The sequence below is a fragment of the Amycolatopsis sp. NPDC049688 genome, from assembly GCF_040674975.1.
GTDB lineage: Bacteria > Actinomycetota > Actinomycetes > Mycobacteriales > Pseudonocardiaceae > Amycolatopsis.
The window spans coordinates 1-55,763 of sequence record NZ_JBFANY010000012.1; the positions used below are offsets into that span (position 1 = coordinate 1).

The window sequence follows — 55,763 nt, forward strand, 5'->3', positions numbered from 1 at the left end:
CTTGACAAACCCGACCGCCGGCTGAAGGGAAGGCTGAGGATGAGGGGCGGGGGAGGTCTGGTGACGTCGTTGGTCGCCTTCCGCTGCCGGCCGCCGGTTGACGACCCGCGACAAAAGAAAGGCCCTCCGGCTCCATCCGCCGGAGGGCCTTCCCCGAAGACCTCAAACGCGCTTGAACAGCAGCGCCCGCTTAACTTCCTGAATCGCCTTCGTCACCTGGATCCCGCGCGGGCAAGCATCCGTGCAGTTGAACGTCGTCCGGCACCGCCAAACACCCTCACCGTCATTGAGGATGTCCAGCCGCTCCTCCGCCCCCTCGTCACGGGAGTCGAAGATGAACCGGTGGGCGTTCACGATCGCCGCCGGGCCGAAGTACGACCCGTCGTTCCAGTACACCGGGCACGAGGACGTGCAGCACGCACAAAGGATGCACTTCGTCGTGTCGTCGAAGCGATCCCGGTCCGCCTGGGACTGGATCCGCTCGCGCGTCGGCTCGTTGCCGTACGTGATCAGGTACGGCTTGATCGCCCGGTACGCCTCGAAGAACGGGTCCATGTCGACGTACAGGTCCTTCAACGTCGTCAGGCCCTTGATCGGCGCGATCGTGATCGTGGTCTTCTTGCCGTTCTTCTCCAGCAGGTCCTTCATCAGAACCTTGCAGGCGAGCCGGTTGATCCCGTTGATCTGCATCGCGTCGGACCCGCACACGCCGTGCGCGCACGAGCGACGGAACGAGAACGTTCCGTCGATGTAGTCCTTGACGTAGAACAGCAGGTTCAGGAGGCGGTCCGTGCGCTGGGCCGGGACGTCGTAGGACTCCCAGTGCGGCTCCGAATCCACCTCCGGGTTGAACCGCAGGATCTTCAGCGTGACGGTGATCGGGGTGTGCTCGTCGGAAGCGGCGACATCCGACTCGGCAGTAGCGGTGGTCATCAGTACTTCCGCTCCATCGGCTCGTAGCGGGTGAAGGTGACCGGCTTGTAGTCCAGCCGGATGTCGGACGACAGACCCGAGCCCTGCTTGTAGGCCATGGTGTGCCGCATGAAGTTCGTGTCGTCGCGGGTCGGGTAGTCCTCGCGGGCGTGGCCGCCGCGGGACTCCTTGCGGGCCAGTGCGCCCACGACCAGGACCTCGGCCAGCTCCAGCAGGAAGCCCAGCTCGACGGCTTCCAGCAGATCCGTGTTGTACCGCTTGCCCTTGTCCGACACCGTGATCCGCTGGTAGCGCTCCTTCAGCGCCTGGACGTCGGTCAGCGCCTGCTTCAGCGTGTCCTCGGTCCGGTACACCGACGCGTGGGAGTCCATCGTCTGCTGCATTTCCTTGCGGATGTCGGCGACGCGCTCGTCGCCGTGCTCCGACAGCAGGCCCGCCAGCTGCTCCTCGACCAGCGCGGTCGGGTTGTCCGGCAGCTCGACGTGCTCGTGGGCCAGCGCATACTCCGCCGCGGCGATGCCGGCGCGGCGGCCGAACACGTTGATGTCCAGGAGCGAGTTCGTGCCCAGGCGGTTCGAGCCGTGCACGGACACGCACGCGACCTCGCCCGCCGCGTACAGGCCCGGGATGACGTTCTCGTTGTCACGCAACGCTTCGCCGTGCACGTTGGTCGGGATCCCGCCCATCACGTAGTGGCAGGTCGGGAACACCGGCACCGGCTCCTTCACCGGGTCGACGCCCAGGTACGTCCGGGAGAACTCGGTGATGTCCGGCAGCTTGGTCTCGAGGACCTCGACCGGCAGGTGCGTGACGTCGAGGACGACGTAGTCCTTGTTCGGGCCGCAACCCCGGCCCTGCAGCACTTCCTGCACCATCGAGCGCGCCACGATGTCGCGCGGCGCGAGGTCCTTGATGGTGGGGGCGTAGCGCTCCATGAACCGCTCGCCGGACGCGTTGCGCAGGATCCCGCCCTCGCCGCGGACGGCTTCCGAGATCAGGATCCCCAGGCCCGCGAGGCCGGTCGGGTGGAACTGGAAGAACTCCATGTCCTCCAGCGGGAGGCCCTTGCGGAAGATGATGCCGAGGCCGTCACCCGTCAACGTGTGCGCGTTCGACGTGGTCTTGAAGATCTTGCCCGCGCCGCCGGTGGCGAACACGATCGACTTCGCCTGGAAGACGTGCAGCTCGCCGGTGGCCAGCTCGTAGGCCACGACACCGGACGCGACCGGGTTCCCCTCGGAGTCCTCCGACAGGATCAGGTCGAGCACGTAGAACTCGTTGAAGAACTCCGTGCCGTACTTGACGCAGTTCTGGTACAGCGTCTGCAGGATCATGTGGCCGGTGCGGTCCGCGGCGTAGCAGGCGCGGCGCACCGCGGCCTTGCCGTGGTCACGCGTGTGCCCGCCGAAGCGGCGCTGGTCGATCTTGCCTTCGGGCGTGCGGTTGAACGGCAGGCCCATCTTCTCCAGGTCCAGCACCGCGTCGATGGCCTCCTTGGCCATGATCTCCGCGGCGTCCTGGTCGACGAGGTAGTCGCCGCCCTTGACCGTGTCGAAGGTGTGCCACTCCCAGTTGTCCTCTTCGACGTTCGCCAGCGCGGCGCACATGCCGCCCTGGGCCGCGCCGGTGTGGGACCGGGTCGGGTAGAGCTTGGTGAGGACCGCGGTGCGGGCGCGCTGGCCGGACTCGATGGCCGCGCGCATGCCGGCGCCGCCGGCACCGACGATCACCACGTCGTACTTGTGGAACTGCATGGTGGGAGAACTCCGTGGCGTTAGTTCGCGGGCATGTTCGGGTCGAACGTGAAGATCACCATCGTGCCGACGGCCAGGATGAGCACCATCGAGACGTACAGCAGGATCTTCAGCCAGAACCGCGTGCTGTCCTTGCGGGCGTAGTCGTCGATGATCGTGCGCAGCCCGTTGCCGCCGTGGATCTCGGCGAGCCACAGCATCAGCAGGTCCCAGAACTGCCAGAACGGCGAGGCCCAGCGGCCGGCGACGAAGCCCCAGTTGATGCGGTGCACGCCGCCGTCGAGGATGTTCATGATCAGCAGGTGGCCGAGCACCAGGATGACCAGGACGAGCCCGGAGATCCGCATGAACAGCCAGCTGTAGAGCTCGAAGTTGCTCCGGCGCGCGGCGGGCCGCTTCGGCGTGCGCGGGTTCGCGAGCGCGAGGTCGGCCATGTCAGTTACCCCCGAAGAGCGTCTCGGCGGTGCGCTTCAGCATGAAGAACGCACCGGGGACCATCACGACGACCCAGACGACGCCGATGACCCACAGCATCGCCTTCTGCAGCTTCGGGCCCTTCGACCAGAAGTCGACCAGCATGACGCGGATGCCGTTCAGGGCGTGGAACAGCACCGCGCCGACGAGGCCGACCTCCAGGAGGTTGACCAGCGGCGTCTTGTAGGTCTCGATGACCTGGTCGTAGGTGTTCGGCGACACGCGCACCAGCGCGGTGTCGAGCACGTGCACGAACAGGAAGAAGAAAGTGAGCACGCCGGTGATGCGGTGCAGCACCCAGGACCACATGCCGGGGTCGCCCCGGTAGAAGGTCCCCTGCCGGCGTGAGGCACCCGCCCGATCGCTCGCCTCTGCCGCTGTGGCAGTGCTCGCCGTGGTGGACATCGGTGAACGGCCTCCAACGTCTGACTGTGCGCCCGGTGGCCGGTGAGGTCCGCTGTCGCCGCGGGAACGGCGGCTGTGCCGAGATCAACGTCATCGAGCCTGGATGAATCGGATGCTAGACCCGCACCCGGAATGCGGCTCACCTCCGGGTTCCCCTCTGTGATGGACCAGACACCGGCACTCCCGCACCGCCACCCGGCGGTGTGGTGCAGCGCACTCGGCGGCGCGACGGCTTTGGTCGTCCCGCTCACCGGTCATCAGACCTCTGAGAGATCTGATATCTGATGCGCTACGCCGAACGGCTGGTGGATTCCGGTGGTTATTGACCATCTGCGATGCCGTCCCTAGCGTCGCTCGGGCAAACATCGGATCTCTCACGATGGGGTGACGTTCTGGTGCGACGACTCGGCCTGGTGATCGCCGTCGCGGCCCTGCTGCCCGTGGTGTCGGTCACGCCCGCGCAGGCACTGCCCGACGGGCTGGCGCTGACGCCGCCGATGGGCTTCAACAACTGGAACACCACCGGCTGCGCCGTGGACGAGCAGATCATCCGCGACACCGCCGACATCTTCGTCGACAAAGGACTCAAGGCCGCCGGCTACGAGTACGTCAACGTCGACGACTGCTGGGCCGAGCCGGCCCGCGACGCCGACGGGCGCATGCAGGCGAACAAGGCCCGGTTCCCGAGCGGCATCAAGGCACTGGCCGACTACGTCCACGCGAAGGGCCTCAAGTTCGGCATCTACACCAGCGCGGGCACCGTGACCTGCGCCAAGACCCAGCCGGGTGCGCTCGACCACGAGGACGTCGACGCGCAGACGTTCGCGGACTGGGGCGTCGACTACCTCAAGTACGACAACTGCAACAACCAGGGCCGTCCGGCGCTCGAGCGCTACACGAAGATGCGCGACGCGCTGAAGAAGACCGGCCGCCCGATCGTGTACTCGCTCTGCGAGTGGGGCGAGAACAAGCCGTGGACGTGGGGGGCCGACGTCGGGCACCTCTGGCGGACCACCGGCGACATCAAGGACAACTGGGCCAAGATGCTGCAGATCCTCAAGGCGAACGCGCCGCTGGCGCCGTACGCCGGGCCGGGGCACTGGAACGATCCCGACATGCTCGAGGTGGGCAACGGCGGGATGACGACCGAGGAGTACCGCTCGCACTTCTCGCTGTGGGCGATGATGGCCGCCCCGCTGCTCATCGGCGCCGACCTGCGCAAGGTGTCGCCGGAGAACTTCGACGTCCTGCGCAACGCCGAAGTCATCGCGCTCGACCAGGACCGCCGTGGCGTCCAGGCCCGGGTGGTGTCCAACCAGGACGGACGCTGGGTGTTCGCCAAACCCCTCGCGAACGGTGACGTGGCGATCGCGCTGTTCAACGAGACGACGTCGAGTGCGACGATCGCCACCACCACGGCCGCCGCCGGGCTGCCGCAGGCCGCCGGGTACACCGCCCGCGACCTCTGGGCCCACCGCGACCTGCAGACGGCGGGCCGGATCTCCGCGGTCGTCCCGCCGCACGCGACGGCCGTCTACCGGGTGCACGCGGGCGGCTCGTGGTGGCGGAACGCGCCGCTGGTGAGCACCGGCATCGAGGTCGCCGCGCCGGTGCCCGGCGTCCCGGGGGAGATCACGCCCGCCGGGAAGCCGTTCGAGGTCACGGTGTCCGCCACCGACGAAGGCCGCGTCCCGGTGTTCGACCCGCGGGTCACGCTGACCGCGCCCGCGGGCTGGCGGGTCGAGCAGGTGGCGCGGCCGCGGAAGCTCGTCCTCGGGACCGGCGAGACCGCGGCCGGGCGCTGGCGGGTGACCCCGCCGTCCGGGACCGAGGGCACGACGGCGGTGCTGCGCGGCGGCGTCACCTACCGCGCGCTCGGGTTCGGGCAGGTCACCTGGTCCGGTGAACAGCAGCTGACCGTGCCGGCCGCGCCGCCGACGGCGCCCGCGTGGGCGAGCGACCTGCGCTGGGCGGCGGAGAAGAACGGCTACGGCCCGGTCGAGCGGGACATGTCCAACGGCAGCATCCCGGCCGGCGACGGCAAGCCGCTGACCATCAACGGTGTCGTCTACCCGAAGGGCCTCGGGGCGCACGCGCCGAGCGAAGTCGTCTTCTACCTGGGCGGCCACTGCACGGCGTTCACCGCGGACGTCGGTGTGGACGACGAGCGCGAGGCGACGAACAAGCAGGGCTCGGCGACGTTCGAGGTCTACGCGGACGGGGCGAAGGCCGCCTCGACCGGGCTCCGCACCTGGCAGGACCCGGCGACGCCGCTCGCCGCGGACCTGCACGGCGCGCAGTACCTGCGGCTGGTCGTCACCGACGGCGGCGACGGCAACTCCTACGACCGCAGCGACTGGGCCGCCGCCCGGCTCACCTGCGCCTGAAGGGACTTCTCATGAAGACACTGCCGGCCGTTGCCTTGGCCGTCGGGGTGGCTTTGGCCGGGTTGCCCGCCGCCGGGCAGCCCGCGCCCGTGACGTCCTGGACGCTCACCGCGCCGGGCACGTCGTTCGCGCCCACGCCCGAAGCGCACATCGCCCTCGACCGGGGCAGGCTCACGTTGTCGGTCACCCGCGGCGCGACGACGGTGCTCGAGCCGTCCGCGCTCGGCGTCGAGACGGCGAACGGTGACCTCACCCAGGGGTTGAAGGTCACCGGGTTCACGCAGAAGCCGGTCCACGACGAGTACCCGACGACCTCCGGCAAACGTTTGCGGCACACCTACGACGCCGCCGAAACCACGCTGGACGTCAAGGGGCCCGGTGGCGCGTTCGCCGTCGTCTTCCGGGTCTCCCGCGACGGTGTCGCCTACCGGTACGTCTTCGACACCCCGAAGTGGGTGACGGTCATCCGCGAGGCGTCGGAGTTCGCCGTCCCGCCGGCCGCGGACTCCTTCCTGCTGCCGTTCGACAACGGCCGCAGCGACTACGAGAGCATCCACGTCCACAAGCCGGTCGCGCAGCAGGACCCCGTCGAGTACGGCTATCCGGCGCTGTTCCACGTCGGTGACACCTGGCTGTCGGTCCTCGAATCCGACCTGAACGGCAGCTACGCGGGCTCCCGGCTGACGCTCACCCCGCAGCACCGTTTCCAGCTGACCCTCGGCGACCCGGCGGAAGTCGCGAAGGGCCCTCTCGCCACGCCGTGGCGCGCGATGATCGTCGGCGACCTGGCCACCGTCACCCAGTCCGACCTCAGCACCGACCTCGCGAGCCCCTCGAAGATCGCCGACACCTCGTGGATCAAGCCCGGCGCGGGGGCGTGGTCGTGGTGGTCGGAAGGCACCGGCGATCTGGCGCTGCAGGAGAAGTACGTCGACCTCGCGGCGAAGGAGGGCTGGGCGTACGACCTCGTCGACTCGGGCTGGAACGCCGCCTGGGTGCCCGACCTGGTCGCCTACGCCAGGCAACGCGGTGTCGGCATCTGGCTCTGGGCCGACGCGAAGATCACCGACACCGACAGCGAGCGCGAGAAGAACTTCAAGCAGTACGCCGACTGGGGCGTGGCCGGCCTGAAGATCGACTTCGTCGAGTCCGAACGGCAGGACCGCACCCGCTGGTACGACGCGGTGCTCGCGGCGGCCGCGAAGTACCACCTGATGGTGAACTTCCACGGCGCGCCGATCCCGCGGGGCATCCAGCGGACCTGGCCGAACGTGCTCAGCGTCGAGGCGGTGAAGGGCGCCGAGGGCACGAAGCCGAAGCCGGGGCGCGTGCCGTTCCCGATCGAGCACTACCTGACGCTGCCGTTCACGCGGAACCTGTCCGGCTCGATGGACTTCACGCCGGTGACCTTCACCGGCGTCCGGCCGACCAGCGACGGCGGCGAGCTGGCCCTGAGCGTGCTGTTCGAGTCCGGCGTCCAGCACTTCGCGGACAGCGTCGCGAGCTACGACGCCCACCCCGTCGCCGAGCGGCTGCTCAAGGGCATCCCGACGGCGTGGGACGACACGAAGCTGCTGGCCGGCGACCCGAGGAAGCTCGCGGTCATCGCCCGCCGAAGCGGCGCGCAGTGGTACGTCGGAGCGCTGCAGGCCGGGCCGGCGACGCGGCTCGACGCACCCCTGGGGTTCCTCCCTCCGGGTGATTGGCTGGCCGAGGTGTCCGGCGACGGCGCCGACGGGCAGCTCCTGGTCACGACACAGCGCGTGACGTCCGGCGGGGTCCTCACCGTCCCGGTGGCCGCGAACGGCGGATTCACCGCGCGTCTCTGCCTCGCCCCGCCGGGGGCGTCCGCCTGCCCCTGAACACCCCGAATGGCTGCTTGAGGCCACCATCGGGGCACAAAAGACCCTGATGGTGGCCTCAAGCAGCCCGTTTCCGCGCGGATCGCTGGGCCGATCGGATGATCACAGCTGGTGTCCGATCAGTCGCGCGCGCGACTCGTGAGTAAACGTTTGTGTTACGTAGCGTGCCTTTCCTATGGCGCATTCCTGTCCGCCGGGTACGGTCTGGCGGTCGACCCGGCAGTAGGGCCGGGCCGTGCCCTTGACCATCCGCTGGATCAGCGGGGAGGGAGACACACGTTGCGTCGCATGCGTGGAACCGCGCTGGCCGCCGCGGCCATGGCCGGGGTGCTCACCCTGGCCGGGTGCGCCAAGGATTCCGGCGGTGGTAACAGCTCGAACAACACCGCGGCCTCGACGGGCGGTTCCGACTGCGTCACCGCGCAGAAGCCGCCCGCGGCGCCCGCCGCCGCCAGCAGCTCGGCCGCGGCCGGCGAGAAGGTCGACGGCAGCAAGCTGAAGATCGGCCTGGCCTTCGACGTCGGCGGCCGGGGTGACGCGTCGTTCAACGACGCCGCCGCCGCGGGCACCGACAAGGCGAAGTCCGACCTCGGCGTGACGACGGTCAGCGAGAGCACCGCGTCGGCCAGCGAGGCCGAGTCGGCCAAGCAGCAGCGCCTCGAGCAGATGGCTTCGCAGGGCCTGAACCCGATCGTCGCGGTCGGCTTCGCCTACGCCGACTCGGTCAAGGCCGTCGCCGCCAAGTACCCGAACACGAAGTTCGCGATCGTCGACGACGACTCGATCCAGCTGCCGAACGTGACGCCGCTGGTCTTCGCCGAGGAGCAGGGCTCGTTCCTGGCCGGCGTCGCCGCCGCGTACAAGAGCAAGAGCTGCCACATCGGCTTCGTCGGCGGTGTCAACACCCCGCTGATCCAGAAGTTCGAGGCCGGCTTCCTGCAGGGCGCGAAGACGGTTTCGTCCAAGATCAAGATCGAGGACGAGTACCTCACCCCGGCCGGTGACTTCTCCGGGTTCCAGGACCCGCCGAAGGGCAACGCGAAGGCCGCGGCCGAGATCGCGAAGGGCGCGGACGTGATCTACCACGCCGCCGGCGCCTCGGGTAAGGGTGTCTTCGACGCCGCGAAGGCGGGCAACGCGCTGGCCATCGGCGTCGACTCCGACCAGTACAACCAGAAGACCGTCGCGGCCGACAAGGACGTCATCATCACGTCCATGCTCAAGCGCGTCGACGTCGCGGTGTTCGACTACATCCAGGCCGTCGCCAAGAACGACCTGACGACCCTGCCGAAGCGCTTCGACCTCAAGGTCGACGGCGTCGGCTACGCCACCTCCGGCGGCAAGGTCGACGACATCAAGGACGTCCTCGACGGGTACAAGGCCCAGATCATCTCGGGCGCGATCACCGTTTCGGACAAGCCGCAGAAGTAACTGACAACGCGGACGGGGCTCGGAGGGATTTTCCCTCCGAGCCCTCACGCGTTTGGAAGATATGGAATCCTCCCGCCCATGAGCACTGCCGAGGCCCCGGCCGAGGCCGTCCCCGACCGGGGCGCCCCCGCCGTCCAGCTGACCGGGATCACCAAACGGTTCCCGGGAGTGGTGGCCAACTCCGACGTCAACCTCACCGTCGCCGCCGGCGAGGTGCACGCCATCTGTGGCGAGAACGGCGCCGGCAAGTCCACCCTGATGAAGATCCTGTACGGCATGCAGCCGCCGGACGAGGGCACCATCGCGATCAACGGCGAAGAGGTGAAACTGCGCAACCCGCAGGACGCCATCCGCGCCGGCATCGGCATGGTGCACCAGCACTTCATGCTCGCCGACAACCTGACCGTAGGCGAGAACGTCTTCCTCGGCGCCGAGGGTCTGCACGGCATCGGCCGCGCCGCCCGCGCGCGGCTGGCCGAGCTCGCCGAGCGGACCGGCCTGCACGCCAAGCCGGAGACGCTGCTGGAGGAGCTCGGCGTGGCCGACCGCCAGCGCGTCGAGATCGTCAAGGTGCTCTACCGCGGGGCGAAGATCATCATCCTGGACGAGCCGACCGCCGTGCTGGTCCCGCAGGAGGTCGACGCGCTCTTCGACACCGTGCGGGAGATGAAGGCCGGCGGTTACACGTTCCTCTTCATCTCGCACAAGCTCGACGAGGTCCGGGCGATCGCCGACACCGTCACGGTGATCCGGCGCGGCACGACCGTCGGCACCGCCGACCCGAAGACCATCACCTCCCGCCAGCTCGCGGAGATGATGGTCGGGTCGGAGCTGCCCAGCCCGGAGACCCGCGAGTCCACCGTCACCGACCGCGCGGTGCTGCGGCTGTCCGGGCTGACGCTGGGCGCGGAGGGCTCGGACCGCAACGCGCTCGACGACGTCTCCTTCACCGTGCACGCGGGTGAGGTGCTCGGCATCGCCGGCGTCGAGGGCAACGGCCAGACCGAGCTCGTCGAGACGATCATGGGCATGCGCAAGCCGTCCGGCGGCACGATCGAGCTGGTCGACGCCGACGGCGAGGCCCGAGACATCACAAAGGCCGGCACGCTGGCCCGGCGCGAAGCCGGCATCGGCTACATCGCCGAGGACCGCACCCGGCACAGCCTGCTGCTCACGCAGCCGTTGTGGGTCAACCGGATCCTCGGCTACCAGACCCGCGAACCGGTCTCCAAAGGACAGTTGCTCGACATCGCCGGCGCCCGCGCCGACACCGAGCGGATCGTCCGCGACTACGACGTCCGGACGCCGGGCATCGACGTCCCGGCCGCGGCGCTCTCGGGCGGCAACCAGCAGAAACTGATCGTCGGGCGGGAGCTGTCCGGCAACCCGGTGCTGCTGGTGGCCTCGCACCCGACGCGCGGGGTCGACGTCGGCGCGCAGGCGCTGATCTGGGAGCAGATCCGCCAGGCCCGCGCCGCCGGGCTCGCCGTGCTGCTGATCTCCGCCGACCTCGACGAGCTGATCGGCCTGTCCGACACGATCCGGGTCATGCTGCGCGGGCGCCTCGTGAGCGAGGCCGACCCCGCCACGGTGACCCCGCAGGAACTCGGCTCCGCGATGACCGGTGCCGGGGAGGGTGACGAAGAATGACCTCCTGGCGCACGAAACTGCTGCCGCCGCTGCTGGCGATCGTGTTCGCCGTGCTGCTGTCGGCGATCGCGCTGATCATCTCCGGGGCCGACCCGCTGCAGGCGTACGGCACGATGATCGGCCAGATGTTCAAGGGCTCGACCGCGGTCGACACGGTGAACCTGGCGACGGTCTACTACCTGTCCGGGCTCGCGGTGGCCATCGGCTTCCAGATGAACCTGTTCAACATCGGGGTCGAGGGCCAGTACCGCTTCGCCGCCGTCGTCGCGGCCATCGCCGGCGGCGCGATGAAACTGCCGCCGGTCATCCACGTGATCGCGATCCTGCTGGTCGCGGTCGTCGCGGGCATGGCCTACGCGGCGGTCCCGGCGATCCTCAAGGTGACCCGCGGGGTCAGCGAGGTCATCTCGACGATCATGCTCAACGCGATCGTCGCCGGCATCATCGCGTTCCTCATCAACGCCGACCAGTTCGGCGTGCAGCGCGGCAACAACATCGGCACCCGCGTGATCGAGCCGTCGGGCCGGATCCCGGGCATCCCGCTCGGCTCGGGCACGCTGTTCGGGTTCGTCGTCATCGCCGCGCTCATCGGCGCGGCCTACTGGTTCATGCTCAACCGCACGCGGTTCGGCTTCGAACTCAAGGCGTCCGGCGAATCGACCACCGCCGCGGCCGCGGGCGGGGTCAGCGCCAAGAAGATGACGCTGATCGCGATGCTGCTTTCCGGTGGCGTGGCCGGTCTGGTCGCCATGCCGGAGCTGCTCGGCCGCGACTACAGCTACGGCATCACCGCGACCCAGATGTACGGCTTCACCGGCATCGCGGTCGCGCTGCTCGGCCGCAACCACCCCGGCGGCATCGCGCTCGGCGCGCTGCTGTGGGCGTTCCTCGACACCTCCGCGGTGTCGCTGGAGCAGATCAACGTGTCCAAGGAGATCGCGACGATCATGCAGGGCATCATCGTGCTGTCGGTCGTCGTGGCGTACGAGATCGTGCGCCGGGCCGACCTCGCGGCCGAACAACGCAGGGTCGGGCGGGCACTCGCCGGCCGCAAGGGTTCCTCGGTCGCCGAAGGGGGTGCGGTGTGATCACCGACGTCGCTCCCGGATCCGGCTCGACCATGCCGGTGCAGCAGCGCCGCCGCGGCCGGATCCCCGGCTGGCTGCGCGGGGTCATCTGGGCCGTGGTCGCCATCGCCGTCATCTCGACGGCGTCGTACTCCACCGGCGTCGCCGCGCTGACGTCGTCGAACACCGCGCAGACGGCGTTGCGCCTGGCGCTGCCGATCCTGCTCTGTGCTTTGGGTGGCCTGTGGGCCGAGCGCGCGGGTGTGGTCAACATCGGGCTCGAGGGCATGATGATCCTCGGGACCTGGGGCGCCGCCTGGGGTTCGTACAACGGCGGGGTGTGGGCCGGGCTGATCTCCGCGATCGTGTTCGGCGCGCTGGGCGGGCTGCTGCACGCGGTGGCGACGGTGACGTTCAACGTCAACCACATCGTCTCCGGTGTCGCGATCAACCTGCTCGGCCTCGGGGTCACGAAGTACCTGGCGAACCTGATCTTCGCGCCGATCTCCGGCAACCCGCGGCAGTCGCCGGTGGTGCCGAAGTTCGACACGTACTCGGCGACGTTCCTCTCGGACTGGCTGGGCGACCTGGAAAAGGAGCAGCGCGTCGGGATCTCCGACGTCGCCGGCGTCCTGCGCGGCCTGGTCACCGAGGTGGCGCCGCTGACGATGATCGCGATCATCCTGGTGCCGGTGAGCTTCTGGATCCTCTGGCGGACGCGCTTCGGCCTGCGGCTGCGGTCGTGCGGCGAGAACCCGGTCGCGGCCGAGTCGCTCGGCGTGAACGTCTACCTGCACAAGTACGTCGCCGTGGTCATCTCCGGCGCGTTCGCCGGCATGGGTGGTGCCTCGCTGGTGCTGCTGCGCGGCGGCGCGGACTACCTGGAGAACCAGACGAACGGCCGTGGGTACATCGGCCTCGCGGCGATGATCTTCGGCAACTGGCGGCCGGGCGGCCTGCTCGGCGGCGCGGCGCTGTTCGGCTACGCGGACGGCCTGCAGCTCGCCGGCGGCGGCGAAGCGGTACTTGCGCTGCTGTACGGCGCGGTGATCCTGGTCGCCGTGATCGTGGTGGTGCAGCTGTTCCGCCGCCAGTGGATCGCGGCCGGGCTCGGCGTCGTCGGCGCGGGCGTGCTGTACGCGATCTACTGGGCCAACGACACGCTGCCGTCGGACCTGATCCCGTACACCGCGCACTTCGTGACGCTGATCGTGCTGGCGGTGGCCTCGCAGCGGCTGCGGCCGCCGAAGGCCGACGGGCAGCCGTACCGGCGAGGGGAGGACTGAGTGTCTACTGTGGATTGGGATGCTCTGCGTTCCCAGGCGATCGAAGCGGCTTCCCACGCGTACGCGCCTTATTCGGGGCTGCACGTCGGCGTGGCCGGGATCGTCGACGACGGCCGGGTCGTGACCGGGTGCAACGTCGAGAACGCGTCCTACGGGCTCGGGCTGTGCGCGGAATGCACGATGGCCGGGCAGCTGCGGTTGTCCGGCGGCGGGCGCCTGGTCGCCGTGGCGTGCCGCAGCGGTGCCGGTGACCTGCTGATGCCGTGCGGGCGGTGCCGGCAGATCCTGTTCGAGCTGGGCGGGTCTTCGTGCCTGGTGGACACGCCGAGCGGGATCCTGCCGATGTCCGACGTCCTGCCGGACGCCTTCGGCCCGGACGACCTGCCGTGAGCGGGTTCGCGGCGGTCGACGTCATCCGGACCAAGCGCGACGGCGGCACGCTGTCCGACGAGCAGATCGACTGGGTCGTCGACGCCTACACCCGGGGTGAGGTCGCCGAGGAGCAGATGTCGGCGCTGGCGATGGCGATCTTCCTGCGGGGGATGACCTCGGCCGAGATCTCCCGCTGGACGCACGCGATGATCGCGTCGGGCGAGCGGCTGTCTCTTTCGGTGTCGCGGCCGACGGTGGACAAGCACTCGACGGGCGGGGTCGGCGACAAGATCACGCTGCCGCTGGCGCCGCTGGTGGCGGCGTGCGGCGCGGCGGTGCCGCAGCTGTCGGGCCGCGGGCTCGGCCACACGGGCGGGACGCTCGACAAGCTGGAGTCGATTCCCGGCTGGCGGGCGTCACTGTCCACTGCGGAGATCGCGGCCCAGCTGGAAGACGTCGGCGCGGTGGTCTGCGCGGCGACATCCGGGCTCGCGCCGGCGGACAAGAAGCTGTACGCGCTGCGGGACGTGACCTCGACGGTGGAGTCGATCCCGCTGATCGCCAGCTCGATCATGAGCAAGAAGATCGCCGAAGGCGCGTCGGGGCTGGTCCTGGACGTGAAGTTCGGGTCCGGCGCGTTCATGAAGTCCCTCGACCAGGCGCGGACGCTGGCGGGTGCCTTGACCTCGATCGGTGCCGACCACGGCGTTCCGACGACGGCGTTGCTGACCGACATGAACGTTCCGCTGGGGCGGGCGGTCGGGAACGCGGTGGAGGTCGCGGAGTCGGTCGCGGTGCTCCAGGGCGGCGGGCCCTCCGACGTGGTCTCGCTGACTCTCGCTCTGGCGCGGGAGATGCTGGCTCTTGCGGGTCTCGACGCGGACCCGGCGGCGGTGCTGGCTTCGGGCGAGGCGTACGAAGTCTGGTGCCGGATGATCTCCGCCCAGGGCGGTGACCCTTCGGCGCCGCTGCCCACGCCTGCCCACGTGCACACGGTCGTCGCGCCGGCTTCGGGCGTGCTGGCATCACTGGACGCGTACGCGGTGGGCGTCGCGGCTTGGCGGCTGGGCGCCGGGCGGGCCCGCAAGGAGGATCCGGTCCAGGCCGCGGCCGGGGTGTTGTGCCTGGCCAAGCCCGGCGACGCGGTGTCGGAGGGTGAGCCGTTGCTGGAGCTGCACACGGACACCCCGGACGCGGTCCCGGCGGCCTTGGCGGCGCTCGAAGGCGGGTTCTCGATCGCCGCTTCGGCCCCGGAGCCGGGACCGATCGTCGTGGAGACGATCCGGGGTTAGGACACCTGGATGGTGGCGGCGACCGGCTTGGCGCCGCTGCCACCGCAGGCGATGATGAAGGTGCCGGTGCTGTAGTAGAGGAAGTAGCTGCTCGTCGCCAGGGTGACCGGCCCGGCGGCAGGCAGCGTGAGCTGGCCGGTGCCCCCGGTCAGCCGGAAGCTCGTGCCGGGCTCGATGACGGGGTTCGTCAGCCCGGTGGCGTCGACCCGCCCCGTGGTGGCGCCGCCGACGTCGAGCACGACGGTGCCGGTGTATTTCCCGGCGGGTTCGGTACCGCCGCCCCACGCCGGCGCGACCTGCGTGATGCCGGCGTGCACGGTGACGGTCTGCCCGGCGGTGGCCGTGGCGGGCGCGGTCACGGTGATCTCGAAGGTCTTGGTCCCGGCGGGGCCGCCGATGGACCCGCAACCCCAGGTGACGGAGACGGTCCCGGCCTCGGCCGCGACCGGGACGGCCAGCGCGAGCCCGGCCGCGACGGCGGTGATCGTCGCGAGTCTTCTGGGTGTCTTCATGGTGAGTCCCCTCGTAGTCGGACCACGAGGGTCGCGAAGATCACCGCCAGGGGACGTCTCCCGAAATGCCGGGGTGGTCCGATTCCGTGTGACGATCATCGCGAAGATGATCACCCGGTCGAGTGAACGTCCAGCGTCGATGGAGCTGCCGCAGCCGCCCGGAACTGTCGGTGGTGCCCGGTAAGCTGGAAAACGGGGGCCGGAGGCCTGCGCGCTCGTCATCCACGCACGAAGAAGCCCCCGCCGGATCCCGGCGGGGGCTCTCCACGTGGGCCTTACTCCGCGGCTTCTTCCGAGCCTTCGCCCGTCTTGGCCTTCGCGTCGGCCGGCTTCGGGGCGCGGCCGTTGCGGGAGCTGCGGCGCGGCTGGCGCGGGGCCGGCGGGGGCGGGGCGATCTGCTGCACCGCCGGGCCGCCGCCGAGCATCAGCTCCGCGAACGTCGCCATCGCCTCGTCGAGCTGGCCGCCGATGCGGCGGACGCTCTCGTCGTTGCTCCTGCGGACCAGCGAGTCCACCGAGTCGGTGTCCGGCTGCTTCGACAGCGTGCCTTCGACCTTCGACAGCCCGGCCTTGAGCGCGCCGTCGAGGTCGCCGATGCCGGACAGGAAGCCGTCCTCCACCTTGTCGAGGCGGGAGGCCAGGTCGTCCAGGCGGGTGGTGACCGTTTCGAGCCGGTTGCCCAGGTTCTCCAGCCGGTCGGACGCGTCGATCATCTCGCCGGTCTCGGTCAGCGCGACCTTGAGCGCCTCGGTGTTGGCGTCGATGCGCTCGTGCGTCGTGCGGCCCAGCTCGCCGACCCGCTCCTGCGTGACGCGGCTGAGTTCGTCGACCTTGCCGCGCAGCTCGTGGTCCGTGGCGTCGACGCGCTCGCGCAGCGTCGACTCGGCCTGCTCGATCCGCTCGCGGACCGGGCCGTGCACGGACTGCGGCAGCGACTCGAGCTTCGCGTCCTGCTTGTCCAGGTGGCCGCCCAGCTCGTCGAGCCGGCGGTGGATGTTCTGGAGCTTGTCCTCGAGCCCGTCCATCCGGCCGGCGACGCCCTCGAAGCGCGCGGCGACGCCGTCGAGGCGGCCGTCGAGCTGCGCGAAGGGCTTGGCGAGCTTGTCGACGATGCTCTCGACGGCGCGGGTCAGCGCGGCGATCGCGTTGTCCTGGGCCTCGAGGCGGGACATCGTCTCGTCGAGGCGCTCGGCCAGGACGCTGACCTCGGTGCGGTCGGGCATCTCGGACAGCCGCTTGCGGACCGCGCCCAGCGAGTCCACCGGCGCGAGGCGGGCGTAGATGTCGTCGAGCGCGTCGAAGATCTGCTGCTGCTCGCTCTCACGCACTTCGGCCGCGCGCACCAGCATGTTGCGCATCCGGTCGAAGGACGGGGCGGCAATGTGGTTGTCAGTGGTCACTGCTGTGTGTCCTTCGTCGGCGGGGAAATGGAGGGACGTGCCACGAAGCTTATCGATTGCAAAAATTGCTGTCTGTATGGCCCCCGTGAAGAGGCTATTGCGGAGGCTGCCCCCGGATGGCCGATTCGGGACATGATCCTCGACGCTGAGGGTTAGCCCGAGCCTGAGAGTTACGGCCATGTAGGGGAATGACAACGAGGTTACCGTTGGGGGATGCCTGACGAAAGCCCTGTTCTGCCCACCGAGACACTCCGCCGCGCGCCCAAGGTGCTGCTGCACGACCACCTCGACGGCGGCCTGCGCCCGGCCACCGTCGCCGAGCTCGCCGACGCGACCGGTTATGCCGGTCTGCCCACCACCGACCCGGCCGAGCTGGGCAGCTGGTTCCGCCGAGCGGCCGACTCCGGCTCACTCGTTTCCTACCTCGAGACCTTCGCGCACACCTGCGGCGTGATGCAGACGGAGGAAGCGCTGGTCAGGGTCGCCGCGGAGGCGGTGGAGGACCTGGCCGCCGACGGCGTCGTCTACGCCGAGGTGCGCTACGCACCGGAGTTGTTCGTCGAACGCGGTCTGTCACTCGATGCGGTGGTCGAGGCCGTCCAGGCGGGGTTCACGGAGGGCACCCGGCGGGTGGCCGCGAACGGCGGCAGCATCCGCATCGGGACGTTGCTCTGCGCGATGCGCCAGCACGCCCGGGCGCTCGAGATCGCGAACCTCGCCGTCCGCTACCGCGACGCCGGTGTCGCCGGGTTCGACATCGCCGGTCCCGAAGACGGATTCCCGCCGACCCGCAATCTCGACGCGTTCGAGTATTTGCGGCAGAACAATGCGCATTTCACCATTCATGCCGGCGAAGCCTTCGGTTTGCCGTCCATTTGGGAGGCCATTCAGCACTGTGGCGCCGAGCGGCTCGGGCACGGCGTGCGCATCGCCGAGGACATCAAGACCGACGCGGACGGCACGGTCCACCTTGGACGGTTGGCCGCGTACGTCCGCGACCGCCGCATCCCCCTGGAGATCTGCCCGACGTCGAACGTCCAAACAGGCACGGTCGGGTCGATCGCCGAGCACCCCATCGGCCTGCTCGCCAAGCTGCGGTTCCGGGTGACCGTGAACACGGACAACCGGCTGATGAGCGGATGCACGATGACCAGCGAATTCGCCGCGCTGCACGAGACGTTCGGCTATGGTATCGACGACTTCCGCTGGTTCACCATCAACGCGATGAAATCCGCCTTCATCGATTTCGACGCCCGGATCTCGCTGATCGACGACGTCATCAAGCCCGGGTACGCCGCGCTCGCCTGACCCTCCCGGCTTCGGACCGCAACTCCCTTGCGGTCCTTAGTCATGCCAACTATCGTTCACTATGTAGGAAGTTGTTCTCATTATTTGAGACGGTGGCGAAGATGGCGCAGGTCGCGAGCGAGCAGCATGTCAGCCGACGGCGTTGGCTCATCCTCGCGCTCGGCCTCGCCGCGCAGACCGCGAGCTGCTCGTTCCTCTACGGCATCCCGTTCCTGGTCCCGGCCATGCGTGACGCCGAGGGCCTGACGCTGGCCGAGGCGGGCACCGTCGTGGCGGCGCCCAGCATCGGGTTGCTGTTCACCCTGATCGTGTGGGGCGCGGCTGCGGACCGTTACGGAGAGCGGCTCATCATGGCCCTCGGTCTGGGCGCCTCGGGGTTACTCCTGGTGTACGCAGGGGTAGGAAGTCACCCGGTCGGGCTCCTCTTTGGGGTGTTTTTGGCGGCGGGCGCCTGTACGGCCTCGGTGAACGCCGCGAGCGGTCGCGTCGTGATGGGGTGGTTCGCGAAGTCGGAGCGGGGCGTGGCGATGGGGATCCGCCAGACGGCCCAGCCGCTGGGCGTCGGCGTCGCGGCGCTGGGGCTGCCGCCGCTGGCCGCGCACTTCGGCTTCCGGGCCGCGGTCCTGCTGCCGGCCGGGCTGGCGATCCTCGTGGCGCTGCTGGTGGCGTGGCTGGTGACCGACCCACCGCGGCCACCCCGCTCGGTTTCCGGGGAGCGGCCGTCGTCGCCGTACCGGCACGCGGCGCTGTGGCGGGTGCACGGGGCGAGCGCGCTGCTGGTGGTGCCGCAGTTCGCGGTGTCGGCGTTCGCGCCGGTGTACCTGGTGGCGGTGCAGCACTGGAGCCCGTTGTCGGCGGGCTGGTACCTCGCGGTGGTCCAGGTGCTGGGGGCCCTGGGCCGGCTCGGCTCGGGCTGGTGGTCGGACCGGGTCGGGAGCCGCCTGCGCCCGATGCGCCAGCTGGCGGTCATGAGCTGCCTCGTCATGCTCTTGGTCGCGCTGGGGGACGCATCTTGGCCATGGCTGGTGCTGCTGGCGCTGGCGTTGGCGGGGGTGATCACGGTGGCGGACAACGGCCTGGGCTTCACGGCCTCGGCGGAGCTGGCGGGCTTGGCGTGGTCGGGGCGCGCGATGGGCACGCAGAACACGGCCCAGAACGTCGCGGCCTCCCTGACCCCGCCGCTGCTGGGCCTGGTGATCGGCGACAGCCGGTACGCACTCGCCTTCTGCGTGGCGGCGGTGTTCCCGGCCCTGGCGGTCCTGGTGGTCCCGGTCCGCGCAGAACACCCCGAGCCGTGACAACGGTCCACCCAGGTCCGCGTGTCGTCCCTCCAATCACGCGTGTCGACCCCCAGATCACCGGTGATGCCCCTCTGGACACGCGAGATGCCCGGCCCGTCGCGAAGTCTGGCGGGCCGGAGCGGCGAACTCGCGTGATTGGAGGGACGACACGTGTGTCTGAAGGGACGACACGACGAAGGCCGCCTCCCCGAGCATGGGAGGCGGCCTTCGTGCGAGCCAGAGATCAAGCCACCGTGAGGCGGTTCTCGAAAGTCTCGACCAGCTTCCGCCAAGCGCTCTGCTCCGCGTCGAACGGCGCCGACGGCTCCAGGCGCGTCGGGTCCGGCCGGAGCACGAACGACACCAGCCAGCCCAGGCTCTCGTTCGACGCCAGGGCCGTCTCGGCCGAGTCGTCGCCCGCCCACTCCGCCGCGTCCGTGATCAGCTCGACCGCCAGCTCCAGCTGGGTCGGGTCGAGCGCCTCCGGGCCCTCCGCGATGTCCGCGTCCAGGCCCGTCAACACGTACGTGTTCTCGGGGTCGACCTCGATCTCGAGCTCGCCCGCCGTGGCCTTCGCCAGGACCTCGTCCCACGTGGACACGTCCGCCAGATCCGTGTCGGCCAGGTCCTTGCCGTCGGCGAGGGCCCTGGCGAGCGCGCCCGGCGAGGTGAACACGTCGATCTCGCCCTCGCTGCCCAGGAACACCGGGGCGTCGTCGAGGTAGCAGCGCAGCGTGTAGTACTCCGCGCCGGACGTGATGATCTTGATCGGGTCGATGCCGACCTCGGCCCAGAAGCCGACCGGGCCCTCTTCCTCGTCCTCGGAGTCGTCGGCGTCGTCGTCCGACGAGAGCGCTTCGAGGTCCTCTTCGCCCTCCGCGCCGGCCTCGGCCTCGGCCGACTCCTCGTGGAACGCCGCCAGCTCCTCGGCCGTCTGCTCCAGCACCTTCTCGTCGACCTCGGGCTGGGTCACCAGGCCGTCGATCGCGTCGAGCACGGTGTCCCACTTCTGCGACACCGTCTCGGACAGGTCGTTCCACACCTGCACCCCGACGCTCCCGGTGAACGGCAGCGTGCCCTGGTCGAGCAGCGAGAAGCCCTCGGTCGAGTCGAGGATCTCGTGGACCTCCTCGAGGTCGCAGACGTCGGCGAGCGACCGCACGATCCCGACGATCTCCGCCAGCTCCGCGATGTGCCAGACGTCCGGCTCCTCGGCGACGAGCTCCGGGACGCCGACGAGGTCGTACGTGTGGTCCTCGTCCGGGATCAGCTCGGGCACGTTCAGCGACGGCACCGCGTCCCACGCCGGGTGGTCGAGCAGGTCGTGCCGCTCGGACGTGCGGACGAAAGCGGCCAGGTGAGCGGCGTCGGGGAAGGCGTACAGGTCGTCCTCGTCGCCGAGGAAAGCTTCCCACTCCTCGCCGTCTTCCCGCCAGCGCGGGGCCCACAGGGTGACGACGTCGCCCTGCGGCAGCCCGAGTTCGATCGGGATGATGTCCTGTGCCATTCCTAAGCCCTCCGGATTACCGCCCGTGTGCGCGCCAGACCGGAAGTATGCTCCAGGCCGTGCGCGGTACCGCGAAGCCTACGGGTTTCGCACCCGCGATGCGATCGCCCCTGCCGACTTTGCGCTGAGCGGATGAGACGATGGGGACCTGATGACTCTCACCGACCTCCTGCCTGCGGATCCCGACCCCGACGCGCTCTTCGAAGCCTTCTCCACCTGGACGGCCGAACGGGGCCTCGAGCTGTACCCGGCGCAGGAAGAGGCGGTGATCGAGGTCGTCTCCGGGGCGAACGTCATCCTGTCGACGCCGACCGGCTCCGGGAAGAGCCTCGTCGCCGTCGGCGCGCACTTCACCGCGCTCGCCCAGGGCCGCCGCAGCTACTACACCGCGCCCATCAAAGCGCTGGTCTCGGAGAAGTTCTTCCAGCTCATCGACATCTTCGGCGCCGACAACGTCGGGATGATGACCGGCGACTCCAGCGTCAACCCGGACGCGCCGATCATCTGCTGCACGGCTGAAATCCTGGCGAACATCGCGTTGCGGTTCGGGGCGGACGCCCCGGTCGGGCAGGTCGTGGCCGACGAGTTCCACTTCTACTCCGAGCCCGACCGCGGCTGGGCGTGGCAGGTGCCGCTGCTGGAGCTGCCGAAAGCCCAGTTCATCCTGATGTCGGCGACCCTCGGCGACGTGTCCTTCTTCGAGAAGGACCTCACCCGCCGCACCGGACGGCCGACGGCGGTGGTCACGTCGGCGCAGCGCCCGGTCCCGCTGACCTTCCGGTACGCGCTGACGCCGCTGCACGAGACCATGTCCGAACTGCTCAACGGCGGCCAGGCGCCGGTCTACGTCGTCCACTTCTCGCAGGCCGCGGCCATCGAGCGGGCGCAGACCCTGATGAGCATCAACGTCACGACGAAGGCCGAGAAGGAGGCCATCGCCGAGCTGATCGGCGACTTCCGGTTCTCCGCCGGCTTCGGCAAGACGCTCTCGCGGCTGGTCCGCCACGGCATCGGCGTCCACCACGCCGGCATGCTGCCGAAGTACCGCCGGCTGGTCGAGACCCTGGCGCAGTCCGGGCTGCTCAAGGTGATCTGCGGGACCGACACCCTCGGCGTCGGCATCAACGTTCCGATCCGGACGGTCGTGTTCTCCGCCCTGACCAAGTACGACGGCGTCCGGCAGCGGCACCTCAAGGCCCGCGAGTTCCACCAGATCGCCGGCCGCGCCGGGCGCGCGGGCTACGACACCGACGGCTACGTCGTCGTGCAGGCGCCCGACCACGTCGTCGAGAACGCCAAGGCCCTGGAGAAGGCGGGTGACGACCCGAAGAAGAAAAAGAAGATCGTCCGGAAGAAGGCGCCCGAGGGGTTCGTCAACTGGACCGAGAGCACGTTCGAGCGGCTCATCGCGGCCGATCCGGAGCCGCTGACGTCCAGCTTCAAGGTGACGCACTCGATGCTGCTGAACGTGATTTCGCGGCCGGGCAACGCGTTCGACTCGATGCGGCACCTCCTCGAGGACAACCACGAGGACCGTGCGTCGCAGCGCAAGCTGATCCTGCGCGCCATCGCGATCTACCGCGCGCTGCTCGCCGCCGGCGTCGTCGAACGACTGTCCGAACCGGACGATCAGGGCCGGATCGTCCGGCTCACCGTCGACCTGCAGTTCGACTTCGCGCTCAACCAGCCGCTTTCGCCGTTCGCCCTGGCCGCCATCGAACTGTTCGACCTCGAGTCGCCGAGCTACGCGCTCGACGTCGTGTCCACTGTGGAATCCACTGTGGACGACCCGCGGCCGGTGCTCTCGCAGCAGCAGTTCAAGGCCCGCGGCGAGGCCGTCAACGCGATGAAGGCCGAGGGCATCGAGTACGACGAGCGGATGGAGCTGCTCGAGAACGTCACGTACCCGAAGCCCCTCGAAGAGCTGCTGCAGGGCGCGTTCCACAGCTACCGGCAGGGCCACCCGTGGGTCGCCGACTACGAGCTCTCGCCGAAGTCCGTGGTGCGCGACATGTACGAGCGCGCGATGAACTTCGTCGAGTATGTCGGTTTTTACCAGCTCGCCCGGTCGGAAGGGCTGGTGCTGCGCTACCTCGCCGACGTCTACGACGCCCTGCGCCACACGGTGCCGGACGAGGCGAAGACCGAGCCGCTGCAGGACCTCATCGAGTGGCTCGGCGAGCTGGTCCGGCAGGTCGACTCGAGCCTGCTGGACGAGTGGGAGGCGCTGCGCCACCCGACGGAGGAGGGCCCGGTTTCGACGCGGCCGCCGTCCGAGCCGCCGGCCGTCACGCGCAACGAGCGCGCGTTCCGCGTCCTGGTGCGCAACGAGCTGTTCCGCCGGGTCGAGCTGTTCGCGCGGCGGGCGTGGTTCCCGCTCGGCGAGCTCGACGCGGCGTCGGGCTGGGACGCCGAGGCGTGGCAGGAAGCGATCGAGGACTACTTCGAGGAGTACGACGAGCTCGGCACCGGCCCGGACGCGCGCGGGCCGGCGCTGCTGCTGATCGAGCAGCTGCCGGACGTCTGGAAGGTGCGGCAGATCTTCGACGACCCGGCAGGCGACCACGACTGGGGCATCAGCGCCGAGGTCGACCTGGCCGCGTCGGACGAGGCCGGGATGGCGGTCGTCCGGGTGACCGACGTGGGCGCGCACTGATTGTTGCGATTTCCTGACCGGTCAGTCATCGTGAGCGCATGGTGGCGACAGTGCGGGAGCACCGGATCGGCGACGTGCGCTGGACGGTCGTCAGCGGTCCCCGGGAAGCCGCTTTCCGCGCGCTGGGGGCGTACGCGGCGGCCGACATCCGGACCGTCCTGGCGGGACTGCCGTCGTGGCCGGTCACCGCGCGGGCCCGGCGGTCGCCGCTGCTGTTCCGCGCGATCGAATCGGCGTCGCAGGTGGAGCACCCGGAGGCGTACGCCGAGCTGACGGCGCTGGCGGCGGGCGCGGAGGTACCGTTCGACGACCTCCTGCTGGCCAACCTGCGCGGCGACCTCGGCGCGGGCGACGGGACGGGCTGCACGGACCTGGCGTGGGCGCCGTCGTTGCTCGGCCACAACGAGGACGGCGCCCCGGTGTTCGACGGAATCGGCCGCCTGCTGACGCTGCTGATCGACGGCGAGCCGGGTGTGTGCGTGTGGTGGTATCCGGGTTTCGTGCCGGCCAACAGTTTCACGGTGACGACGAACGGCCTGGTCTGGGGCATCGACAGCGTCAACGTCGTGACGCCGTCACCATCCGCGGGCCGGCACTTCGTGGCGCGGACGGCCCAGCGGGCCCCTTCGCTGGCGGCGGCGGTGTCGGTGCTGCGCGCGCATGCTTCGGCGGGCGGGTTCGCGTACACGATGGGCCAGGTCGGATCGCCGGGGGTGACGGTGGTCGAGAAGGCGGGGCACGAGACGGCTGTTTCCGTTGTGGACAGTGGGTTTTCCTGGCATACGAACCACTTTCGGCGTCTGTCGCCTTCGTTGGATTCGCCTTCGGAGGAGAGCTTGGCGCGGGCGGAGGTGTGTGCGCATTTGGCGCCTTCGGCTCCGGACGCGAAGTGGCTGGTGTCGGCGTTGACGAGCAGCGTCTACCGGGATGCTTCGGACGGCGATGAGCTGATGACGTTGAGCACGCTGGTGACGGATCTGGCGTCGGGGATGGTGACGCTGGTGCCGCGGGGAGGCGAGCCGTTGTGCGCCCTGGCGGCGGATCTGGCGTCGGGCAATGTCGATGCGGTGAGATGAACCGCCGGCCCGCGAGTTGTCCACATCGGGTTCGGTTGTCCACAGATTTGGGCGGTCACCCTTACGCGGCACATTCGCCCGCACCGGCGGCGCGGGAGTCCATCTCCTATCGGCACTGACCCACCAGGACGGAACCGTGCTGGCCCAGCAGCAGGTCGACGCCGGAACCAGTGAGATCACCTGGATGCAGCCGCTGCTCGACGGTATCGACCTTGCCGGTGTCGTGGTCACCGCCGACGCCCTGCACACCACCCGCGCCCTGGTCCGCTACCTCACTCGCCGCGACCCGCACTACGTCCTCACCGTCAAGGGAAACCAGCACCGGCTCCGCAGCCGGCTCACCGCGCTGCCCTGGCCCCAGGCCACCCGCCACACCAGTACCGGAATCGGACACGGACGCCTCGAACAACGCACCATCGAGACCTTGCCCGCCCCCGACGACCTCGACTTCCCCGCCACCACGCAGGTTTCCCAGATCACCCGCTACCGCGCCGACCGCACCACCGGCACCCGCGAAACCCACACCGGCTACGGCATCACCAGCCCTGCCCACCAGCACCAGCCCCGCCGCCATCGCCACCCACCTACGCCGCCACTGGGAAATCGAGAACCGGCTGCACTGGGTCCGCGACACCACCTACCGCGAAGACCACTCCCGCGTCCGCATTCGCACCGGCCCCGAGCCATGGCCACCCTCCGCAACCTCGCCATCAGCACCCTGCACGCCACCGGCCACACCAGCATCACCCGAGCGCTCCGACACATGGCCCGAAACGCCACCCGACCACTCACACTCTTCGGAATCACCCCATAACCAGCACAAACGACTTTGCCGGAACCCTGCCGGAGGAGGGCGGGGAGCGCTCGGCGGTTTCGATGGTGGAGCCCGCGCTGGCGGCGGATCTGGCGATGGGCGACTTCGCCGCAGTCGCTGCGCTCAACGGCGCAATCGCCGTGGAGCGGGGCGGGTGAGGGGTTAGCGTGGAGGTTCCGAGTTCGGGAGGAACCATGGGGAACGTCAAGCGCTTACTGGCCGGAGTCTTTTTCGCGGCAGCGGTGGTAGTGGGGGTCGCCCCGGCCGCGTCGGCGGCTTCGATGGTGGAGTACGCGCTGGCGGTCACGCCGGTGGAGTACGGCACCGACGCAACCGCCATCGAGTACGGCCTCTGAGGCTCAGCCTCGGCACAACGGCAGCTCGGCGCGACCCAGATCGAGGAGGTCCGGGTCGTGCCGGACCAGTTCGTCCTCGAACGCCCGCCAGCCGTGCGAAGCGCAGAAAACCGCTTCGCCGGCTGAGATCGGTGCCAGCCAGACGATCGCCGCCCGGGTGTTGTCGGGGAGGTCGACCGCCGCGAACTCGTCGTCCTGGTACACCGGGATTGCCGCGTACCACGCTTCGAGCGCGCTGCCGGGCACGAGCGGTCCGCGGGGCCCCACGACGTCGCCGCGCAGGAGCGCCTCGCCTGAGGCCAGCACCTCGTCCGCGACCTGGGCGAGCAGTCCCGGCAGGAACTCCGCGGGACGGCCGCCGGTGATCAGCTCCAGCCGCAGGTGCCGGGCCGACCGGCGCGAATGCAGCGGATGCCGGCTGAGGCCGATCGTCGCGAACCAGTCGGAATCGAACTCGGCGACCTGGTAGCCGTCGTGCTTCCAGCCGCCGGTGATCGTGCCCAGCCGGGCTTCGAGGTGCTCGATCAGTCCCACCGCGTCATTCTCACCCCGCCGGCGCCAAGATCGCCTGGGCGTCTTCGCCGGCGAACCAAAGCCCGATCGCGAACGCCGCCGTCGCCTCCAGCAGCGCCGCCCGCGAGAGATCACCCGCGAACACCGGCCGCGCGCCCACGTCACGAACCAGCCGGCTCACCACGTCGACCGCCGAAGGATCACCGCAAAGAGGAACCGACAGCGGCCGGCCGTCGAACACCGGCCGCTTCATCCGCCAGACGTCCACGTGGGCCAGGTTGAACCCCTTCACCACCAACCCCTCCGTGGCGATCCGGGACGCCACCGGCGCGCCCGTCAACGCCGGGTCGTTGGAGCAGTCCACCAGCACCTTCCCGCCCAGCGGACCCGCCTCCGCCAGCACCTCGCCGATCGCGCCCGCCGGCACCGCCAACAACAGAACATCAGCAAAAGACGCCGTCTCCTGCCACGTCCCGGTGGCCGCGCCGAGGCGAGATGCCAACGGACCAGGAGAAGAACGGCCGCTCACCATCAGCTCGTGGCCTGCCCTCGCCCAGTGCCTCCCGAGCGCCTCCGCCATGTCGCCCGTGCCGAAGATCCCGATCCGCATGCGTCCTCCTTGTGCTTGGCTGGTACCAGCAACGACGGTAGGCACCCGGGAAGGAACCGAACGGTAACCATGGACTTCCTCGCCGACTGCCGGACGCGGCTCGCGTTCGACCTCGTCGCCAACACCTGGAACCCGGTCGTGGTCTGGGCCCTGCGCCACGGCCCGCAGCGGCACGTCGACCTGCGGCGCTCCATCGGCGGCATCAGCGCCAAGGTGCTCACGGAAACCGTGCGGCGCCTGGAATCCGACGGGCTCGTCGAGCGGCGCGAAGGCGCGTACGCCCTTACGCCGTTGGGCGAGACGCTGCTGGAGCCGATCGAGGGCTTCGGGCGCTGGGCCGCTGAGCACGGCGACGACGTCGTCGCCGCTCAAACCCGAGCAGCACGATCAGCGTGACCAGCTCCAGCGCAGGCAGCGGGTAGCCGAGGGCGAGCCCGGCGGCGACGTCCGCCACGGGTGCGCCGATCCCGGCCACGAACACCCACGTCGGCGCGGTCAGCGGCTTTGCGGTGGGTGACCACGGTGTCCGACGTCCCGGTTTCGCGACGGACAGCCAGGCTTGGAACGCGAGCGCGCTCGCCATCAGGGACGCTCCGGCGATCTGCGGCCAGGCGACGGTGCCGGTGTCCGCGGAGTCGCGCAGCGCGGGGGAAAGCAGGAAGATCCCCGCGTAGAGCTGGATCAGCGTCAGGGCGAACTTGGTGAGCACCCACCAGTGCCGGAAGTAGCCCCACGCGGTCGCGCCGGCGAGCAGGAGGCCGGTGAACGCGGAGACGTTGGCCATGGGCGCGAGCAGGACGGAGTCGAGCCGGTCGGCCATCGCGGGCGCACCCGTCGACATCAGCACGACCAGGGCGAGGGCCTGGCTCATCCAGGCGACCGACGAAACGACGTGCAGCCAGACGACGGCCTGCCGCCAGCGGGGAGAAGTTTTCACGTCTTCAGGCTCGCCGGGCGGCGGGGCGGGCACATCGGGCGCGACCCGGGTTTCGCCCCGGATCCGCCGGGACCGGGTTTGCGCCCGCCGGGGTACGCCGCCGAGGCGGCCGTACGCCTGGGGGAGTAGGGCCGCAACCCGGAACTCGCGTGATCAGCGGGGCATCACGGGGTTCTTGGCGGCCAGAGCCAGCAACGGGACCGCGGCGGCCGCGTCGGTGATGAGCGTGGAGACCATGCCGGACCGCAGGACCGCGTCCACCGCTGCGGCTTTCGGGCGGCTGTAGCCGAGGGCGATCACCTCCGGGACCGCCATCAGCTCCTCGTGGCTGATCGCCAGGACGTGGTGGGCCAAGCCGGTCGACAACGCGTTTCCCGAAGCGTCGAAGAGCCGCGCCGCGACCTCCGCCGTCGCCCCGCGGGCCGCGATGGCCGCCCGCTCGGCCTCGTCCAGCGCGTCGTACACCGTCGACTCGCCCGGCTGCCACGCGCCGATGCTGACCACCGCCTTCGTCAGATGACGGAACTGGCCGAACGTCTCCGCGATCCCCGGCTGGCGCCGCAGCGTCTCCGTCGTGCGGCGGTCCGGCAGCACCAGCGGCCCGAAGATCGGGTACGCGTCGCCGCCGGACACCGACGTCACGCGGCTGACCGTCTCGACCGAGCGGCCGCGCATGTCCATCCCGGCCTGCACCCCGCACAGCTGGACGATCGGGCAGCGCGGCAGCGACCGGACCGCCTCCGTCATCGCGTTCACCGACCGCGCCCACGACAGCCCGATCACGTCCGTCGGGACCGCGATCTCCTCCAGCAGCCGCGCCGCCAGCGAGCCGATCTTCGCCCGGACGACCTCCTTCGGCTCGCGCTCGGTTGAGCGTTCGAGCACCAAAGCCCGCTTCAGGCCGTACGCCGAGCGCACCTCGTCCGACAGCACCAGGTCCACCGGCGCCGGCAGCGAGAACTCCACCCGGACCAGGCCGGACTCCATAGCTGTGTCGAGCATCCGCGCCACCTTGAAGCGGCTGACGCCGAACTCGTCGGCGATCTCCAGCTTGGAGCGTCCCTGCACGTAGAAGCGCCGGGCGACGGTGGCGAGCAGCATCGCTTCTGTAAGCGAAGCGCTCTTACGAGAAGCGCTCATTTGAGCATAATAGCGCGAAATTCAGCCGAAAGGTTGACGTAACACCGACGTCAGACCTGTAATGCCTTCACATCTTCTCGTCGCGATAGGTCAACGTTGCTCATATGAGCGCGAGGAAGGGGCAAGGCATGCGTGCCGCCATCGTCGACCGGCCCGGTGAGATCAGGGTCGGCGAGGTGCCCGATCCGAAACCCGGGGAACGTCAGGTCGTCGTCAAGGTCGGAGCGTGCGGCATCTGCGGCACCGACCTGCACATCGCGGACGGGCACTTCCCGCCCACGCCGTACCCCATCGTCCCCGGGCACGAGTTCGCCGGGGAGATCGTCGAGCTCGGCGCGGACGTGCCGGGCGAGTGGAAGGTCGGCGACCGCGTGGCCGTCGACCCGTCCCTGTTCTGCGGCTACTGCGGCCCGTGCCGCGCCGGCCACGGCAACCTCTGCGCCAACTGGAACGCCACCGGGGACACCGTCGACGGCGCCTTCGCGGAGTTCGTCGCGGTCCCGACGGCCAACTGCTACCGCATGCCGGACTCGATGACCTGGGAGCAGGGCGCGCTGGTCGAGCCCGTCTCCTGTGCCGTGCACGGCGTCCGCCGGATCGGCGTCGAAGCCGGTGAACGCTTCCTCGTCGTCGGCGCCGGCACCATGGGCCTGATCATGCAGCAGCTGCTGCAGCGCTCGGGCGCACAGGTCACGGTGGTCGATCGCAACGAAGCCCGCTTGCCCCGCGCGAAAAGCCTCGGTGCTGTCGGCACCGCAAAAGACGTAAGCGACCTCAACGGCGAGAAGTTCGACGTCGCCGTCGACTGCACCGGCGCCGCGCCCGCCATCGAGGCTGCCTTCGACGCGATCCGGCGCGGCGGACGGCTGCTCGTCTTCGGTGTCGCCCCGGCCGAAGCCCGCGTCGCGCTTTCGCCGTTCCGCATCTACAACGACGAGATCACCGTGGTCGGCTCGATGGCCGTGCTGCACAGTTTCGGCGCCGCCCTCGACCTCGTCGCGTCCGGCGCGATCGACGCCGGCGCGCTGCTCACCGACACCCTGCCGCTGGAGCAGTACCCCGAGGCGCTGGCCAAGATGCGCAGCGGCGCGGGCCTCAAGGTGCAAGTCCTTCCCGGAGGTGGCCGTGCGTAAGCTCCTCACCCTCGTCGCGGCGACATCGCTGCTGGTCACGGGCTGCGCCGGCGCCGGCTCGATCGGTACCGGTGGCAGCACGCTCGTCATCGCGATCGTGTCCAACCCGCAGATGAAGGACGCCATCTCGCTCGCGCCGGAGTTCGAGAAGGCCACCGGCATCAACCTGAAGTTCGTTTCCCTGCCGGAAAACCAGGCCCGCGCCAAGATCACCGCGTCGACCGCCACCGAGGGCGGCGAGTTCGACGTCGTCATGATCAGCAACTACGAGGCCCCGCAGTGGGCGGCCAACGGCTGGCTCGAGAACCTCGAACCGCACATGGCGGCCACCCCCGGCTACGACGAAGCCGACTTCATCCCCAGCATCAAGACGTCGCTGTCGTACCAGAACCAGATGTACGCCGTGCCGTTCTACGGTGAGTCGTCGTTCCTGGCCTACCGCAAGGACCTCTTCGAGAAGGCCGGGATCACCATGCCGGCCAAGCCGACGTGGCAGCAGATCGCCGACTACGCCGCGAAGCTCGACGACAAGGCCGCCGGCATCAGCGGCATCTGCCTGCGCGGCAAGCCGGGCTGGGGCGAAAGCCTCGCGCCGTTCACGACCGTGGCCAACACGTTCGGCGCCCAGTGGTTCGACAAGGACTGGAACGCCAAGCTGACGTCGCCGGAGTTCACGCAGGCCGCGAACTTCTACGTCAACCTCATCCGCGAGCACGGTGAAGTCGGCGCCTCCAGCGCCGGGTTCTCCGAGTGCGGCACTCGCTACACGCAGGGCAACGCGGCGATGTGGTACGACGCGACCGTCATGGCGGGCACCAACGAGGACCCGTCCAGCAGCAAGATCGTCGGCAAGTCCGGCTACGCGCCCGCCCCCGTCGTCAAGACGCAGGCCAGCGGCTGGCTCTACACCTGGGCCCTGGGCATCCCGAAGGTGGCCAAGGACAAGGACGCGGCCTGGAAGTTCATGGCCTGGATGACCGACAAGGCGTACGTGCAGAAGGTCGGCCACACCTACGGCTGGAACCGTGTCCCGCCGGGCGTCCGCCAGTCGACGTACGCCATCCCCGAGTACGCCGACGCGGCGAAGGCCTACGCGAAGCCGACGCTCGACGGCATCGCGGACGCGAACCAGCAGAAGGTCATGGCGAACCCGGTGCCCTACCCCGGCATCCAGTTCGTCGGCATTCCCGAGTTCCAGGACCTGGGCACCCGGGTGAGCCAGCAGCTGTCGGCCGCGATCGCCGGCCGCGAATCGGTCGAAGACGCCCTGAAGCAGTCCCAGGACTACGCCCAGACGGTGGGCGATTCCTACAAGGCGGTGCAGTGATGTCCACGCTCTCCGTATCCACCCCCACCTCCACCTCGCGGGCGAAGGTCGAAGAGAAACGCGGCCTGAGCACCGCGGCCAAGCGGCGGCTGCCGCTGTTGCCCGCGCTGATCTTCGTCATCGCGGTGACGCAGCTGCCGTTCCTGCTCACCGTGTTCTACTCGTTCCAGTCGTGGAACCTGGTCCGGCCCGGCTCGCGGCACTTCGTCGGCCTGGACAACTACATCGACGTCTTCAGCGACACGACGTTCCTGGTCGCGCTGCTCAACACGGTGCTGCTGACCGTGGTGTGCGTGTTCGTCGCGCTGCTGCTCGGCCTCGGCCTGGCGATCCTGCTCGACCGCAAGTTCCTCGGCCGCGGCATCGTCCGGACGCTGCTGATCACGCCGTTCCTGATCCTCCCGGCGGCCGGCGCGCTGCTGTGGAAGACGACGATGTTCGACCCGACCTACGGGCTGCTGCACTTCGTCTTCGGCACCGACGTCGACTGGCTTTCGGAATTCCCGCTCGCGTCGGTGATGGCGCAGATCGTGTGGCAGTGGACGCCGTTCATGATGCTGCTGATCCTCGCGGGCCTGCAGAGCCAGGCCAAGGACGTCCTCGAAGCGGCCAATGTGGACGGTGCCGGCCGGTGGCGCACGTTCGTCTCCATCACGCTGCCGCACCTGTCCCGGTTCCTGCAGCTGGCGACGCTCCTGGGCGCGATCTACATCGTGAACAGCTTCGACGCGATCTTCCTGATGACCCAGGGCGGTCCGGGCACGGCGAGCACCAACCTGCCGTACTACATCTACCAGCGCGCGTTCGAGGGCTTCGACGTCGGCCAGTCGTCAGCGATGGGCGTGATCGTGGTGATCCTGACGATGATCGTCGCGACCTTCGCGCTGCGCCTGATGTTCCGGACCTTCTCGGTGAGCGGAGGCATCAAGTGACCACGGTGGCGCCCCGCAAGCGGGCTTACGGCAAGGGGTCGCTGACCGTTGCGACCTGGGTGATCGCGATCCTGTTCGTCTTCCCGCTGCTGTGGATGATCCTCACGGCGTTCAAGCAGGAGGCGGACGCCTACACCGACCCGCCGAAGCTGTTCTTCACCCCGACGTTCGAGCAGCTCGGCAACGTCCTGAGCGGCGGGTTCCTGCCGTACCTGTCGAACTCGGCGTTCGTGACGATCCTGTCGACGGCCTTGGTGCTGCTCTTCGGCGTCCCGGCGGCGTACGCGCTGTCGCTGGCGCCGGTGAAGGGCACGTCGAACGCGCTCGGCTTCTTCCTGTCGACGAAGATGCTGCCGATCGTGGCGGCGATCATCCCGCTGTACGTGATCTCGCAGAACACCGAGCTGCTCGACACGGTGTGGGCGCTGGTCATCCTGTACACGTCGATGAACCTGCCGCTGGCCATCTGGATGATGCGGTCGTTCTTCCTCGAGGTCCCGCACGAGATGATCGAGGCGGGCCGCATCGACGGCGCGAACCTGCCGACGTTGTTGCGCAAGATCATCATGCCGGTGGTCGCGCCGGGGATCGCGGCGACGGCGTTGATCTGCGTGATCTTCTCGTGGACGGAGTTCTTCTACGCGGTCAACCTGACCGCGGCCCGGGCCGGGACGGTGCCGGTGTTCCTGGTCGGGTTCATCACCAGCGAAGGTCTTTACTGGGCCCAGCTGTCGGCGGCCGCGCTGCTGGCGTCGCTGCCGGTGATGATCGTGGGCTGGATCGCCCAGAACCACCTGGTCCGCGGCCTGTCCATGGGCGCGGTCAAGTAAAGCCGAAGGCCACCTCGAGGGAACTCGAGGTGGCCTTCGCGCGGGTCACTCCTGGAGGGAAAGGGCCTGGCTGGGGCAGACGTGCACCGCTTCGCGGGCCTTCTCGACCAGCTCGCCTTCCGGCTGGTCGTCGAGCACGATGACCGTGCCGTCGTCCTCGCTCTGGTCGAACAGGGCCGGCTCGGTGAGTACGCACTGACCGGCGCCGACGCACTTGCCGGTGTCCGCGATGATCTTCATGGTCCTTCTCTCCCTGTGGTGGGTGGCAGTTCGTCTCTACCAGGTCACCGGCAGCCGGTACAGGCCGTAGATGTTCGCGTCGTCCTTGAACGGCAGCTGGTCCACCGGCGCGGCCAGCGCGAGGCCCGGGATGCGGCGGAACAGCGTGTCGAAGACGATCTGCAGTTCCATCCGGGCCAGGTTCTGGCCGAGGCACTGGTGCGGGCCGAACCCGAACGCCACGTGGTGCCGTGCGCCGCGCTCGATGTCGAGGGCGTCCGGATCGTCGAACGCACGCGGGTCGCGGTTCGCCGAGTACGCCAGCGCCAGGACTCCCTCGCCGGCGCGGATCAGCTGGCCGCCGACCTCGATGTCCTCGACGCACAGGCGCGCCGTGGCCGCGTCGACGATCGTCCAGTACCGCAGCATCTCTTCGACGGCGTCGAGCGTCTTGCCCGGGTCGGCCTTGATCACCGCGAGCTGCTCCGGGTTGCGCAGGAAGGCCACGGTGGACAGCGAGATCATGTTCGCCGTCGTCTCGTGCCCCGCGACCAGCAGCAGGAACCCCGTCGCGGCCAGCGACTCCCGCCGGTAGGTGCCCTCTTCGCGCAGCTTGACGATCTGCCGGCCGAGCAGGTCGTCCGGCGGGTTGTCCTCCTTGCCGGCGATGAGGTCCGCCATGTACTCGCGGATGGTGTCGAACGCCGCCCGCCGCTCTTCGGGCGGGGTCGAGCGCTTGATCAGCTTCGCCGTGTGGGTCTGGAAGAAGTCGTGGTCGGCGTACGGGACGCCGAGCATCTCGCAGATGACCAGCGACGGCACCGGCAGCGACAGCGTCTCGACCAGGTCACCCGGCTTCGGCCCGGCCAGCAGCGCGTCGATCCGGCCGTCGACGATCTCCTGGATCCGCGGCCGCAGCGCCTCCATCCGGCGCACGGTGAACTCGCCGAGCACGGCCTTGCGGGCCGGGCCGTGCTCGGGCGCGTCCATGGTGATCATGGTGCGCTCGTCGCCCTGGCGCCGGAACCCGCCCTTGACCAGCTGCGGGAAGTCCGGGTGCTGCCGGTCGGCGCTGAAGCGCCGGTCGTTCAGCACGGTCCGGACGTCCTCGTGCCGGGTGACCACCCAGGCGTGGCCACCGTCGGGCAGCCGGACCCGCGAGACGGGCTCGCCCTCGCGGATCTCCTCGTACGCCGGCGGCGGCGCGAACGGGCAGGTCCGCGTCATCGGGAACTCGTGAACGGCGGTCATGGCGTCCCCCTCACCAGGTCACGGGCAGGCAGTAGAGGCCGAAGATCGCCGAATCGTGCTTGAACGGCAGCTGGTCCACCGGCGCGGCCAGCTTGAGCTCCGGGATGCGGCGGAACAGCGTGTCGAAGACGATCTGCAGTTCCATCCGGGCCAGGTTCTGGCCGAGGCACTGGTGCGGCCCGAACCCGAAGGCGACGTGGTGGCGCGCGCCGCGCTCGAGGTCCAGCTTGTCGGCGTCCTCGAACGCGGCCTCGTCGCGGTTGCCGGAGTAGCTCAGCCCGAGCACGCCCTCGCCGGCGCGGATCAGCTGGCCGCCGATCTCGACGTCCTCGGTGGCGACGCGCGAGGTCGCGAACTCGGCGATGGTGAAGTACCGCAGCAGCTCCTCGACGGCGTCGAGGGTCTTGCCGGGGTCGTTCTTGATGATCGCGAGCTGGTCCGGGTTCTCCAGCAGCGCGACCGTGCCGAGGGAGATCATGTTCGCCGTCGTCTCGTGCCCGGCGATGAGCAGCAGGAACGCCATCGAGACGAGCTCGTCGTGCGCGACTTCGCCGTGCTCTTCGCGCTGCTTGAGGATCTGGCGGCCGAGCAGGTCGTCGGTCGGGTCGGCCTCCTTGGTGCTGACCAGCCGGTCGAGGTACTCCTGCAGCTCGTCGACGGCCTTCGTCCGGGTCTCCGGGTCGATCTCCCGGTTGAGCATCGTCGAGCTGCGCACCTGGAAGAAGTCGTGGTCGGCGTACGGGACGCCGAGCAGCTCGCAGATCACCAGCGACGGCACCGGCAGGGACAGCGCCGAGACCAGGTCCGCGGGCTTCGGGCCGGCCAGGATGGCGTCGATGTGCTCGTCGACGATCTGCTGGATCCGCGGCTGCAGGGCCTTCATCCGCTTGACGGTGAACTCGCCGACGACCTCGCGCCGGGCCGCGCCGTGCTCCGGGGGGTCCATGTTGATCAGCGACGGCGTGAAGTTGCTCCGCCGCTGCGGCCGGCCCGACCTGAACAGGACCGGGAAGCCGGGGTTGAAGCGGTCGGAGCTGAACCGCGGGTCGGTCAGCATCTGCCGGACGTCTTCGAGCCGCGTCACCGCCCACGCCTCCTGGCCGGACTGCAGGCGGACGCGCTGGACCGGTCCGGCTTCGCGCAGCTCCTCGTACGCGGGCGGCGGCGCGAACGGGCACGTGCGGGTCAGCGGGAAGGTCTCGTCCCGCGTGGCGGGCTCGGCCAAATCAGTCATTTCGGACCCCCTAAATCGGACGGAAAGTATGCGGAGGATTACATTCCGGTTCTCTGGTCCAAGGTACCGAAGCGGAAGGAAGTCGTCCACTAGGTGCCCGCTACCCGGTTGAGGAGGCAGTGCGTGGGCTGCTGGCCATGCGAGAATCACCCCGCGCGATTCAGCGGAAGGCGAACGGCATGACGGCAGACCCCGAGACCACCCTGCGGGCGGACGCGCGGCGCAACCGCGACCAGATCCTGGCCGCCGCGAAGAGCATCTTCGCCAGCTCCGGTCCCGAGGTGCCGATGGAGGAGATCGCCCGCGCGGCCGGCGTCGGCGTCGGCACGCTCTACCGGCGGTTCCCGGACCGCGACGCGCTGGTCCGGGCGGTCGCGATGGACAACTTCGAGCGGGTGCTGATCGACGCGCGCGTGATCGCCGCGGAGGAGACGTCGTCGTGGCGCGCGCTCGAGCGGCTGCTGCGGCAGTCGGTGGAGCTGCAGTTGAGCGTGCAGCTGGCGATGGTGTCGCACCGGGCACTGGTGATCCTCAAGAACGACCCGGAGGTCCGCCGGCTTCGCGACGAGATCCTGGCGGTCCTCGACGGCTTCGTCGACGGCGCGAAGGCCGAGGGCAAGCTCCGCGATGACGTCGGCGCGGGTGACATCGCGATCCTGTTCGCCACGCTGCTGCGCCAGATGCGTGCGAAGTCCCCGGAGGTCGCCGAGATGGCGGCGCGCCGGTGCGTCGGCATCATGATCGACGGCCTCAGCGCGCGGCCGGGATCGCCGCTGCCCGGGCGGCCGATCACTTCCGGCGACCTCGACCCGGACTGAGTTCGCCGAATTCCGTGTTAGGGTTCCGCCTCGTTCTGCCGGAATTGCAGCTGCGGGCGGTAAAATGCGACGAAGAATGCTGGCCGTGTTGTTGGCGATTTCCTTTCCGGTGATCGCCGGGTGTGGCGGCAAGCCGATCGAAGGGGTGGCCGCGGTCGCCCCGGAGCCGTTGCCGTCCCTGTCGTCTTCCTCGTCTGCTCCGCCGCCCCCTTCTTCCTCGGCCGCTCCGTCATCATCGCCGCGACCTGCGACTTCATCGGCTCCGGCGCCGCCGTCGGCCACGCCGGTGCGGAGCTGCCGCACCCCGGAGTTCACCACGAGCGATCCCGACGGTGGCTGGTCCGACGGCGGCTACTACGTCCACAACAACATGTGGAATGCCGGCGAGGCGGGCCCGGAAACGCTGCGGGCGTGCGCGTACGACAACTGGTACGTCGATTCCACCCAACCCACCTCGACGTCGGTGAAAACCTATCCGAACGTGCACAAGGACATCAATGACCAGAGGGGAAAGCCGGTCAACGACTATTCGGTGATCAAATCGACGTTCGCGGGCCGCGGCCCGGGCACCGGCGTCTACGACGTGGCGTACGACCTCTGGCTGAACGGCGTGGGCGACGGCAAGGGTGTCAGCGAGCTGATGGTGTGGACGGAGAACAGCAAGCAGGTCCCGGCGGGCGACAAGCTGTCGACGTACACGGCCGGCGGCTTCACCTACGACGTCTGGGCGGACGACGAGGGGTACGTGGCGTTCGTGTCCCGCTCGACGCAGTATTCGGGGAGTGTGGACCTGAAGGCGATGATCGGGTGGGCGGTCGGCAAGGGGCTGATCCCGGCGAACCCGACGATCAACCAGATCGGGTACGGGATCGAGTTCTGTTCCACGGGTGGGGGTAAGGCGCGGTTCACGCTGTCGGACTTCTCGGTGACGTTGAGCTAGCCGTCAAGCCGCCGCGCGGGTGGCCAGGTAGGCGAGGTGGTGCGAAGTCGCCAGGGCGACCGGTTTGCTGGTCGAGCCGAAGCCCTGCCCGCGTCCGCTGGCGGCATCGAGGATCTCGCGGTCACCCCACGAGAAGCCAGGCCCGGAGAAGCTGCCGGATTCGACCAGGTGACGGCACACGACGCGGAACGTGCGGGCGCGTGCGGAATCGGTGGCCTGATGGTCCGCATCCGGCATGCGCTCCCGCGAATAGAGCCAATGGTCCGGGCAGGTGTACTTCATGCTGACGTGCTTGCTGCGGAATCCCTGGCCCGGGATCGGATGGGTGGTGCCGTAGTCGCCCAGCCGGAGCTCCGTGGGGTTGTCCGGGGCCAGTCTTTCCCAGAGAACCTCCTCGGTCCTCGGTTTCTCCCACACCGACGTTTGCGCCAGGGTGCGGGGGATGGAGCCGCTCAACAGGCTGGTCGTCCGGAAATCGCCGACCGCGGCGAGCGTGCGGAGCACGGTCGCGGCTTCGTCCAGGACCGCAGCGGTCGCCTCGGGGACGTACTGCAGATCGAGGATCACATCGATGTGGCACGGATCCAGCGCGAGATTCCGGATGATCCGCTCCAAGCCGGCCCGGTTCGCGGTGGCCGGCCGAACGCGAAGGGCGCCGCCGGCGCCGAGTTCGTGGCACAGGCGCCCCAGGGCGGCGGCCGCCTGAGGGGCGATGTCACTGCGGACCACGGGTACGAAGGTGGCCGGGGCCAGCGTGTCGAGCAGGTCCACCGGGGTGGCCAGGCGATCGGCCACCTCACCCAGCGCGCCGGTGGGGCCGGGTCCGAACGCGGGAAGGTGCGCGACATCGGAGGCGTCCAGCATGACCCGGCGGCCGAGCTTGCCGAGATCGCGGATCACCGCCTCGATCGCATCCAGCTGGCTCGCCGGCGCGCTGCCGTCCGGGTCGAACTGCAGCAACGGCTGCACTTGCCGGACTTCCTCCGGGACCGAAAGAGCCCGCAGAGCAGTCAGCTCGCCACCTTTCACCCGCAATGCGACGAGGCTTCCGAACCCTTCCTGAGCGTCCACGGCACCCCTCGATCACAGCAGGTGACAACCTGGTCACTCCTCGAGGGTAAGTCGGGAAGATCGAAGGGGGAATCCACCACAAGGTGGACGGCCGCCACCCGGGGGTCGCGGCCGCCGTCAGCTCAGACGCCCAGCGGGTGCCAGACCGTCTTCGCCTCCAGGTACCGCCGCAGGCGGGTCAGGTCCGGGGCCACCGTCCAGTCCGGCTCTGTCTCCGGGACCGTCAGCACCCGCTTCACCGTGTTCGCCGCTTCACGCGCCAGCTCGACTCGGTCCGCCGGGGTCGCTCCCGTCGGGTCCAGGGCGTTGACGTCGCCGTGGGAAGCCAGCCAGGGGCCCAGCTCCGCGGCCCGCCCGGTGAGGATGTTCGCCACCCCGCCCGGGACGTCGGACGTCGCCAGGACCTCCGACAGCGTGATCGCCGGCAGCGGACGCTCCACGCTCGACACCACCACCGCCGTCGAGCCCGTCGCCAGGACCGGGGCCAGCACCTCGACCAGGCCCAGCAGCGATGACGACTGCGGCGCCAGGACGCCCACCACGCCCGTCGGCTCCGGGACCGTGAACGAGAAGTACGGGCCCGCCACCGGGTTCGCCGCGCCGAGGACCGTGGCGATCTTGTCCGTCCAGCCCGCGTACCAGACCCAGCGGTCGATCGCCGCGTCCACAGTGGACTCGGCCTTCTTCGTCGCCAGACCTTCCGAAGCAGACACCTCGGCGATGAACTGGTCGCGACGGCCTTCGAGGACCTCGGCCACCCGGTAGAGGACCTGGCCGCGGTTGTACGCCGTGGCGGAAGACCAACCCGGGAATGCCTTGCGTGCGGCCACCACCGCGTCGCGGACGTCCTTGCGCGACGCGTGGGCCGCGTTCGCCAGGAACTTGCCCTTGCTGTCCGTCACCGGGTACACCCGGCCGGACTCCGAACGGGGGAACTTGCCGCCGAGGTACAGCTTGTACGTCTTGGCGACGGAGATGCGGTCAGACATTCAGGTACGCCTCCAGCCCGGTGCGGCCGCCTTCGCGCCCGAAGCCGGATTCCTGGTAGCCGCCGAACGGGGCGGCGGGGTCGAAGCGGTTGAAGGTGTTGGCCCAGACCACGCCGGCGCGCAGCTGGTTCGCCATCCACAGGATGCGGGAGCCCTTTTCGGTCCAGATACCGGCCGACAGCCCGTACGGCGTGTTGTTCGCCTTCGCCACGGCCTCGTCCGGCGTGCGGAACGTCAGCACCGACAGCACCGGGCCGAAGATCTCCTCGCGCGCGATGCGCATCGACTGGTGGACGTTCGCGAACACCGTCGGGGCGAAGAAGAACCCGCGCTCCGGCACCGGGCACGGGCTGGTCCAGCGCTGCGCGCCCTCGGCGTCGCCCGACTCGACGAGTCCGCGGATCTTGGCCAGCTGCTCGGCCGAGTTGATGGCGCCGATGTCGGTGTTCTTGTCCAGGGGGTCGCCGATGCGCAAGGTGGACACCCGGTAGCGCAGTTTTTCGAGGACCTCTTCGGCGATGGACTCCTGGACCAGCAGGCGCGAACCCGCGCAGCAGACGTGACCCTGGTTGAAGAAGATGCCGTTGACGATGCCCTCGACGGCCTGGTCCAGCGGCGCGTCCTCGAACACGATGTTCGCCGCCTTGCCGCCCAGCTCCAGGGTCAGCTTCTTCGGCGTGCCCGCGACCTGGCGCTGGATCGCCTTGCCGACCTCGGTCGAGCCGGTGAAGGCGATCTTGTCGATGTCGGCGTGCTCCACAATGGACGCACCGATGTCGCCCGCGCCCGGCAGGATGTTCACCACGCCCGGCGGCAGCTCGGCCTGCTGGCAGATCTCGGCGAAGACCAGCGCGGTCAGCGGGGTCGTCTCGGCCGGCTTGAGGACCACGGTGTTGCCGGTGGCCAGCGCCGGGGCGATCTTCCAGGCCAGCATCAGCAGCGGGAAGTTCCACGGGATGATCTGGCCCGCGACACCGAGGGGACGCGGGTTGGGCCCGTACCCCGCGTACTCGAGCTTGTCGGCCCAGCCGGCGTGGTAGAAGAAGTGCGCCGCCGCCGTCGGGACGTCGGAATCGCGCGACTCCTTGATCGGCTTGCCGTTGTCCAGGCTCTCCAGCACGGCGAGCTCGCGCGAGCGTTCCTGGATCAGCCGCGCGAGGCGGAAGAGGTACTTCGCGCGCTCGGTGCCCGGCATCTTGGACCACACGCCGGTGTAGGCCTTGCGCGCGGCCTTGACCGCGGTGTCCACATCGGACTTCGACGCGGTGCCGACCTCGGCGAGGACCTCTTCGGTGGCCGGGTTGATCGTCTTGAGCGGCTCACCAGAGCCGTCGACGAATTCGCCGTTGACGAACGGCTTGTACGAGTCCTTGAGGTTCGCGATGGCCCGGGATTCCGGAGCGGGCGCGTATTCGAAAACGGGCATCAGTCCACCGTCACGTAGTCGGGGCCGCTGTAGTGGCCGTCCACCTGGGTGCGGCGCTGCAGCAGCAGGTCGTTGAGCAGGCTGGACGCGCCGAAGCGGAACAGGTCCGGGGTCAGCCACTGCTCGCCGGCGACCTCGTGCACCGCGACCAGGTACTTGATCGCGTCCTTCGTCGTCCGGATGCCGCCGGCGGGCTTGACCCCGCGCAGCTCGCCGGTCCGGACGTGCCAGTCGTGGACGGCCTGCAGCATGATGTGGGTGACCGGCAGCGTCGCGGCGGGCGACACCTTGCCGGTGGAGGTCTTGATGAAGTCGCCGCCGGCCAGCAGCGCCAGCCACGACGCGCGCCGCACGTTGTCGTAGGTCGCCAGCTCGCCGGTTTCGAGGATGACCTTCAGGTGGGCATCCCCGCAGGCGGCTTTGACGGCCTGGATCTCCTCGAAGACGGCCATGTACCGGCCTTCGAGGAACGCGCCGCGGTCGATCACCATGTCGACCTCGTGCGCCCCGGCCTCGACGGCGATCTTCGTGTCGGCCAGCTTGATCTCGCGGCTGGTGCGGCCGGCAGGGAAGCCGGTGGCGACGCTCGCGACGTGCACGCCGCTGCCCTTGAGCGCTTCGACGGCCGTGGCGACCAGGTCGGGGTACACGCAGACGGCGGCGACGCGCGGGGTGTCCTGCCGCTCGGGATCGGGCCGGACGGCCTTCGCGGCCAGCGCCCGGACCTTGCCCTGGGTGTCGGCGCCCTCCAGGGTGGTCAGGTCGACCATGGAGATGGCGGTGTCGATGGCCCACCGCTTGGCGTCCTTCTTGATGCTGCGCGTGCCGAGGCCCGCCGCGCGCTGCTCGACGCCGACCTGGTCGACACCGGGCAGCCCGAGCAGGAAGCGGCGCAGGCTCGCGTCGTCGCGAGTCGCGTCCACCAGCGGTGCCGGGGTGGCCGGCGCCGCTGACGTGCTGGTCGTGGCTGTCATGGGCCTGAGTCTAGGCGGCGGGTCCGACAGTGCGAGCCCCCGTTGGGTGTGACGCTGAGTGCAGAACGCGTCACAAAGTCGTGGTCAGGACCCTTCGATCTGCGGCGGCTCGGGTCGTTTCGAAGGCTTCCGGTACACGACGACCCCGCCCCAGAAGGCCAGCCCGTTGATCTTCACCGTCGGTGCGGTCGGCGGGGCCGGGGGTGCGCCCGACTTGTCCTCCAGGACGAAGCCGCCCATCAGGCCGATGCCCGTGACGTCCACGTTGATGTCGTCCGGGACCGTGATCTGGATGCCGCCCATGATCGCGACCGCGGTGATCGTGCTGTGCTTGTCCGCGAAACGGGCCTGGCGGAGGTCGATCTCCGCGCCGCCCCAGAACGCGAGGCTGTTGTGCTGCGGGGGCAGGACCCAGCTGCCCTTGCGGACCGCTCCCGACAGCACGCCGATCGACACCGGGGAGCCCGGGTGGCCGCCGATACGCTGGTCCGGGAAGCCCAGGGCGCGGGTCGTGGCCGGCTCGATCGCCGCGGAAGAAGACGGGAGGTCGGCCGTCACCGGCTTCAGTTCGCCGAGGGTTTTCGCCGCGTAGACCGTCGTGAGGCGCTCTTCCAGCTCGTTGACGGTGATCCGCCCTTCCGCGAGGGCGTTGTGCAGCACCTGGGCGACGCGCTCACGGTCCGCGTCGGAGGCCCGCATCTGGTCGGGCGTCAGTTCGCTCACCCGGCGTAGCTTATCGGCGAAAACCACTCTGCGTGTCCATCTTCTGGAGGACACTGACCTGATGGTGGAATTCCCGGACGGCACCCGCGTCCAGGGGCGGGGGCTGGGCCGCCCGCGCCCCGACGGTCCCGAGCCCGACTTCGGCCTCTACCTGGGGACGAGCCGGCTGCGGCGCAAGCACGGCGGCGGGATCTCGTGGCCGCACGAGTGGGTGAACTGGCCGGACTTCCTGCTGCCCACCCAGCCGGAGGACGCGCGCCGGAAAATCATCGCGCTCCACGAACGGGCGAAAACGGAGACGGTCGAGGTGGCCTGTTACGGCGGCGCGGGGCGGACCGGGACGGTGATGGCCTGCCTGGCGACGCTGTCGGGGGTGCCGGTGGGGGAGGCGGTCGCGTGGGTGCGCGAGCACTACCACGAACGGGCGGTCGAGACGCCCTGGCAGCGACGCTGGGTCAGCTGGTTCGCCCGGCAGAACTCGCGGCGGAGCTGAGGAAGGCGGTCCACGCGGGGGCGGGGATGGTGAGGTGGCCGCCTTCGCGATCCTTGGTGTCCCGCACGCCGACGGTGGTGGGAGAAGCGGCCACCTCGACGCAGTTGGAATCGTTGGTGCTGTAGCTGCTCTTGCGCCAAGCGTTCGCGGCGTTCATGGTTCGTGCTCCTCAGCTGGGACCGGCTCGCCGATAGTACTGGCAATCAGCCGGGCCGAGTCGGCATGCGACAGCGCGATGGCACAGATCTCGCGCCACGCTGCCTTGACCATGGCCACGTGGTGATCCTCTTCCAGGAAGCTGCTCGTGCCCCGGCTTTCGACATGGACCAAGGAGGGCTCGCTCGCGAATTGGAGAATGACGAATGGCCCCCGTAGGCCGGGGTGCGCGCCCGCAGCGAAGGGAACCACGCGGAACGTGACATTGGACCGGCGGCCCAGGAGGAGAAGGTGGTGGAGTTGGGCGCGCATGGTCTCGGAATCGCCGATCGGGCGGTGGAGGACCATTTCATCGACCATCAGCTCGACGGAAGCGGCATTGCGGCGGCTCAGGATGAGCTGGCGGGTGAGCCGGGCCGAAACCAAGCCTTCGACCTCGGCTTCGGTCAGGCGCGGATCACCGCCGTGCAGGAGTGCGCGCGCGTAGTCAGGGGTTTGGGCAAGGCCGGGAATGACCTGTGATTCGTAGTTCTGGATGCCGACCGCTTCGTTCTCGAAGCGGATCAGGTCCTTCCAGTTGGTCGGCAACTTGCCATGGATCTCGTGCCAGTTCCGCTCCTCACCCTCCCTGACCAGCGCCAACAGCTCCGTCCGCTTCGCCGCCGGCACGCGCAGCAACCCCAAAATCGCCGACACGTCATCCGCGTACAACCCGCGGTCGCCGGTCTCCATCCGGCTGATCTTGCTCTCCGAACAGTCCAGCGCCGTCGCCACGTCCAGGCAGGTCAGGCCCGCCGCCACCCGCAACGTCCGCAGCTCCGCCGAGACCCTTCGCTGCCGCACCGACACCCGCTTGTTCTTGGCCATGCGCACACCTTCACCACTTGCCACCGCGGCAAGGAAGATCGCTCACCCGGTCGATCAGTTGCGTGCGTCCGTGGCAAGAAACCAGTCTTGGGCATGTCCAGGAACAAGCGCATGCACCAGACGTGGACGCTCAACGGTGTCCATGCGAACTGGAAGCTGACCGTCGCGATCGAGCCCGGCGAGTACACCCACGACGTGCCCGAGTGGCCGGGGGAGACGCTGGCCCCGGTCGTCGGGCACTTCTTCGAGGCCGTCAACCTCTACGAGCTGAGCAGGGACGCCGACCTGGCCCACCGGCTAGATTGACCCGCATGGATGTGCACGTCGTCGACCACCCCCTCGCGAAGGCCCGGCTCTCCACGATGCGCGACGCGCGCACCGACAGCGCCGCGTTCCGGGCCGCGCTGCACGAGCTGACCGTCATGCTCGTCTACGAAGCCACGCGCGATGTGCCCGTCAAGGTCGAACGGATCCACACGCCGGTCGCCCGCACCGACGGCTTCAAGCTCGCCAAGCCGCCGCTGCTGGTGCCGGTGCTGCGCGCCGGGCTGGGCATGGCCGACCAGGCGCACAAGCTGATCCCGGACGCGCAGATGGGCTTCGTCGGCCTCGCGCGCGACGAGGAGACGCTCAAGCCGACGCCGTACCTCGAATCCCTGCCGGAGTCGCTCGCCGACCGTCCTGTCCTGGTGCTCGACCCGATGCTCGCCACCGGCGGCTCGATGGAGTACACGATCCGGCTGCTCACCGACCGCGGCGCCGACGACGTGACGGCGATCTGCGCGCTCGCGGCCCCCGAGGGCCTGGCCCACCTGGAGAAGACCGGGCTGCCGGTGCGGGTGGTCACGGCCAGCATCGACGAGCGCCTCAACGACTCGGGCTTCATCGTCCCGGGCCTCGGCGACGCGGGCGACCGCCAGTACGGCGCCGTCTAGCCTTGCCGGTCCTGAAGTGGCGGTGGATCGCCGTGACCGCCGTCGCGGTCGCGGCCGTCACCGGGACGCTGCTCTGGCTGTTCCTGGCCTGGTCCGGGCGGCCCGATGCGCCGGTCCGGATCGACGCCGTGAAAACCGCGTTCGGGGTCGGCGCGGGCGCGGGCGGCGCGTTCGCGCTCTGGCTGGCGACGCGCCGCCAGCGCACGCTCGAAATCCAGCTGGCCGAGACGACCCTGGACCTCGAGGAGCGCCGGGTCACCGAGCTGTACACGAAGTCCGTCGAGCAGCTCGGCAGTGACAAGGCGCCCGTCCGGCTCGGCGGCCTGTACGCGCTCGAGCGGCTCGGACAGGACAACCCGAAGCACCGGCAGTCGATCGTCAATGTGCTGTGCGCCTACCTGCGGATGCCGTTCAAGAGCCCGGAAACCGGCCTCCGCGGCCGGACCGGCGCGGAACTCGGCGAGGACACCGACCCCGAACTGCTGGTCCGCCTGGCCGCGCAGGACCTGCTCCGGACCCACCTGAGCCACGACGAACCGGGATTCTGGCCGGGGATGTCGGTCGACCTGCAGCGGGCCGTCCTCGTCGACTTCCGGCTGAGCGGCTGCACCCTGGCCGCCGCGGACTTCAGCCGGGCCCGGTTCGTCGGCGCGGTCCACACGGTCTTCGACGAAGGCAGCGACTTCGAGGGTGGCGAACACGAGGAGCTCGACCTGGCGGACGCGCAGCGCAACAAGCCGGCCGATGCCGGCCACGAAGGGGTGTGACCAACCAAGCGACGGGGACGCCGGTGGGCGACCGGGCACTCGGCGATCGAGCACTGTGGGACCGGGCGGCCGAAGGCGACGAAGCCGCCTTCGGTGAGCTCTTCGAGCGGCACGCCGAGGCGGTCTGGAACCACGCCTACCGGCTGACCGGCTCGTGGGCCGCGGCCGAGGACCTCACTTCGAACACCTTCCTCACCGCTTGGCGCCGCCGCGCCGACGTGACGCTGGTGCGCGACAGTGCCCTGCCGTGGCTCTACACCGTCGCCGGCAACGCGGCTCGCGACGAACACCGCGGCGCGAAACGGCGGCTGCGCCTGCTCCGGAAGATCCCGGACGCGCCGGTGGTGTCCGACCACGCCGACGCCGTGGCCGAGCGGCTCGACGGCGAGCAGCGGCTGCGCGAGGTCGCCGCCGCCGTCCGGACGCTGCCGAAGGCGCAGCGGGAGGTCGTCGAGCTGTGCCTGCTCGGCGAGCTGAGTGCCGCCGACGCCGCGGCGCTGCTGTCGGTCGCCGAGGTCACCGTCCGCGCCCACCTGTCCCGGGCCCGCGCCCGCCTGCGCACGCTGCTGGAGGAAAAATGAGCCTGCGAGAACTCCCGCCCCGGCGGACCCTGCCGGACGACGTCCGCGACCGGCTGCGGGCCGAGGTCCGCGCCGGGATCGCGAAACCGCGGCCCACCAGGCACGTCTGGTACGCCGCCGCGGCCGCGGTGCTCGTCCTGGCCGCGGGCGCGGTCGTCGTGACGCGGCAGATCCGGCCGCCCGCCGAGGTGCCACCCGCGGCGAACACCGGCCTGACGCTGGACGCCAAGCTCGCGACCTCGGCCCTCGACCGCTGCTGGGCGGCCGTGCGGACGGCGGGCAAGACCGGCAGCGTCCCGGACCGCGCCGACTGGGTGCCGCTGTTCACGGACACGCTCGGCACCGACTCGGTCGTCGCGGCCACCGCCGCGGGCAAGCCGATGTTCTGCGAGGTCACCGAAACGACGGTGACGCTTTCGGACCCGAACGCCACGCCAGCGTACGCACCGGGAAGCCGGTCCGGGCTGTTGCTGCAAAGCGCGACCGGGCTGGCGGCCGGGGTCGTCGACCCGGCGTGGCCGCAGGCGAGCTTTTCCACGAAGACGGGTGCGTCGATCCTGACCTTCTCGCCGGCCAGCCGCCAGTTCGTGGCGTTCACCGGCACGGTCCCGGCGAAGGCGGTACTGGCCATCGGAGACGGGCCGGGCGCCCAGCCGATGGACGTCCTGCCGAAGGCCCCGCCGCCCCTGCTCTCGCTCACCGACCGCCCGGCCGATGCCGACCGGACGTCGGCCGCGGGCCGGGCGCTGGGCGAATGCCTGGCCGCCGCCGAGGAGGTCATCGCGGACGCCGCGGCCTACCGGCCGGGGCCGTTGCTGGAGGAACAGGGCTACCGGATCGTGCTCGGCCGCTTGGGCGACCGGGTGATCGCGTGCACGACCGAGCCGGGACCGAAGGGGCCACTGTCACGCGCGTACCCCGACTTCTACGCGGGGCCCGCAGTACCCGCCCGCGCCCTCGTCGTCGACACCCTCGGCGCGACCGAAGGCGGCGGCCAGGACCGGCCGCGGACGCCGTTCGCGGCGGTGGTGCCGTCGACCGCGACCCAGGTGATCGTCGACTACGGCGGCGGGAACGGCGCCGACACGCTGGTCACCGACGGGATGTTCGCCGTCTGGCTCCCCGTCGGCCGGCTCAAGCCGGACGCGAAGGGGCACGTCAAGGCGTGGGACGCGCAAGGCAAGGTCGTCTACGACGGGATGCTGCCGCTGTTCTGAGGCCGCAGCCAGCCGGAGGCGTTCGCGCGCAGGGCGGCCTCGTACGCGCCCGTGACGTCGAACTCCTCCGGCAGGTTGCCGGTCAGTTCCAGGGACACCAGGCCGTGCACGATGGCCCAGCAGCCGACCGCGATCGTCTCCGGCGGGACGTCGACGAAGACGCCGTCGGCGATCGCGCGGCGGATGATCCGTTCCAGGGGCTTGAGCGTCTCGCGGGCGAGCTCCTCGGCGTCTTCGTTGGGCTCGAACCCGGGCACCGACTTGGTGAACATGATCCCGTAGAGGTTCGGGTCGGCCAGCGCGCTCGCGCGGTAGGCGCTGCCGAGCGCGACGAGGTCCTCGACGGCGTCGCCGGTCAGCGGCGTCCCGGCCATCCGGGCGCCGAAGCGGCGGAAACCCTCGGTGTAGAGGGCGTTCACCAGGTCGGGTTTGCTGCCGAAGAGCGAGTACACGGCGGTGGTCGACGTCCCGGCGTCGGCGGCCAGCTTGCGCAGGGAAAGCGCCTTCGGCCCGTCGGCCGCGATGAGCTCACCGGCCCGGTCGAGGAGCTTGAGCCGGAGCGCTTCGTCGTGCGTGCGTGGTCGCGCCATGCACACAGCGTATCGGAACGCTGTTATTTTTTGCGAGGGTGAAGATTTGACCTGGAGTGCACTCCAGGTCGTACTGTCGACCGCATGAGCTACTCGATAGCGGAAGCCGCTCGACGTAGCGGACTGTCGATCGACACCCTCCGGTACTACGAGCGCATCAAACTGCTCGACCCGCCCGCCCGGGACGCCGCGGGCCGCCGGGCGTACTCCGACGACGACCTCAACTGGCTGGGTTTCCTGACCAAGCTGCGCACCACCGGCATGCCCATCAAGAGCATGCGCGAGTACGCGTCGCTGCGCCGTCACGGCGTCGCGAGCGCGGGCCGCCGCAAGGCCCTGCTGGTGGAACAGCGCCGGTCGGTCGCCGAGCGGATCGCCGAGCTGCAGGGGTGCCTCGACATCCTCGACTACAAGATCGACAACTACGCCCAGGTCGAGCGCAACGTGCTCGGCGTGGAACCCGGTATGGAGGAGATTTCCGCGTGAAGAACAGGAAACTGGGCGGCCTCGAAGTCGGCGCCCAGGGGCTCGGCTGCATGGGGATGAGCCACGCCTACGGCGTCCGCGACAACGAGGACGAGTCGATCGCGACGATCCACCGCGCGCTGGACCTCGGCGTGACGCTGCTGGACACGGCGAACATCTACGCGAACGGCGTCAACGAGGAACTGGTCGGCCGCGCGATCGCCGGGCGCCGCGACGAGGTCGTGCTCGCGACGAAGTTCGGCATCGTGTGGCACGACGGCGCGATGGGCGCCCGCGGTGACGCCGCGTACGTGAAGCAGTCGTGCGACGAGTCGCTGCGCCGCCTCGGCGTCGACCACATCGACCTCTACTACCAGCACCGCGTCGACCCGGACACGCCGATCGAGGAGACCTGGGGCGCGCTGGCATCGCTGGTGGAGGCCGGGAAGATCCGGTACGCCGGGATTTCGGAGGCCAGTGCGGCGACGATCCGGGCCGCGCACGCCGTGCACCCGGTGACGGCGCTGCAGAGCGAATGGTCGCTGTGGACCCGGGGCATCGAGGGCGAAATCCTCGACACGTGCCGTGAGCTCGGCATCGGCATCGTCCCGTTTTCGCCACTGGGCCGCGGGTTCCTGACGGGCGCGGTGACGTCGGTCGCCGACCTGCCGGAGGACGACCTGCGCCGCGGGCTGCCGCGGTTCGCCGAGGGCAACCTCGAGCGGAACCTGGCCATCGTCGAGGCCCTGCGGAAGCTCGCGGACGAGAAGGGCGTGACGGCCGGCCAGCTCGCGCTCGCGTGGGTGCAGGCGAAGGGCGAGGACGTGGTGCCGATCCCGGGGACCAAGCGCCGCAAGTACCTCGAGGAGAACGTGGCCGCGGCTTCGCTGGAGCTGACGGCGTCCGACATCGAGGCCATCGAGGCGGCGGCTCCCGCGGACGCGATCGCGGGAGAGCGCTACCCGGAACGGCTGGCCCGCGCCGCCGGGAAGTAACTTACGCACTTCTGAGGCTTTTCTGAGATCTCCGGAGCAGGCTCGGCGCCGATCATGCGGTCGGTACCGAGCCCCAGGAGGTCGTCGTGGCGGAGGAAGTGCTCGATTATCTGGTCGTCGGGGCCGGGCCCGCGGGGCTGCAGCTGGCGCAGCACCTCGGCCGGGCCGGCCACCGGTACCTCGTGCTGGAGGCCGGTTCCGCGCCCGGCCACTTCTTCGAGACCTTCCCGCGGCACCGGACCCTCATCTCCATCAACAAGAAGCACACCGGGTACAGCGACCCGGAGCTGCGGATGCGGATGGACTGGAACTCGATCCTCGCCGACGGCGACGACGATCCCGTCCTCTTCACCGACTACAGCGACAAACTCTTCCCCCGAGCCGAAAACCTCCTCCGCTACCTCGCCGACTACGCGGCGAAGTACCAGCTGAACATCCGTTACGACACCCGCGTGACGCGCATCCGGCGCGAGGGCGAAACTTTCGTGCTCACCGCGGGGGAAACCGAGTTCCGGGCGAACCGGCTGATCATGGCCACCGGCGTCACGAAGCCGTACCTCCCGCAGTTCCCCGGCGTCGAACTCATCGACCAGTACGTGGACGTCGACGTCGATCCGGCGAACTTCACCGATCAGCGCGTCCTCGTGCTGGGCAAGGGCAATTCCGCGTTCGAGACCGCGGACAACCTGATCGAGCGGGCGGCGGTCGTGCACGTCGGCGGCCCGCGGCCGGTGAAGCTGGCCTGGCGCACGCACTTCGTCGGCCACCTGCGCGCCTACAACGCGGGCATCCTCGACATGTACCAGCTCAAGCTGCAGCACGCGATCCTCGACGGCGAGGTGCGCGAAGTCCGCAAGGACGCCGACGGCTACCACGTCAAGTTCGCCTTCGCCCGCGCCGACGAGGTGATCAAGGAGATCCGCTACGACCGCGTGATCGGCTGCACCGGCTTCCGGTTCGACGCCTCCCTGTTCGACGAGGACTGCCGCCCGGAGCTCACCATCGACGACCGGTTCCCGGCGCAGACGCCGAGCTGGGAGTCGGTCAACGTGCCCGGCCTTTACTTCGCCGGCACGATCACGCAGGTCCGCGACTTCAAGAAGGCCACCAGCGCGTTCATCCACGGCTTCCGCTACGGCGCCCGCGCCCTGGCCAAGGTGCTGAACGAGCGTTACCACGACACCCCCTGGCCGCACACCGAACTGCCCGCCAAACCGGACGCGCTCACCGAAGCCGTGATCACCCGGATCAACCGGACTTCCGCGCTCTACCAGCAGTTCGGCTTCCTCGGCGACGTCGTGGTCGTGGACGGCGACACCGCCCGCTACCTCGAAGAGGTGCCCGTCGACCGGGTGCTGGAGGACCCGCCGGAGGACGCCTACGTCGTCACCCTCGACTACGGCCCCGACCACGACAAGGTCGACCCGTTCGACTTCGTCGCCCGCGCGGCCCAGGACAAGGCCAACGACCACGGCGAGGGCCATTACCTGCACCCGATCGTCCGGCACTACCGCCGCGGCGAGCTCGCCGCCACCCACCACGTCACCGAGAACCTCGAAAACGAGTGGGACCAGGAAGTCCACATCGGACCGCTGACCGCCTTCTTCACCCGGGAGCTCTGATGCGGACGATCGCGGAGTTCGAGGCCGCGGCCCGCGAGCGCCTCGATCCGGCCCACTACGACTACTTCGCGGGCGGCGCGCAGGACGAAATCACCCTGCGGGAGAACGAAACCGCGTACAAACGGCTGCGCCTGCTGCCCCGGGTGCTGCGCGGCAGCGACAAGCGCGATTTGAGCCTGACGCTGCTCGGGACGCCGTCGTCGATGCCGATCCTGGTTGCGCCCACGGCGTTCCACCGGCTCGCGCACCCCGACGGCGAGCTCGCCACCGCCCGGGCCGCGGCGCGGGCGGGCACGATCATGATCGTCAGCATGGCCGCCACCACGGCGATCGAGGACATCGCCGCGGCCGCCCCGGAGCTCAGCCTGTGGTTCCAGCTCTACCTGCAGCCGGACCTCGAGTTCACCGAGGCGATCGTCCGCCGGGCCGAAAACGCCGGGGTGCAGGCGTTCGTCGTCACCGTCGACTCGCCGGTGCTCGGCCGCCGCGAACGCGACGACCGCAACGCCTTCCACGACCTGCCGGCCGGGCTGGCCGTGGAGAATCTGCGCGACATCGGCGAGAACCGCAGCGGTGGCACGGCCAGCCATGTCCGTGACATCGTCATGTCGGCGCTGAACTGGGACCACATCGCCTGGCTCCGGAGCAAGACCAAGCTCCCGGTGCTGATCAAGGGCGTCCTCCACGCCGAAGACGCGCGGCTGGCCGTGCACCACGGCGTCGCCGGGATCGTGGTGTCCAACCACGGCGGCCGCCAGCTCGACACGGTGGCGGCCACCATCGACGTGCTGCCGGAGATCGCGGCGGCGGTCGGCGGGGCGGTCCCGGTGCTGCTGGACGGCGGGATCCGCCGCGGTACCGACGTCGTCAAGGCCCTCGCCCTCGGTGCGGACGCGGTCGGTGTCGGCCGCCCGGTGGTGTGGGGCCTGGCCGCGGGCGGCCGCGAAGGCGTCACGCAGGTCCTGGAGCTGCTGCGGGAGGACTTCGACCAGGCCCTCGCCCTCTGCGGCGGGCGGCACCCGGCCGACCTCACCCCGGATCAGGTCCGGCGATGATCGGCGAAGTGCTCGGCTGGCTGCCCGGCCGGGTCGTCGCGCTGCGGATGCGGATCTTCGCGCTGGTCAACGGCCAGGACGCGGTGACGATCCCCGGCCCGCAGGTCGGCGTCGCCGACTTCCGGCGCGTCTACGCCGACCCGGCGGCGAACGGCCGCAGCCGCGGCGCCGCGCTGTCGGACCTGTTCTGGTACTGGCTCTCGCCGGGGGCGCAGGTGCACCAGGAACACCTCGAAGCCGGGCCGCGCTACGACGAGGTCGCCAAGTGCACCCGGCACATCCTGATCCGGTCCAAAAAGGACTCCGAGGAGCTGACCCGGCGAGTGGCCGCGCACGTCCTCGACGGCGTCCGCCCCGGGCTCGTCCGGCTGCGCGACGAGATGATGCCGATCTGGGCCGAGCTGTACTACGAGCTGGTGTTCGACGAGCCGTGCCCGCCGGAGGCGCGAGAGCTCATCGTGGCGCACGCCGACGACGTCGTCTCGGCGCTGAAGTGCGTGCGGCCGCGGAACATGCGGCGCCGGGCGCGGCTGACGAAGTACCTGCAACGGCGCCTTGCCGACGTCCCGCACCCGCTCCCGGAGTCCCTGACCCCCGAGGAGCAGGCGTACTACCTGCAGGGGACGTTCTTCACCACCGCCGTCGTGCAGATGTCGGAGGCGATGGCGCACCTGCTGATGATCATCGCCCAGGACGAGGAGCTCCAGCAGCGGCTCGCCGGCCACCCCGAGGACATCGACCGCGTCATCGACGACGGGCTCCGCGCGTACCCGCTGTTCGGCATCGCGCACCGGATCACCACCGCCGACATCGAGCTGGCGGACCTGACCATCCCGGCCGGGACGGTGCTGTGCTTCAGCTACCCGGACTTCGCCGCCCAGGCCACGAAGGAGGAGTTCATCCCGTTCGGCGTCGCGCAGAACCGGGCCTGCCCGGCCCGCGGGCTCGCGCCGCCGACCATGCGGATCGTGGCGCAGGAGGTGCTGCGCCGCTTCGACCTCGCCTCGACGGCCGGGCACACGCGCTCGATCCCCAACCGCGGCCCGGCCCTGCTCACCCCCCGCGGCGCCCGTCCCCGGCGCGCGCCCCTGGTGTGGATGGCCGTCCGCGACCGCTGGGAAGACGTCTGGCGCAGCTTTGCCCAGCTCGTCTTCGGCACGTACATGGTGCTCGACGCCCGCAAGAAAGCCCTCTGCTCGACCTACTTCGCCGGAGGTAACCGATGAGCCCGTCCGAAGCGGCACCGGTCTTCTTCCTCGCCGTCGTGGCGATCCTCGTGGTGGTCCGGCTGGTCTGCCTGGCCGCGGTCAAGCTCGGCCAGCCACCGGTCGTCGGCGAGATGATCGCCGGCGTGCTGCTCGGCCCGTCGCTGTTCGGGCTGCTGCTGCCGGGCGTGCAGGCGGCGCTGTTCCCGGACGGCATCCGCTCGCTGCTCTACGTCGGCGGCCAGATCGGCCTGGTCATCTACATGTTCGGCGCCGGCTACGAGTTCAACCTGAGCAGCATCGGGAAGTCCCGGAAGTCCGTCGCCGCGATCTCCTCGGCCGGTACCCTCCTGCCGCTCCTGCTGGGGATCGCCGTCAGCGTCGTGGGCCTGAACTGGGTGGGCATCGGCAAGGACGGCGTTTCGCCGGTGACGTCGATGGCGTTCGTCGGCGTTGCCCTGGCGATCACGGCGTTCCCGATGCTGGCGCGGATCATCACCGAACGCGGGATCGCGTCGACGAAGTTCGGCTCGCTGGCCCTGGCCTGCGGCGCGCTCGACGACGTGCTGGCCTGGATCCTGCTGGCGGTCGTGCTGGGCATGCACGCCGGGTCGGCCGGGCCGGTCGCGCTCGCGCTGGGCGGCGGCGTCCTGTTCGCCGGGCTGGTGTTCATCGTCGGGCGGCGGCTGCTGGCGAAGGCGATGAGCAGCGAGCGCATCGGCCTCGACCAGCGTGTACTGATCACCGCGATGACGTTGTTCGCCGCGGCCTGGTTCACCGACACGATCGGGCTGTACGCGGTGTTCGGCGCGTTCTGCGTCGGGATCGCCTTCCCCCGCACCCCCGCGTCCGACGCGGTGCTCGCGAAGATCATGCCGATCGGGCGGATCGTGTTCCTGCCGCTGTTCTTCACCTACTCCGGTCTGAACACCCGGTTCGCGCTGCTCGCCGACCCGAAGCTGCTCGCGTTCGCGGTGCTGTGCGTGGTGGTCGCGATCGTCGGCAAGCTGGGGGCGTCCTGGGGCGCGGCGCGGCTGGCGGGGGAGCCGCCGGCCATCGCGGCGCGCGTCGGTGTGCTCGTCAACGCCCGGGGGCTGATGCAGCTGATCGCGCTGAACGTCGGGCTGGCCGCCGGGATCGTCTCGTCGGCGTTGTTCACGGTGCTGGTGCTCGTCGCGCTGGTCACGACGATCATGACCGCGCCCCTGCTGAGCTGGCTCGACCGCCGTGATGCCCGCAAGGGGAGCACCGAGGTACTCCTGACGGCCGAACCCGTCCCGCTCACCGGGAAAAGTTGATTCTTCAAATTCGGAAAATCACTGCCAGTATGGATCTGTGCGCGATGGGGTGGCGAAACCGCGGGTGCTCCTGGTCGAGGACGACCGCGAACTGGCGGGCATGCTGGCCGAGCTGCTCGCCGAAGAAGGCTACGAAACCGACGCGGCGCACGACGGCCAGCGCGGCCTGCACCTCGGGCTCACCGGGCACTACGACGTGATGGTCATCGACCGGCGCATCCCCGTGCTCGACGGGCTGGAGCTGCTCCGGCGGCTGCGGGCCCGGGCGGTGACCACGCGGGTGCTGGTGCTCTCGGCGCTGGGCGAGGTGGCCGACCGCGTCGCCGGGCTCGACGCCGGCGCCGACGACTACCTCGTCAAGCCGTTCGAGGCCGAGGAGCTGCTGGCCCGGCTGCGCGCGCTGGGCCGGCGTGACCTCGAAGGGGCCGAGTGCCTCCCGCTCGGCACGGCGGCGCTCGACCTGCGGCGGCACGAGGTCGTGCTGCCGCGCGGCGAGCGCATCACGCTGTCCGGGCGGGAGTTCGAGCTGCTGCGGACGCTGGCGCAACGGCCCAAGGCGATCCACCCCCGGGCGGCGCTGCGCACCCGGGTGTTCGCCGACTCGACCGGGGAGTCCATTGTGGACACC

General features: G+C 69.8%; 56 protein-coding genes (1 of these 56 running past the window's edge). 34 read left to right on the forward strand and 22 right to left on the reverse strand.

Features of this window, described 5'->3' with window-relative positions; genetic code table 11:
- Nucleotides 1-162: 162 nt before the first annotated feature.
- From AB0J55_RS31070 to sdhC, 4 genes are read right to left on the reverse strand one after another with little or no spacing between them, the layout of a single operon-like run.
- Complete coding sequence (locus AB0J55_RS31070; protein WP_364256342.1) at nt 163-933, reverse strand: succinate dehydrogenase iron-sulfur subunit; 771 nt, start codon at nt 931-933, stop codon at nt 163-165.
- Nucleotides 933-2,687, reverse strand: coding sequence for a succinate dehydrogenase flavoprotein subunit (sdhA, locus tag AB0J55_RS31075; RefSeq protein ID WP_364256344.1), 1,755 nt, complete (start codon nt 2,685-2,687; stop codon nt 933-935). Before sdhA ends, AB0J55_RS31070 begins: the two co-directional genes overlap by 1 nt.
- Before the next feature lie 20 nt (nt 2,688-2,707).
- Nucleotides 2,708-3,121 (reverse strand): succinate dehydrogenase hydrophobic membrane anchor subunit, encoded by a 414-nt coding sequence (locus AB0J55_RS31080; RefSeq protein WP_364256347.1) that lies wholly within the window; start codon nt 3,119-3,121, stop codon nt 2,708-2,710.
- A gap of 1 nt (nt 3,122) precedes the next feature.
- A complete protein-coding gene (sdhC, locus tag AB0J55_RS31085) occupies nt 3,123-3,566 on the reverse strand; it encodes a succinate dehydrogenase, cytochrome b556 subunit (protein ID WP_364256350.1) in 444 nt (147 codons plus the stop codon).
- A 413-nt stretch (nt 3,567-3,979) separates the two neighbouring features.
- Here sdhC and AB0J55_RS31090 point away from each other — a divergent pair, with 413 nt between their 5' ends.
- The 8 genes from AB0J55_RS31090 (at nt 3,980) to AB0J55_RS31125 (ending at nt 14,913) form a co-directional block, all read left to right on the forward strand.
- Entirely contained in the window at nt 3,980-5,953 is a 1,974-nt protein-coding gene (locus AB0J55_RS31090; protein ID WP_364257042.1) for an NPCBM/NEW2 domain-containing protein, read from the forward strand.
- Between the two features lie 11 nt (nt 5,954-5,964).
- Nucleotides 5,965-7,815, forward strand: a complete 1,851-nt coding sequence (locus tag AB0J55_RS31095) for a glycoside hydrolase family 97 catalytic domain-containing protein (RefSeq protein ID WP_364256353.1) — start codon at nt 5,965-5,967, stop codon at nt 7,813-7,815.
- Between the two features lie 288 nt (nt 7,816-8,103).
- Nucleotides 8,104-9,246, forward strand: a complete 1,143-nt coding sequence (locus AB0J55_RS31100; RefSeq protein WP_364256356.1) for a BMP family ABC transporter substrate-binding protein — start codon at nt 8,104-8,106, stop codon at nt 9,244-9,246.
- A 78-nt stretch (nt 9,247-9,324) separates the two neighbouring features.
- A complete protein-coding gene (locus AB0J55_RS31105) occupies nt 9,325-10,896 on the forward strand; it encodes an ABC transporter ATP-binding protein (RefSeq protein ID WP_364256359.1) in 1,572 nt (523 codons plus the stop codon).
- Nucleotides 10,893-11,984, forward strand: a complete 1,092-nt coding sequence (locus AB0J55_RS31110) for an ABC transporter permease (RefSeq protein ID WP_364256362.1) — start codon at nt 10,893-10,895, stop codon at nt 11,982-11,984. Before AB0J55_RS31105 ends, AB0J55_RS31110 begins: the two co-directional genes overlap by 4 nt.
- A 32-nt stretch (nt 11,985-12,016) precedes the next feature.
- On the forward strand, nt 12,017-13,249 hold the full coding sequence (locus tag AB0J55_RS31115; protein WP_364257045.1) for an ABC transporter permease: 1,233 nt from the start codon (nt 12,017-12,019) through the stop codon (nt 13,247-13,249).
- Nucleotides 13,250-13,639, forward strand: coding sequence for a cytidine deaminase (locus AB0J55_RS31120; RefSeq protein WP_033261417.1), 390 nt, complete (start codon nt 13,250-13,252; stop codon nt 13,637-13,639). It begins immediately after the preceding gene.
- Nucleotides 13,636-14,913 (forward strand): thymidine phosphorylase, encoded by a 1,278-nt coding sequence (locus AB0J55_RS31125; RefSeq protein ID WP_364256365.1) that lies wholly within the window; start codon nt 13,636-13,638, stop codon nt 14,911-14,913. Before AB0J55_RS31120 ends, AB0J55_RS31125 begins: the two co-directional genes overlap by 4 nt.
- Here the strand turns inward: AB0J55_RS31125 and AB0J55_RS31130 are convergent.
- Together AB0J55_RS31130 and AB0J55_RS31135 are read right to left on the reverse strand one after the other, a co-directional pair.
- The gene (locus AB0J55_RS31130; RefSeq protein WP_364256368.1) at nt 14,910-15,425 is read right to left on the reverse strand and encodes a hypothetical protein; all 516 of its coding nucleotides are present in this window, start codon (nt 15,423-15,425) and stop codon (nt 14,910-14,912) included. The two genes, AB0J55_RS31125 and AB0J55_RS31130, sit on opposite strands and share 4 nt — an antisense overlap.
- Before the next feature lie 275 nt (nt 15,426-15,700).
- Nucleotides 15,701-16,825, reverse strand: a complete 1,125-nt coding sequence (locus AB0J55_RS31135) for a PA containing protein (RefSeq protein WP_364256371.1) — start codon at nt 16,823-16,825, stop codon at nt 15,701-15,703.
- A gap of 213 nt (nt 16,826-17,038) precedes the next feature.
- On the opposite strand from AB0J55_RS31135, the gene AB0J55_RS31140 reads away from it, so the two are divergent.
- Together AB0J55_RS31140 and AB0J55_RS31145 are read left to right on the forward strand one after the other, a co-directional pair.
- Nucleotides 17,039-18,133: an adenosine deaminase gene (locus AB0J55_RS31140; RefSeq protein ID WP_364256374.1), complete on the forward strand. Its 1,095-nt coding sequence runs from the start codon at nt 17,039-17,041 to the stop codon at nt 18,131-18,133.
- Nucleotides 18,134-18,234: 101 nt separating this feature from the next.
- On the forward strand, nt 18,235-19,431 hold the full coding sequence (locus tag AB0J55_RS31145; RefSeq protein ID WP_364256377.1) for an MFS transporter: 1,197 nt from the start codon (nt 18,235-18,237) through the stop codon (nt 19,429-19,431).
- Between the two features lie 226 nt (nt 19,432-19,657).
- Here AB0J55_RS31145 and AB0J55_RS31150 read toward each other — a convergent pair whose 3' ends face one another.
- The gene (locus tag AB0J55_RS31150) at nt 19,658-20,920 is read right to left on the reverse strand and encodes a primosomal protein (RefSeq protein WP_364256380.1); all 1,263 of its coding nucleotides are present in this window, start codon (nt 20,918-20,920) and stop codon (nt 19,658-19,660) included.
- A 151-nt stretch (nt 20,921-21,071) separates the two neighbouring features.
- Between AB0J55_RS31150 and AB0J55_RS31155 the strand changes: the two genes are divergently transcribed.
- From AB0J55_RS31155 to AB0J55_RS31170, 4 genes are all read left to right on the forward strand, one after another.
- Entirely contained in the window at nt 21,072-23,576 is a 2,505-nt protein-coding gene (locus AB0J55_RS31155) for a DUF3516 domain-containing protein (RefSeq protein ID WP_364256383.1), read from the forward strand.
- Between the two features lie 38 nt (nt 23,577-23,614).
- Entirely contained in the window at nt 23,615-24,652 is a 1,038-nt protein-coding gene (locus AB0J55_RS31160; RefSeq protein ID WP_364256386.1) for a C45 family peptidase, read from the forward strand.
- A 16-nt stretch (nt 24,653-24,668) separates the two neighbouring features.
- Nucleotides 24,669-25,466 (forward strand): ISAs1 family transposase, encoded by a 798-nt coding sequence (locus AB0J55_RS31165; RefSeq protein WP_364256389.1) that lies wholly within the window; start codon nt 24,669-24,671, stop codon nt 25,464-25,466.
- Between the two features lie 194 nt (nt 25,467-25,660).
- Complete coding sequence (locus AB0J55_RS31170) at nt 25,661-25,822, forward strand: hypothetical protein (RefSeq protein WP_364256392.1); 162 nt, start codon at nt 25,661-25,663, stop codon at nt 25,820-25,822.
- A 3-nt stretch (nt 25,823-25,825) separates the two neighbouring features.
- Here the strand turns inward: AB0J55_RS31170 and AB0J55_RS31175 are convergent, their stop codons facing one another.
- Nucleotides 25,826-26,356: a suppressor of fused domain protein gene (locus tag AB0J55_RS31175; protein ID WP_364256395.1), complete on the reverse strand. Its 531-nt coding sequence runs from the start codon at nt 26,354-26,356 to the stop codon at nt 25,826-25,828.
- A 10-nt stretch (nt 26,357-26,366) separates the two neighbouring features.
- Nucleotides 26,367-26,945 carry an NAD(P)-binding domain-containing protein gene (locus AB0J55_RS31180; protein WP_364256398.1) on the reverse strand — a complete coding sequence of 193 codons (579 nt, stop codon included), beginning with the start codon at nt 26,943-26,945 and terminating at the stop codon, nt 26,367-26,369.
- A 69-nt stretch (nt 26,946-27,014) separates the two neighbouring features.
- Here AB0J55_RS31180 and AB0J55_RS31185 point away from each other — a divergent pair, with 69 nt between their 5' ends.
- On the forward strand, nt 27,015-27,341 hold the full coding sequence (locus AB0J55_RS31185; RefSeq protein ID WP_364256401.1) for a helix-turn-helix domain-containing protein: 327 nt from the start codon (nt 27,015-27,017) through the stop codon (nt 27,339-27,341).
- Here AB0J55_RS31185 and AB0J55_RS31190 read toward each other — a convergent pair.
- A complete protein-coding gene (locus tag AB0J55_RS31190; protein WP_364256403.1) occupies nt 27,229-27,882 on the reverse strand; it encodes a hypothetical protein in 654 nt (217 codons plus the stop codon). The two genes, AB0J55_RS31185 and AB0J55_RS31190, sit on opposite strands and share 113 nt — an antisense overlap.
- A gap of 153 nt (nt 27,883-28,035) precedes the next feature.
- Nucleotides 28,036-29,022 carry a sugar-binding domain-containing protein gene (locus AB0J55_RS31195; protein WP_364256406.1) on the reverse strand — a complete coding sequence of 329 codons (987 nt, stop codon included), beginning with the start codon at nt 29,020-29,022 and terminating at the stop codon, nt 28,036-28,038.
- A gap of 128 nt (nt 29,023-29,150) precedes the next feature.
- Between AB0J55_RS31195 and AB0J55_RS31200 the strand changes: the two genes are divergently transcribed.
- From AB0J55_RS31200 to AB0J55_RS31215, 4 genes are read left to right on the forward strand one after another with little or no spacing between them, the layout of a single operon-like run.
- Nucleotides 29,151-30,155 carry a zinc-dependent alcohol dehydrogenase family protein gene (locus tag AB0J55_RS31200; protein WP_364256409.1) on the forward strand — a complete coding sequence of 335 codons (1,005 nt, stop codon included), beginning with the start codon at nt 29,151-29,153 and terminating at the stop codon, nt 30,153-30,155.
- Entirely contained in the window at nt 30,142-31,482 is a 1,341-nt protein-coding gene (locus AB0J55_RS31205) for a sugar ABC transporter substrate-binding protein (protein WP_364256412.1), read from the forward strand. The genes AB0J55_RS31200 and AB0J55_RS31205 overlap by 14 nt, the downstream gene beginning before the upstream one ends.
- The gene (locus tag AB0J55_RS31210) at nt 31,482-32,414 is read left to right on the forward strand and encodes a sugar ABC transporter permease (protein ID WP_364256415.1); all 933 of its coding nucleotides are present in this window, start codon (nt 31,482-31,484) and stop codon (nt 32,412-32,414) included. The genes AB0J55_RS31205 and AB0J55_RS31210 overlap by 1 nt, the downstream gene beginning before the upstream one ends.
- A complete protein-coding gene (locus AB0J55_RS31215) occupies nt 32,411-33,244 on the forward strand; it encodes a carbohydrate ABC transporter permease (RefSeq protein WP_003064117.1) in 834 nt (277 codons plus the stop codon). The genes AB0J55_RS31210 and AB0J55_RS31215 overlap by 4 nt, the downstream gene beginning before the upstream one ends.
- Before the next feature lie 45 nt (nt 33,245-33,289).
- On the opposite strand, the gene AB0J55_RS31220 is transcribed toward AB0J55_RS31215, so the two are convergent.
- The 3 genes from AB0J55_RS31220 to AB0J55_RS31230 are packed head-to-tail and all read right to left on the reverse strand — an operon-like array spanning nt 33,290 to nt 35,948.
- Nucleotides 33,290-33,484, reverse strand: a complete 195-nt coding sequence (locus tag AB0J55_RS31220) for a ferredoxin (RefSeq protein WP_103353029.1) — start codon at nt 33,482-33,484, stop codon at nt 33,290-33,292.
- A 36-nt stretch (nt 33,485-33,520) separates the two neighbouring features.
- Nucleotides 33,521-34,714 (reverse strand): cytochrome P450, encoded by a 1,194-nt coding sequence (locus AB0J55_RS31225; protein ID WP_364256419.1) that lies wholly within the window; start codon nt 34,712-34,714, stop codon nt 33,521-33,523.
- Between the two features lie 10 nt (nt 34,715-34,724).
- Nucleotides 34,725-35,948, reverse strand: a complete 1,224-nt coding sequence (locus AB0J55_RS31230; RefSeq protein WP_364256422.1) for a cytochrome P450 — start codon at nt 35,946-35,948, stop codon at nt 34,725-34,727.
- Nucleotides 35,949-36,127: 179 nt separating this feature from the next.
- Here AB0J55_RS31230 and AB0J55_RS31235 point away from each other — a divergent pair, with 179 nt between their 5' ends.
- Nucleotides 36,128-36,766, forward strand: a complete 639-nt coding sequence (locus tag AB0J55_RS31235; protein ID WP_364256425.1) for a helix-turn-helix domain-containing protein — start codon at nt 36,128-36,130, stop codon at nt 36,764-36,766.
- Nucleotides 36,767-37,052: 286 nt separating this feature from the next.
- Nucleotides 37,053-37,706 carry a hypothetical protein gene (locus tag AB0J55_RS31240; protein WP_364256428.1) on the forward strand — a complete coding sequence of 218 codons (654 nt, stop codon included), beginning with the start codon at nt 37,053-37,055 and terminating at the stop codon, nt 37,704-37,706.
- 3 nt (nt 37,707-37,709) lie between these two features.
- On the opposite strand, the gene AB0J55_RS31245 is transcribed toward AB0J55_RS31240, so the two are convergent.
- The 5 genes from AB0J55_RS31245 to AB0J55_RS31265 form a co-directional block, all read right to left on the reverse strand.
- Nucleotides 37,710-38,777, reverse strand: coding sequence for a hypothetical protein (locus AB0J55_RS31245; protein ID WP_364256431.1), 1,068 nt, complete (start codon nt 38,775-38,777; stop codon nt 37,710-37,712).
- 122 nt (nt 38,778-38,899) lie between these two features.
- Nucleotides 38,900-39,766, reverse strand: a complete 867-nt coding sequence (locus AB0J55_RS31250; protein WP_364256434.1) for an aldehyde dehydrogenase family protein — start codon at nt 39,764-39,766, stop codon at nt 38,900-38,902.
- Nucleotides 39,759-41,192, reverse strand: coding sequence for an aldehyde dehydrogenase family protein (locus AB0J55_RS31255; protein WP_364256437.1), 1,434 nt, complete (start codon nt 41,190-41,192; stop codon nt 39,759-39,761). The genes AB0J55_RS31250 and AB0J55_RS31255 overlap by 8 nt, the downstream gene beginning before the upstream one ends.
- Nucleotides 41,192-42,166 carry a deoxyribose-phosphate aldolase gene (deoC, locus tag AB0J55_RS31260; RefSeq protein WP_364256440.1) on the reverse strand — a complete coding sequence of 325 codons (975 nt, stop codon included), beginning with the start codon at nt 42,164-42,166 and terminating at the stop codon, nt 41,192-41,194. The genes AB0J55_RS31255 and deoC overlap by 1 nt, the downstream gene beginning before the upstream one ends.
- A gap of 84 nt (nt 42,167-42,250) precedes the next feature.
- Nucleotides 42,251-42,865, reverse strand: a complete 615-nt coding sequence (locus AB0J55_RS31265) for a DUF1707 domain-containing protein (protein WP_364257048.1) — start codon at nt 42,863-42,865, stop codon at nt 42,251-42,253.
- 85 nt (nt 42,866-42,950) lie between these two features.
- On the opposite strand from AB0J55_RS31265, the gene AB0J55_RS31270 reads away from it, so the two are divergent.
- On the forward strand, nt 42,951-43,382 hold the full coding sequence (locus AB0J55_RS31270) for a protein-tyrosine phosphatase family protein (RefSeq protein ID WP_364256443.1): 432 nt from the start codon (nt 42,951-42,953) through the stop codon (nt 43,380-43,382).
- On the opposite strand, the gene AB0J55_RS31275 is transcribed toward AB0J55_RS31270, so the two are convergent.
- On the reverse strand, nt 43,345-43,539 hold the full coding sequence (locus AB0J55_RS31275) for a DUF397 domain-containing protein (RefSeq protein ID WP_364256446.1): 195 nt from the start codon (nt 43,537-43,539) through the stop codon (nt 43,345-43,347). The genes AB0J55_RS31270 and AB0J55_RS31275 overlap by 38 nt on opposite strands.
- The gene (locus AB0J55_RS31280) at nt 43,536-44,405 is read right to left on the reverse strand and encodes a helix-turn-helix transcriptional regulator (RefSeq protein WP_364256449.1); all 870 of its coding nucleotides are present in this window, start codon (nt 44,403-44,405) and stop codon (nt 43,536-43,538) included. The genes AB0J55_RS31275 and AB0J55_RS31280 overlap by 4 nt, the downstream gene beginning before the upstream one ends.
- A gap of 93 nt (nt 44,406-44,498) precedes the next feature.
- Here AB0J55_RS31280 and AB0J55_RS31285 point away from each other — a divergent pair, with 93 nt between their 5' ends.
- Genes AB0J55_RS31285 through AB0J55_RS31305 form a run of 5 tightly spaced genes read left to right on the forward strand, consistent with a single transcriptional unit; the run spans nt 44,499 to nt 47,905 of the window.
- Nucleotides 44,499-44,711, forward strand: coding sequence for a hypothetical protein (locus AB0J55_RS31285; protein WP_364256452.1), 213 nt, complete (start codon nt 44,499-44,501; stop codon nt 44,709-44,711).
- 5 nt (nt 44,712-44,716) lie between these two features.
- Nucleotides 44,717-45,340: a uracil phosphoribosyltransferase gene (gene upp, locus AB0J55_RS31290; protein ID WP_364256455.1), complete on the forward strand. Its 624-nt coding sequence runs from the start codon at nt 44,717-44,719 to the stop codon at nt 45,338-45,340.
- Between the two features lie 32 nt (nt 45,341-45,372).
- Entirely contained in the window at nt 45,373-46,107 is a 735-nt protein-coding gene (locus AB0J55_RS31295) for a pentapeptide repeat-containing protein (RefSeq protein WP_364256458.1), read from the forward strand.
- Nucleotides 46,104-46,688, forward strand: a complete 585-nt coding sequence (locus tag AB0J55_RS31300) for an RNA polymerase sigma factor (RefSeq protein ID WP_364256461.1) — start codon at nt 46,104-46,106, stop codon at nt 46,686-46,688. Before AB0J55_RS31295 ends, AB0J55_RS31300 begins: the two co-directional genes overlap by 4 nt.
- Nucleotides 46,685-47,905 (forward strand): hypothetical protein, encoded by a 1,221-nt coding sequence (locus AB0J55_RS31305; protein ID WP_364256464.1) that lies wholly within the window; start codon nt 46,685-46,687, stop codon nt 47,903-47,905. Before AB0J55_RS31300 ends, AB0J55_RS31305 begins: the two co-directional genes overlap by 4 nt.
- Here the strand turns inward: AB0J55_RS31305 and AB0J55_RS31310 are convergent.
- Nucleotides 47,878-48,495 carry a TetR/AcrR family transcriptional regulator gene (locus AB0J55_RS31310; RefSeq protein ID WP_364256467.1) on the reverse strand — a complete coding sequence of 206 codons (618 nt, stop codon included), beginning with the start codon at nt 48,493-48,495 and terminating at the stop codon, nt 47,878-47,880. The genes AB0J55_RS31305 and AB0J55_RS31310 overlap by 28 nt on opposite strands.
- 84 nt (nt 48,496-48,579) lie before the next feature.
- Here AB0J55_RS31310 and AB0J55_RS31315 point away from each other — a divergent pair, with 84 nt between their 5' ends.
- The 7 genes from AB0J55_RS31315 to AB0J55_RS31345 form a co-directional block, all read left to right on the forward strand.
- On the forward strand, nt 48,580-48,981 hold the full coding sequence (locus AB0J55_RS31315) for a MerR family transcriptional regulator (protein ID WP_364256470.1): 402 nt from the start codon (nt 48,580-48,582) through the stop codon (nt 48,979-48,981).
- A 50-nt stretch (nt 48,982-49,031) separates the two neighbouring features.
- On the forward strand, nt 49,032-49,955 hold the full coding sequence (locus AB0J55_RS31320) for an aldo/keto reductase (protein ID WP_364257051.1): 924 nt from the start codon (nt 49,032-49,034) through the stop codon (nt 49,953-49,955).
- A gap of 86 nt (nt 49,956-50,041) precedes the next feature.
- Entirely contained in the window at nt 50,042-51,577 is a 1,536-nt protein-coding gene (locus tag AB0J55_RS31325) for an NAD(P)-binding domain-containing protein (protein ID WP_364256473.1), read from the forward strand.
- Nucleotides 51,577-52,632 (forward strand): alpha-hydroxy acid oxidase, encoded by a 1,056-nt coding sequence (locus tag AB0J55_RS31330; RefSeq protein ID WP_364256476.1) that lies wholly within the window; start codon nt 51,577-51,579, stop codon nt 52,630-52,632. The genes AB0J55_RS31325 and AB0J55_RS31330 overlap by 1 nt, the downstream gene beginning before the upstream one ends.
- The gene (locus tag AB0J55_RS31335; protein WP_364256479.1) at nt 52,629-53,858 is read left to right on the forward strand and encodes a cytochrome P450; all 1,230 of its coding nucleotides are present in this window, start codon (nt 52,629-52,631) and stop codon (nt 53,856-53,858) included. The genes AB0J55_RS31330 and AB0J55_RS31335 overlap by 4 nt, the downstream gene beginning before the upstream one ends.
- The gene (locus AB0J55_RS31340) at nt 53,855-55,135 is read left to right on the forward strand and encodes a cation:proton antiporter (RefSeq protein ID WP_364256482.1); all 1,281 of its coding nucleotides are present in this window, start codon (nt 53,855-53,857) and stop codon (nt 55,133-55,135) included. Before AB0J55_RS31335 ends, AB0J55_RS31340 begins: the two co-directional genes overlap by 4 nt.
- Nucleotides 55,136-55,199: 64 nt before the next feature.
- A protein-coding gene (locus AB0J55_RS31345; RefSeq protein ID WP_364257054.1) for a response regulator transcription factor crosses the window boundary here: on the forward strand, nt 55,200-55,763 show its 5' portion. Its footprint extends 84 nt past the window's final position; the window shows 564 of its 648 coding nt (coding positions 1-564); its start codon is at nt 55,200-55,202; the stop codon falls past the right edge of the window.

Coding starts and splice junctions, on each gene's coding strand:
- AB0J55_RS31070 (WP_364256342.1), bottom strand. CDS start 933: ATGACCACCGCTACTGCCGAGTCGGATGTCGCCGCTTCCGACGAGCAC.
- sdhA (WP_364256344.1), bottom strand. CDS start 2,687: ATGCAGTTCCACAAGTACGACGTGGTGATCGTCGGTGCCGGCGGCGCC.
- AB0J55_RS31080 (WP_364256347.1), bottom strand. CDS start 3,121: ATGGCCGACCTCGCGCTCGCGAACCCGCGCACGCCGAAGCGGCCCGCC.
- sdhC (WP_364256350.1), bottom strand. CDS start 3,566: ATGTCCACCACGGCGAGCACTGCCACAGCGGCAGAGGCGAGCGATCGG.
- AB0J55_RS31095 (WP_364256353.1), top strand. CDS start 5,965: ATGAAGACACTGCCGGCCGTTGCCTTGGCCGTCGGGGTGGCTTTGGCC.
- AB0J55_RS31100 (WP_364256356.1), top strand. CDS start 8,104: ATGCGTGGAACCGCGCTGGCCGCCGCGGCCATGGCCGGGGTGCTCACC.
- AB0J55_RS31105 (WP_364256359.1), top strand. CDS start 9,325: ATGAGCACTGCCGAGGCCCCGGCCGAGGCCGTCCCCGACCGGGGCGCC.
- AB0J55_RS31110 (WP_364256362.1), top strand. CDS start 10,893: ATGACCTCCTGGCGCACGAAACTGCTGCCGCCGCTGCTGGCGATCGTG.
- AB0J55_RS31115 (WP_364257045.1), top strand. CDS start 12,017: ATGCCGGTGCAGCAGCGCCGCCGCGGCCGGATCCCCGGCTGGCTGCGC.
- AB0J55_RS31130 (WP_364256368.1), bottom strand. CDS start 15,425: ATGAAGACACCCAGAAGACTCGCGACGATCACCGCCGTCGCGGCCGGG.
- AB0J55_RS31140 (WP_364256374.1), top strand. CDS start 17,039: ATGCCTGACGAAAGCCCTGTTCTGCCCACCGAGACACTCCGCCGCGCG.
- AB0J55_RS31145 (WP_364256377.1), top strand. CDS start 18,235: ATGGCGCAGGTCGCGAGCGAGCAGCATGTCAGCCGACGGCGTTGGCTC.
- AB0J55_RS31150 (WP_364256380.1), bottom strand. CDS start 20,920: ATGGCACAGGACATCATCCCGATCGAACTCGGGCTGCCGCAGGGCGAC.
- AB0J55_RS31155 (WP_364256383.1), top strand. CDS start 21,072: ATGACTCTCACCGACCTCCTGCCTGCGGATCCCGACCCCGACGCGCTC.
- AB0J55_RS31160 (WP_364256386.1), top strand. CDS start 23,615: ATGGTGGCGACAGTGCGGGAGCACCGGATCGGCGACGTGCGCTGGACG.
- AB0J55_RS31170 (WP_364256392.1), top strand. CDS start 25,661: ATGGGGAACGTCAAGCGCTTACTGGCCGGAGTCTTTTTCGCGGCAGCG.
- AB0J55_RS31180 (WP_364256398.1), bottom strand. CDS start 26,945: ATGCGGATCGGGATCTTCGGCACGGGCGACATGGCGGAGGCGCTCGGG.
- AB0J55_RS31185 (WP_364256401.1), top strand. CDS start 27,015: ATGGACTTCCTCGCCGACTGCCGGACGCGGCTCGCGTTCGACCTCGTC.
- AB0J55_RS31195 (WP_364256406.1), bottom strand. CDS start 29,022: ATGAGCGCTTCTCGTAAGAGCGCTTCGCTTACAGAAGCGATGCTGCTC.
- AB0J55_RS31200 (WP_364256409.1), top strand. CDS start 29,151: ATGCGTGCCGCCATCGTCGACCGGCCCGGTGAGATCAGGGTCGGCGAG.
- AB0J55_RS31210 (WP_364256415.1), top strand. CDS start 31,482: ATGTCCACGCTCTCCGTATCCACCCCCACCTCCACCTCGCGGGCGAAG.
- AB0J55_RS31220 (WP_103353029.1), bottom strand. CDS start 33,484: ATGAAGATCATCGCGGACACCGGCAAGTGCGTCGGCGCCGGTCAGTGC.
- AB0J55_RS31225 (WP_364256419.1), bottom strand. CDS start 34,714: ATGACCGCCGTTCACGAGTTCCCGATGACGCGGACCTGCCCGTTCGCG.
- AB0J55_RS31230 (WP_364256422.1), bottom strand. CDS start 35,948: ATGACTGATTTGGCCGAGCCCGCCACGCGGGACGAGACCTTCCCGCTG.
- AB0J55_RS31235 (WP_364256425.1), top strand. CDS start 36,128: ATGACGGCAGACCCCGAGACCACCCTGCGGGCGGACGCGCGGCGCAAC.
- AB0J55_RS31250 (WP_364256434.1), bottom strand. CDS start 39,766: ATGTCTGACCGCATCTCCGTCGCCAAGACGTACAAGCTGTACCTCGGC.
- AB0J55_RS31255 (WP_364256437.1), bottom strand. CDS start 41,192: ATGCCCGTTTTCGAATACGCGCCCGCTCCGGAATCCCGGGCCATCGCG.
- deoC (WP_364256440.1), bottom strand. CDS start 42,166: ATGACAGCCACGACCAGCACGTCAGCGGCGCCGGCCACCCCGGCACCG.
- AB0J55_RS31265 (WP_364257048.1), bottom strand. CDS start 42,865: ATGCGGGCCTCCGACGCGGACCGTGAGCGCGTCGCCCAGGTGCTGCAC.
- AB0J55_RS31270 (WP_364256443.1), top strand. CDS start 42,951: ATGGTGGAATTCCCGGACGGCACCCGCGTCCAGGGGCGGGGGCTGGGC.
- AB0J55_RS31275 (WP_364256446.1), bottom strand. CDS start 43,539: ATGAACGCCGCGAACGCTTGGCGCAAGAGCAGCTACAGCACCAACGAT.
- AB0J55_RS31280 (WP_364256449.1), bottom strand. CDS start 44,405: ATGGCCAAGAACAAGCGGGTGTCGGTGCGGCAGCGAAGGGTCTCGGCG.
- AB0J55_RS31285 (WP_364256452.1), top strand. CDS start 44,499: ATGTCCAGGAACAAGCGCATGCACCAGACGTGGACGCTCAACGGTGTC.
- upp (WP_364256455.1), top strand. CDS start 44,717: ATGGATGTGCACGTCGTCGACCACCCCCTCGCGAAGGCCCGGCTCTCC.
- AB0J55_RS31305 (WP_364256464.1), top strand. CDS start 46,685: ATGAGCCTGCGAGAACTCCCGCCCCGGCGGACCCTGCCGGACGACGTC.
- AB0J55_RS31310 (WP_364256467.1), bottom strand. CDS start 48,495: ATGGCGCGACCACGCACGCACGACGAAGCGCTCCGGCTCAAGCTCCTC.
- AB0J55_RS31315 (WP_364256470.1), top strand. CDS start 48,580: ATGAGCTACTCGATAGCGGAAGCCGCTCGACGTAGCGGACTGTCGATC.
- AB0J55_RS31320 (WP_364257051.1), top strand. CDS start 49,032: ATGGGGATGAGCCACGCCTACGGCGTCCGCGACAACGAGGACGAGTCG.
- AB0J55_RS31330 (WP_364256476.1), top strand. CDS start 51,577: ATGCGGACGATCGCGGAGTTCGAGGCCGCGGCCCGCGAGCGCCTCGAT.
- AB0J55_RS31335 (WP_364256479.1), top strand. CDS start 52,629: ATGATCGGCGAAGTGCTCGGCTGGCTGCCCGGCCGGGTCGTCGCGCTG.
- AB0J55_RS31340 (WP_364256482.1), top strand. CDS start 53,855: ATGAGCCCGTCCGAAGCGGCACCGGTCTTCTTCCTCGCCGTCGTGGCG.